The sequence below is a fragment of the Mesorhizobium sp. P2_E10 genome, assembly GCF_056404235.1.
Genome location: NZ_JBFUEK010000001.1, coordinates 843,541 through 901,211 on the forward strand (window position 1 = coordinate 843,541; position 57,671 = coordinate 901,211).

50 protein-coding genes (2 of these 50 only partly in view) are annotated in these 57,671 nt (G+C 63.2%); 25 read left to right on the plus strand and 25 right to left on the minus strand.

The annotated features are described in order from the left end of the window. Positions 1-41 carry the 5' portion of an SH3 domain-containing protein gene (locus tag AC1D0N_RS04110; RefSeq protein ID WP_477241637.1) on the minus strand. 517 nt of this gene lie to the left of the window's left edge, so only the first 41 of its 558 coding nucleotides appear in the window; the start codon lies at positions 39-41; its stop codon lies beyond the left edge, outside the window. 157 nt (positions 42-198) lie between these two features. Here AC1D0N_RS04110 and AC1D0N_RS04115 point away from each other — a divergent pair, with 157 nt between their 5' ends. Beyond that, complete coding sequence (locus AC1D0N_RS04115) at positions 199-1,200, plus strand: 2-hydroxyacid dehydrogenase (RefSeq protein ID WP_477241639.1); 1,002 nt, start codon at positions 199-201, stop codon at positions 1,198-1,200. A gap of 4 nt (positions 1,201-1,204) precedes the next feature. Here the strand turns inward: AC1D0N_RS04115 and AC1D0N_RS04120 are convergent, their stop codons facing one another. The 11 genes from AC1D0N_RS04120 to AC1D0N_RS04170 all read right to left on the minus strand — a co-directional run bounded on the left by AC1D0N_RS04120 (position 1,205) and on the right by AC1D0N_RS04170 (position 12,623). Continuing rightward, entirely contained in the window at positions 1,205-1,618 is a 414-nt protein-coding gene (locus AC1D0N_RS04120; RefSeq protein WP_477241641.1) for an aconitase X swivel domain-containing protein, read from the minus strand. After that, positions 1,615-2,868 carry an aconitase X gene (locus AC1D0N_RS04125; protein WP_477241643.1) on the minus strand — a complete coding sequence of 418 codons (1,254 nt, stop codon included), beginning with the start codon at positions 2,866-2,868 and terminating at the stop codon, positions 1,615-1,617. The genes AC1D0N_RS04120 and AC1D0N_RS04125 overlap by 4 nt, the downstream gene beginning before the upstream one ends. Then, positions 2,865-3,353 (minus strand): GNAT family N-acetyltransferase, encoded by a 489-nt coding sequence (locus tag AC1D0N_RS04130; protein WP_477241645.1) that lies wholly within the window; start codon positions 3,351-3,353, stop codon positions 2,865-2,867. Before AC1D0N_RS04130 ends, AC1D0N_RS04125 begins: the two co-directional genes overlap by 4 nt. 4 nt (positions 3,354-3,357) lie before the next feature. After that, positions 3,358-4,113 carry a molybdopterin-synthase adenylyltransferase MoeB gene (locus AC1D0N_RS04135; RefSeq protein WP_477241647.1) on the minus strand — a complete coding sequence of 252 codons (756 nt, stop codon included), beginning with the start codon at positions 4,111-4,113 and terminating at the stop codon, positions 3,358-3,360. Positions 4,114-4,144: 31 nt separating this feature from the next. Then, the gene (gene recF / locus AC1D0N_RS04140) at positions 4,145-5,290 is read right to left on the minus strand and encodes a DNA replication/repair protein RecF (protein ID WP_477241649.1); all 1,146 of its coding nucleotides are present in this window, start codon (positions 5,288-5,290) and stop codon (positions 4,145-4,147) included. A gap of 83 nt (positions 5,291-5,373) precedes the next feature. Then, positions 5,374-6,492 (minus strand): DNA polymerase III subunit beta, encoded by a 1,119-nt coding sequence (gene dnaN / locus AC1D0N_RS04145; protein ID WP_477241651.1) that lies wholly within the window; start codon positions 6,490-6,492, stop codon positions 5,374-5,376. Positions 6,493-6,792: 300 nt separating this feature from the next. Then, positions 6,793-8,265 (minus strand): chromosomal replication initiator protein DnaA, encoded by a 1,473-nt coding sequence (gene dnaA, locus AC1D0N_RS04150; RefSeq protein ID WP_477241653.1) that lies wholly within the window; start codon positions 8,263-8,265, stop codon positions 6,793-6,795. Positions 8,266-9,187: 922 nt separating this feature from the next. Continuing rightward, entirely contained in the window at positions 9,188-9,454 is a 267-nt protein-coding gene (gene rpsT / locus AC1D0N_RS04155; protein ID WP_477241655.1) for a 30S ribosomal protein S20, read from the minus strand. A 250-nt stretch (positions 9,455-9,704) separates the two neighbouring features. Continuing rightward, positions 9,705-10,478, minus strand: coding sequence for an enoyl-CoA hydratase (locus tag AC1D0N_RS04160; protein ID WP_477241657.1), 774 nt, complete (start codon positions 10,476-10,478; stop codon positions 9,705-9,707). Between the two features lie 20 nt (positions 10,479-10,498). Then, positions 10,499-11,389 carry a bifunctional DNA-formamidopyrimidine glycosylase/DNA-(apurinic or apyrimidinic site) lyase gene (gene mutM / locus AC1D0N_RS04165; RefSeq protein ID WP_477241659.1) on the minus strand — a complete coding sequence of 297 codons (891 nt, stop codon included), beginning with the start codon at positions 11,387-11,389 and terminating at the stop codon, positions 10,499-10,501. Beyond that, positions 11,382-12,623: a phosphopentomutase gene (locus tag AC1D0N_RS04170; protein WP_477241661.1), complete on the minus strand. Its 1,242-nt coding sequence runs from the start codon at positions 12,621-12,623 to the stop codon at positions 11,382-11,384. The genes mutM and AC1D0N_RS04170 overlap by 8 nt, the downstream gene beginning before the upstream one ends. A gap of 134 nt (positions 12,624-12,757) precedes the next feature. On the opposite strand from AC1D0N_RS04170, the gene AC1D0N_RS04175 reads away from it, so the two are divergent. Then, positions 12,758-13,720, plus strand: a complete 963-nt coding sequence (locus AC1D0N_RS04175; protein ID WP_477241663.1) for a phosphate/phosphite/phosphonate ABC transporter substrate-binding protein — start codon at positions 12,758-12,760, stop codon at positions 13,718-13,720. Positions 13,721-13,813: 93 nt separating this feature from the next. Here the strand turns inward: AC1D0N_RS04175 and AC1D0N_RS04180 are convergent, their stop codons facing one another. From AC1D0N_RS04180 to AC1D0N_RS04190, 3 genes are all read right to left on the minus strand, one after another. Continuing rightward, on the minus strand, positions 13,814-14,383 hold the full coding sequence (locus AC1D0N_RS04180; protein WP_477241665.1) for a TadE/TadG family type IV pilus assembly protein: 570 nt from the start codon (positions 14,381-14,383) through the stop codon (positions 13,814-13,816). Between the two features lie 88 nt (positions 14,384-14,471). After that, positions 14,472-15,047: a TadE/TadG family type IV pilus assembly protein gene (locus AC1D0N_RS04185; RefSeq protein WP_477241667.1), complete on the minus strand. Its 576-nt coding sequence runs from the start codon at positions 15,045-15,047 to the stop codon at positions 14,472-14,474. 174 nt (positions 15,048-15,221) lie between these two features. Then, complete coding sequence (locus AC1D0N_RS04190) at positions 15,222-15,644, minus strand: pilus assembly protein N-terminal domain-containing protein (protein ID WP_477241669.1); 423 nt, start codon at positions 15,642-15,644, stop codon at positions 15,222-15,224. A gap of 355 nt (positions 15,645-15,999) precedes the next feature. Between AC1D0N_RS04190 and AC1D0N_RS04195 the strand changes: the two genes are divergently transcribed. From AC1D0N_RS04195 to AC1D0N_RS04235, 9 genes are all read left to right on the plus strand, one after another. Continuing rightward, positions 16,000-16,173 carry a Flp family type IVb pilin gene (locus AC1D0N_RS04195; RefSeq protein ID WP_477241671.1) on the plus strand — a complete coding sequence of 58 codons (174 nt, stop codon included), beginning with the start codon at positions 16,000-16,002 and terminating at the stop codon, positions 16,171-16,173. 149 nt (positions 16,174-16,322) lie between these two features. Beyond that, complete coding sequence (locus AC1D0N_RS04200) at positions 16,323-16,841, plus strand: A24 family peptidase (protein ID WP_477241673.1); 519 nt, start codon at positions 16,323-16,325, stop codon at positions 16,839-16,841. Positions 16,842-17,049: 208 nt separating this feature from the next. Further along, positions 17,050-17,859 (plus strand): Flp pilus assembly protein CpaB, encoded by an 810-nt coding sequence (cpaB, locus tag AC1D0N_RS04205; RefSeq protein ID WP_477241675.1) that lies wholly within the window; start codon positions 17,050-17,052, stop codon positions 17,857-17,859. Next, on the plus strand, positions 17,856-19,376 hold the full coding sequence (locus AC1D0N_RS04210) for a type II and III secretion system protein family protein (protein ID WP_477241677.1): 1,521 nt from the start codon (positions 17,856-17,858) through the stop codon (positions 19,374-19,376). The genes cpaB and AC1D0N_RS04210 overlap by 4 nt, the downstream gene beginning before the upstream one ends. A gap of 14 nt (positions 19,377-19,390) precedes the next feature. Beyond that, positions 19,391-20,131 (plus strand): CpaD family pilus assembly protein, encoded by a 741-nt coding sequence (locus AC1D0N_RS04215; RefSeq protein ID WP_477241679.1) that lies wholly within the window; start codon positions 19,391-19,393, stop codon positions 20,129-20,131. 26 nt (positions 20,132-20,157) lie between these two features. Continuing rightward, complete coding sequence (locus tag AC1D0N_RS04220) at positions 20,158-21,441, plus strand: CpaE/TadZ family protein (protein ID WP_477241681.1); 1,284 nt, start codon at positions 20,158-20,160, stop codon at positions 21,439-21,441. A 29-nt stretch (positions 21,442-21,470) separates the two neighbouring features. After that, a complete protein-coding gene (locus AC1D0N_RS04225) occupies positions 21,471-22,973 on the plus strand; it encodes a CpaF family protein (protein ID WP_477241683.1) in 1,503 nt (500 codons plus the stop codon). Positions 22,974-23,002: 29 nt separating this feature from the next. Beyond that, positions 23,003-24,016: a type II secretion system F family protein gene (locus tag AC1D0N_RS04230; RefSeq protein WP_477241685.1), complete on the plus strand. Its 1,014-nt coding sequence runs from the start codon at positions 23,003-23,005 to the stop codon at positions 24,014-24,016. Positions 24,017-24,048: 32 nt separating this feature from the next. Then, positions 24,049-25,062 carry a type II secretion system F family protein gene (locus tag AC1D0N_RS04235; protein WP_477241687.1) on the plus strand — a complete coding sequence of 338 codons (1,014 nt, stop codon included), beginning with the start codon at positions 24,049-24,051 and terminating at the stop codon, positions 25,060-25,062. Positions 25,063-25,187: 125 nt separating this feature from the next. Here AC1D0N_RS04235 and AC1D0N_RS04240 read toward each other — a convergent pair whose 3' ends face one another. Then, on the minus strand, positions 25,188-26,009 hold the full coding sequence (locus AC1D0N_RS04240; protein WP_477241892.1) for a tetratricopeptide repeat protein: 822 nt from the start codon (positions 26,007-26,009) through the stop codon (positions 25,188-25,190). A 129-nt stretch (positions 26,010-26,138) separates the two neighbouring features. Between AC1D0N_RS04240 and AC1D0N_RS04245 the strand changes: the two genes are divergently transcribed. The 5 genes from AC1D0N_RS04245 (at position 26,139) to pdeM (ending at position 32,315) form a co-directional block, all read left to right on the plus strand. Next, entirely contained in the window at positions 26,139-27,503 is a 1,365-nt protein-coding gene (locus AC1D0N_RS04245) for a leucyl aminopeptidase family protein (RefSeq protein WP_477241689.1), read from the plus strand. A gap of 73 nt (positions 27,504-27,576) precedes the next feature. After that, complete coding sequence (locus AC1D0N_RS04250) at positions 27,577-27,927, plus strand: MarR family winged helix-turn-helix transcriptional regulator (protein WP_477241691.1); 351 nt, start codon at positions 27,577-27,579, stop codon at positions 27,925-27,927. Positions 27,928-28,003: 76 nt separating this feature from the next. Beyond that, positions 28,004-28,864, plus strand: coding sequence for a C40 family peptidase (locus AC1D0N_RS04255; protein WP_477241692.1), 861 nt, complete (start codon positions 28,004-28,006; stop codon positions 28,862-28,864). A 201-nt stretch (positions 28,865-29,065) separates the two neighbouring features. After that, positions 29,066-31,585 (plus strand): ligase-associated DNA damage response DEXH box helicase, encoded by a 2,520-nt coding sequence (locus AC1D0N_RS04260; protein ID WP_477241693.1) that lies wholly within the window; start codon positions 29,066-29,068, stop codon positions 31,583-31,585. Positions 31,586-31,598: 13 nt separating this feature from the next. Next, the gene (gene pdeM / locus AC1D0N_RS04265) at positions 31,599-32,315 is read left to right on the plus strand and encodes a ligase-associated DNA damage response endonuclease PdeM (protein ID WP_477241695.1); all 717 of its coding nucleotides are present in this window, start codon (positions 31,599-31,601) and stop codon (positions 32,313-32,315) included. A gap of 3 nt (positions 32,316-32,318) precedes the next feature. On the opposite strand, the gene AC1D0N_RS04270 is transcribed toward pdeM, so the two are convergent. Genes AC1D0N_RS04270 through AC1D0N_RS04280 form a run of 3 tightly spaced genes read right to left on the minus strand, consistent with a single transcriptional unit; the run spans position 32,319 to position 36,921 of the window. Then, entirely contained in the window at positions 32,319-33,254 is a 936-nt protein-coding gene (locus AC1D0N_RS04270) for a dimethyl sulfoxide reductase anchor subunit family protein (protein WP_477241697.1), read from the minus strand. Positions 33,255-33,259: 5 nt separating this feature from the next. Further along, complete coding sequence (locus tag AC1D0N_RS04275; RefSeq protein WP_477241699.1) at positions 33,260-33,994, minus strand: 4Fe-4S dicluster domain-containing protein; 735 nt, start codon at positions 33,992-33,994, stop codon at positions 33,260-33,262. Further along, positions 33,991-36,921 carry a molybdopterin oxidoreductase family protein gene (locus AC1D0N_RS04280; protein ID WP_477241701.1) on the minus strand — a complete coding sequence of 977 codons (2,931 nt, stop codon included), beginning with the start codon at positions 36,919-36,921 and terminating at the stop codon, positions 33,991-33,993. Before AC1D0N_RS04280 ends, AC1D0N_RS04275 begins: the two co-directional genes overlap by 4 nt. A 279-nt stretch (positions 36,922-37,200) precedes the next feature. Between AC1D0N_RS04280 and AC1D0N_RS04285 the strand changes: the two genes are divergently transcribed. Then, positions 37,201-38,091 carry a LysR substrate-binding domain-containing protein gene (locus AC1D0N_RS04285; RefSeq protein ID WP_477241703.1) on the plus strand — a complete coding sequence of 297 codons (891 nt, stop codon included), beginning with the start codon at positions 37,201-37,203 and terminating at the stop codon, positions 38,089-38,091. A 6-nt stretch (positions 38,092-38,097) separates the two neighbouring features. Here AC1D0N_RS04285 and AC1D0N_RS04290 read toward each other — a convergent pair whose 3' ends face one another. From AC1D0N_RS04290 to AC1D0N_RS04305, 4 genes are all read right to left on the minus strand, one after another. Next, positions 38,098-39,354 carry an Hsp70 family protein gene (locus AC1D0N_RS04290; protein ID WP_477241705.1) on the minus strand — a complete coding sequence of 419 codons (1,257 nt, stop codon included), beginning with the start codon at positions 39,352-39,354 and terminating at the stop codon, positions 38,098-38,100. Between the two features lie 164 nt (positions 39,355-39,518). Continuing rightward, complete coding sequence (locus AC1D0N_RS04295) at positions 39,519-40,310, minus strand: TIGR02186 family protein (protein WP_477241707.1); 792 nt, start codon at positions 40,308-40,310, stop codon at positions 39,519-39,521. Beyond that, the gene (locus tag AC1D0N_RS04300) at positions 40,310-41,233 is read right to left on the minus strand and encodes a sulfite exporter TauE/SafE family protein (RefSeq protein ID WP_477241709.1); all 924 of its coding nucleotides are present in this window, start codon (positions 41,231-41,233) and stop codon (positions 40,310-40,312) included. The genes AC1D0N_RS04295 and AC1D0N_RS04300 overlap by 1 nt, the downstream gene beginning before the upstream one ends. 190 nt (positions 41,234-41,423) lie before the next feature. After that, positions 41,424-45,467: a peptidoglycan-binding protein gene (locus AC1D0N_RS04305; protein WP_477241711.1), complete on the minus strand. Its 4,044-nt coding sequence runs from the start codon at positions 45,465-45,467 to the stop codon at positions 41,424-41,426. Between the two features lie 457 nt (positions 45,468-45,924). Here AC1D0N_RS04305 and AC1D0N_RS04310 point away from each other — a divergent pair, with 457 nt between their 5' ends. From AC1D0N_RS04310 to AC1D0N_RS04340, 7 genes are all read left to right on the plus strand, one after another. Then, positions 45,925-46,383 carry a MerR family transcriptional regulator gene (locus AC1D0N_RS04310; protein ID WP_477241713.1) on the plus strand — a complete coding sequence of 153 codons (459 nt, stop codon included), beginning with the start codon at positions 45,925-45,927 and terminating at the stop codon, positions 46,381-46,383. Between the two features lie 297 nt (positions 46,384-46,680). Then, on the plus strand, positions 46,681-48,471 hold the full coding sequence (locus AC1D0N_RS04315) for an acyl-CoA dehydrogenase (protein ID WP_477241715.1): 1,791 nt from the start codon (positions 46,681-46,683) through the stop codon (positions 48,469-48,471). A 121-nt stretch (positions 48,472-48,592) separates the two neighbouring features. After that, entirely contained in the window at positions 48,593-49,762 is a 1,170-nt protein-coding gene (locus AC1D0N_RS04320) for an acyl-CoA dehydrogenase family protein (RefSeq protein ID WP_477241717.1), read from the plus strand. A gap of 31 nt (positions 49,763-49,793) precedes the next feature. Then, positions 49,794-51,002 carry an acetyl-CoA C-acetyltransferase gene (locus AC1D0N_RS04325; protein WP_477241719.1) on the plus strand — a complete coding sequence of 403 codons (1,209 nt, stop codon included), beginning with the start codon at positions 49,794-49,796 and terminating at the stop codon, positions 51,000-51,002. Between the two features lie 15 nt (positions 51,003-51,017). Next, a complete protein-coding gene (locus tag AC1D0N_RS04330) occupies positions 51,018-53,237 on the plus strand; it encodes a 3-hydroxyacyl-CoA dehydrogenase NAD-binding domain-containing protein (RefSeq protein ID WP_477241721.1) in 2,220 nt (739 codons plus the stop codon). A gap of 81 nt (positions 53,238-53,318) precedes the next feature. Then, positions 53,319-53,969 (plus strand): S24 family peptidase, encoded by a 651-nt coding sequence (locus tag AC1D0N_RS04335; protein WP_477241723.1) that lies wholly within the window; start codon positions 53,319-53,321, stop codon positions 53,967-53,969. 8 nt (positions 53,970-53,977) lie between these two features. After that, entirely contained in the window at positions 53,978-54,793 is an 816-nt protein-coding gene (locus AC1D0N_RS04340) for a thermonuclease family protein (protein ID WP_477241894.1), read from the plus strand. Here AC1D0N_RS04340 and AC1D0N_RS04345 read toward each other — a convergent pair. Then, positions 54,756-56,405, minus strand: coding sequence for a lysine--tRNA ligase (locus AC1D0N_RS04345; protein ID WP_477241725.1), 1,650 nt, complete (start codon positions 56,403-56,405; stop codon positions 54,756-54,758). The genes AC1D0N_RS04340 and AC1D0N_RS04345 overlap by 38 nt on opposite strands. Positions 56,406-56,563: 158 nt before the next feature. Here AC1D0N_RS04345 and AC1D0N_RS04350 point away from each other — a divergent pair, with 158 nt between their 5' ends. Then, positions 56,564-56,977, plus strand: coding sequence for a tellurite resistance TerB family protein (locus tag AC1D0N_RS04350; RefSeq protein ID WP_477241727.1), 414 nt, complete (start codon positions 56,564-56,566; stop codon positions 56,975-56,977). A gap of 155 nt (positions 56,978-57,132) precedes the next feature. On the opposite strand, the gene AC1D0N_RS04355 is transcribed toward AC1D0N_RS04350, so the two are convergent. Next, positions 57,133-57,671, minus strand: the 3' portion of a protein-coding gene (locus AC1D0N_RS04355) for a transporter substrate-binding domain-containing protein (protein ID WP_477241896.1). It continues 304 nt past the right edge of the window; only the last 539 of its 843 coding nucleotides appear in the window; its start codon lies beyond the right edge, outside the window; it ends in the stop codon at positions 57,133-57,135.

Consider the following 57,671-nt stretch of genomic DNA (forward strand, 5'->3'; position numbering starts at 1 on the left):
GCTGCGCTGAGAGCCAGGCGAAGCGACGCGAAACCAGACACTTTCATTCCTTTCGGCGCCTGCCTGTCGGTAACGGCGCCCCTTTTTCTTTGTCTTCGGCGGCACCGCTTGTTACATGAGTCACTGGCACCGCGACCGGCTTCCAGTTTCGCCTGTCTTGGTTAAAGAGGTCTCAACGAGATCGGGTTCGAGGAAACAATGGCAGGCAAAAAACGGCCTCTCGTCGTCATCACGCGCAAGCTGCCCGATCCGGTCGAGACCCGCATGCGCGAATTGTTCGACGCAAGGCTGAATGTCGAGGACAGGCCGATGACGCAGCCGGAACTGGTTGCGGCGGTCAAGGAAGCTGACGTTCTGGTGCCGACCATCACCGACCATATCGACGCGGCGCTGATCGCGCAGGCTGGCGAGAACCTCAAGCTGATCGCCAATTTCGGCAATGGCGTCGACAAGATCGACGTCGAGGCAGCGGCGAAAAGGGGCATCACCGTCACCAACACGCCGAACGTGCTGACCGAAGATACCGCCGACATGACGATGGCGCTGATGCTGGCGCTGCCGCGGCGGCTGGCGGAAGGCGCCAATGTCTTGACCGGCGACAAGAAATGGGCCGGCTGGTCGCCGACCTGGATGCTCGGCCGGCGGATCTGGGGCAAACGGCTCGGCATCGTCGGCATGGGCCGCATCGGCACCGCCGTCGCCCGGCGGGCCAAGGCCTTCGGTCTTTCAATCCACTATCACAACCGCCATCGCGTGCTGCCGGCGGTCGAAGAGGGGCTCGAAGCGACCTATTGGGAAAGTCTCGACCAGATGTTGGCCCGCATGGACATCATCTCGGTCAACTGCCCGTCGACGCCGGCGACGTTTCACCTGCTTTCGGCGCGGCGGCTGGCGCTCATGCAACCCACGGCTTACATCGTCAACACGGCGCGCGGCGACATCATCGACGAGGAATCGCTGGTCAAGCTGATCCAGGACGGCAAGATCGCCGGCGCCGGCCTCGACGTCTACGAGCACGAGCCAGCGCTGAACGGCAAATTGCTGAAGCTCGCCGCCAAGAACAAGGTGGTGCTGCTGCCGCATATGGGCTCGGCAACGCTCGAAGGCCGCATCGACATGGGCGAGAAGGTCATCATCAACATCCGCGCCTTCTTCGACGGTCACCGCCCGCCCGACCGCGTGCTGCCACTGCGGACCTGATCGGTTAGGCCGCGATGGTGAGGGCGCCGTCGTCTGCGACTTTCACATTGCTGCCGCGGTAGCTCTCGAAGACATCGCGCCTCAGCTGCAGCGCCATTGGCGTCTGCCAACCCATTTCCCTGGCGACGATCAGCCCCAGCAGCAGGATCGCGTCCGGCTCGTGCAGCACCAGTGCCGCCGGCGCGTGGCCATTGTGGACGAGTTCCAAGAGGACGGCGGATGCCGACGACGAGCCGATCGTGCCCGGCAGGAACAGCACGCGCCCGGAAAGGTTTTCGCCATGCTGCGGGTGGCGGACATCGGCGATGCGGCCGGACTTCGGGTCGACGCCGCCCCAGAAACTGATCGGCGCGGTCAGCACCAGCGCCGCGCCTTCGCCAGCTTTGCCCGGCACCAGGATTTCGGCAGCAGCGCTCATGCGGCAATATCCGTAAACGTTGGCTTACCGGTTGCAGCGCTTTCCACGCAGTCGACCAATGATCCGTAGAGAACGGAATAGCCGGTATTGCCTGGCGCGTAATGCGCGAACTTTCCCGAATTGGTCATCAGGACGCCACCGGCAAGGTCGGGCAGGATCGGCGTCACCACCACGCAGGTGTCGGCAACAATGATCACCCCGCTTGCTTCGAGCGCTTTTCGCCGGCCGCTCTGTTCGAGCCCCGAAAGCACATGGCGTCCGGTGCAGGCGTAGATCGGCACGCTGAGCCGCCGCCCGGCGATCAGCCGCTCCAGCGCATCGAACTCGGCGGGCGACAGGTGCGGGCTGCCGATCGCCACCGCATCGATGGTTGTTGGTTTCGCTGCCGTCGAAAGACCTGCGCGGGCCTTCGCAATCATATCAGGTGTGACGCGGATCACCGTTTCCGGCGCGGTGCCGCCCAGAACGGTCTCGGCGTCGGGCGCTTCGGGCGTGACGCCGGCAATGTGGAAGAGACCGACCGCGCCCGACGATGCCGCCGCCGCGCCGAACGCCTTCAGCGCATCCTCGCCGGGATGGCGTGGCACGCCGATGACGACGCCGACGGCATTGCCGACCTCGCGGCCATAGAGGCTGCCCAGCACCGGCCACGCCACGTCCGAACCGAGGAATGAAGCGGCAAGCCTAGAGACGTCGAACACCAGCCGCGCCCGCCGGTTCTCGGCGCGGTGCAAGCCGTAGTCGGGCGCGCGACCGGTGATGGCGCAGGCGATGTCGAGGAAATCGCCATAACGGTTGGTGCGCGCGCCCAGCACCGAATTGCAGAACACCACGGCGTTTGATTCGCCCCAGGCGACGTCGCTTCCCAGCGCCGGTCGATGCCCGGCCTGATACGGCGCGCAGGTCCAGCTCTGCTCGCAGCCAAGCTTGCGGTAGGCGTCCATCATTCGCCGCGCCATGCCGCGCGCCGGCTCTTCGAGGCGGATGCGCGAGCAACCCATCAGGTCGAGCGCCCCGACATTGAGCGTCGACCGCACCGCGACTCGCGCTTTGCCTTCGACCAGTTTCTCGGCGAACAGCGTGCCGGAATCGCCGTGATAGAGCGCACCATCGATATGTGCCGAGGCGATCGGGATCAGCCGCGGCGCGCCGAGCAGGCGGGCGCTATCGGCGACGATGCGCATCGCCATCGCGGCACCGTCCTGGCCGGAGGCGATTGCCTGTTCTTCAGGGCTGAGGGCGAGGCTCATGCAAGCACCTTGCGCATGGTGATCGAGGTCGGCCTGTCATAGCCCTTATGCGCGGTGCGCTCGGTTTCACGAAAGCCGAGGCGGGCAAAGGCTGCATGATTTGCGGTAAGCTCGATCCTCGTCTGAAGCTCGATGGCAGCCTTGCTGCGGCTACGGGCAAGAGCTTCGACAGTTTGCATCAACTGCTTGCCAATGCCTTGTCCCTGAAAGCCGCGCTCGACGGCGAGCTTTCCGACATAAAAGTCTTCAGTCCTCTCCAGCACGAAAACGCAGCCGACGATCCCGCCGTCTTTCAGCGCCAGGAACACTGTCTCCTGGCCGGCCTTCTGTTTCAGATTTTCGACATTCAGCAAATGCGCCGAGGATGGCGGGTCGATGATGCCGTCCATGGAGGCGAAGGCGCGCATGATCAGCACCAGCACCTCGTCCCAACCTTCGAAATCGGCGGGAAGCTGCATGATGAAAACGCCCGTGGACTGGTCCATGCGGTCAATTCTTCTTGTAGCGGATTGTGTCGAAGCGCGCCGTCAGCGCATCGTAAAGCAGCAATCTGCCAACCAGCGGTTCACCGATGCCGGTGATCAGCTTGATCGCCTCCATCGCCTGCAGCGTGCCGACGACGCCGGTCAGCGCGCCGACAACACCGGCGACGGCGCAGGACGGCACCAGTCCGGGCGGCGGCGCTTCGGGAAACAGATCGCGATATCCAGGGTTCTGCCTCCCGTCCGTCCCGGTCTCGAATGGCTTCAGCACTGTCAGCGAGCCATCGAAGCGTCCAACGGCACCGTGCACAAGCGGCCGTTTTTCCGCCGCACAGGCATCGGCCACCACATAGCGTGTTTCGAAATTGTCGGAGCCGTCGACGACGATGTCGTAGCCGGCAACAAGGGCAGGGGCGTTGTCCGCCGTCAGCCTGAAATCGTGCAGTTCGACGACGACATTGGGATTGATGCGTGAGATCGCCGCTTTGGCGCTGTCGGTCTTGGCCATGCCGACCGCGTCGGTATCGTGGATCACCTGTCTCTGCAGGTTTGACAGCGAGACGCTGTCGTCATCGACGATGCCGAGCGTGCCGACGCCGGCGGCGGCGAGATATTCGAGTACCGGCGCGCCTAGCCCGCCGGCACCAATGACCAGCACCCGCGCGCGTTTCAGCTTCTGCTGGCCGGCACCGCCGATTTCCGGCAGCACAATGTGGCGGGCATAGCGCTCGAGCTCTTCGTCGGTGAGGGCAGCAAGGATCATTGCCGGACCATATAGTGGCGCAAAAATCTTGTCAGTGGTCTTCGGTTGGCCCAACCGTACCGTGGTCGACCGTCAGGAATTGTGCACGTCCCTTGAGACTGGAAAACAGCGCCGCGTCGGTTCCGGTCATGAACGCCTGGCAGTTCAGCTCTTCGAGGATCGAGAACAAGGCTGCGCGCCGGCCGCTGTCGAGGTGGGCGGCGATCTCGTCGAGCAGCAGGATCGGCGTCATCCCCGACATCTCACCGGTCAGCCGGGCGTGCGACAGGACAATGCCGACCAGCAGCGCCTTCTGCTCGCCGGTCGAGCACAGTTCGGCCGGCATCGCCTTCGGCCTATGCCGCACCAGCAGATCCGAACGGTGTGGGCCGTCGAGCGTGCGACCGGCGGCGCGGTCGCGGTCGCGGCCTTGGGCAAGTGCTGCGCGGAACCGCTCCTCGACATCGACGGCGGGCGAGGTGCTGACTTCGCTTTCCAGTTCGCCGGACAGGCTGATGTCGGCCTGCGGAAACGGTCCCGTGCTGGGCAGTCTGTCGATCATGGCAGTGAGCAGGCGCACCAGTTCGGCGCGCGCCGCCGCAATCGCCACGCCGGTCTCGGCCATCTGCGTCTCGATCGCATCGAACCAGGCGCCGTCGCGCGATCCTTCCGTAAGCAATCGATTACGGCCGCGCATCGCCTTTTCATAGTCGAGTGCGCGCTGGCCGTGCTGCGGATCGATCGCCAGCACCAGCCGGTCGAGAAAGCGCCGGCGGTCGGCGGCCGGTCCTGGAAACAGACCATCCATGGCCGGCGTCAGCCAGACGACGCGCAGCCATTCCAGCATATCTTCGGCCGATCGCGCCGCCGCGCCATTGATGCGCACCCGCCGGCCGCCCTCGCCGGCGGTGTCGCCACCTGCAATGCCGGTGCCGATCTCGACCTGGCCGTCCGGCCCGCCGATCCGGGCATGCAGCGCAAAGCCGCCATCGCCGCCTTCGCGCGCCACATCCACGTAAGGCGCGCGGCGTAGGCCGCGCCCCGGTGTCAGCAGGGAAATCGCTTCCAGGAGGTTGGTCTTGCCGGCGCCGTTGTCACCGGAAAACACCACGGCGCCAGGGCCAAGGTCGATCGACAGCGCCGCGTAGTTGCGGAAATTGGTAAGTGTAAGCTTACTTATATGGGTTTGCCCGGGCAACCGCTATCCGCCTGTCGAAGTCGCCGCAATCATTCTCGCAGTCGCACATTGTCGCGGAGCCGGACTTGGGCGCCGCAGTGCGACTACACGCGCATGGGCATCAGCACATAAAGCGCTGTCTCATCGGCCATGTCGTGGATCAATGTCGGTGAGCCGGCATCCGCCAGCATGAATTTTGCCTCCGTGCCGGTCAATTGCGCGGCGACGTCGAGCAGATATTTTGCATTGAAGCCGATTTCGATTGGATCCGACGAATAGTCTGCGGCCAGTTCCTCGGTGGCGCTGCCCGAATCCGGATTGTTGACGGCGAGCGTGACCTGTCCCTCGGTGATCGAAAGCTTTACCGCCCGGCCGCGTTCGGAGGAAATGGTCGAGACACGGTCGACGGCGGCGGCAAAGCTCTGCCGGTCGATGATCAGCTTCTTGTCGTTGCCGGTCGGGATGACCCGCTGATAGTCGGGGAAGGTGCCGTCGATCAGCTTAGAGGTCAAAACCACGCTGCCGATGGTGAAGCGGATCTTGGTGTCGGACAATTCGGTGGTCACCGCGACATCAGGGTCGTCGACCAGCTTCTGCAACTCGCTGACCGTCTTGCGTGGAATGATGATGCCGGGCATGCCCTCGGACCCTGCCGGCGCGTCGATCTCGGCACGCGCCAGCCGATGGCCGTCGGTCGCCACCGAGCGCAGCTTCAGCTTGCCGCCGGTCTCGTGGGTGTGCAGGTAGATGCCGTTCAGATAGTAGCGCGTCTCTTCGGTGGAGATGGCGAACTGGGTCTTCTCGATCAGGCCTTTCAGCGCCACCGAATCGAGCCGGAAGATGTGCGAGAAGGATCCGGCCGAGAGCTCCGGGAAATCGGACTGCGGCAGGCACTGGAGACGAAAGCTCGAACGGCCCGACGTCACCGTCATGGCGTTGCCGTCCTCGTCGGTCTTCAGCATGACCTCCGCCCCTTCGGCCAGCTTGCGCACGATGTCGTAGAGCAGATGCGCCGGAACCGTGGTCGCGCCACCGCGCTCGACCTTGGCGGGCGTGGCTTCGGTCACCTCCAGATCGAGGTCGGTTGCCTTCATTTCAAGGCTGGCGCCCTCGGCGCTGAGCAGCACGTTCGACAGGATCGGTATGGTGTTGCGTCGCTCGACCACGCGATGAACGTGGTTGAGAGACTTCAGGAGATTTGACCGTTCCAGGATAACACGCATGACGAAACAGGCTCGCTTGAATGAATGAACGGGTCACCAGTGAGCGGCGCCCCGCGAAAGGTCTGAACAGGCTCAGAATCTGCACAAACTGACAGGAAAAAGCCACCAAACGCAAGCCCGCGCCACCGGATCACACCGGTTACGCGGGCTTTCTGGGGATAAAGCTGGCGAAGCCCGCGAGCCAATGCATGTCGCCCAAAAGTGCGCGGCGGTTTTGGGACGACGACATGCATAAAACAGAGACTTAGAGCGCGTCGCTTTGATCCTCTCAAACCCGACGCGCTTGGTTTTTCCTGTCGGTCAGGCCTGGTCGTTGATCAGCCTTCTCAGCAGCTCAAGTTCCTGCGCCAGCGTGTTGTCGACGCCGGACAGATCCTCGATCTTGCGCACGGCGTGCAGCACCGTCGTGTGGTCGCGGCCGCCGAAACGCCTTCCGATCTCCGGCAGCGAGCGCGGCGTCATCACCTTCGACAGATACATGGCGACCTGGCGCGGCTTGACGATGGTGCGCGTGCGCCGGTTGGACAGAAGCTCTGTCTTCGACACATTGTAGTGGCGCGCGACGATGCGCTGGATGTCCTCGATGCGCACCCGCTTCGGCTCGCCCGAACGGTAGATATGGCCGAGAATCTCGTCGATGCGATCGATGGTGATCTGCGGCTCGAACGATTGACGGAACAGAAGCTGGTTGAATGCGCCTTCGAGTTCGCGCCCGCTGCCGGTCACCGTGCGGGCGACATGGTTGAGGATCTCCTCCGAAATATCGAGCGATGCATCGTCAACCTTGGCGGTGGCGAGACGCAGCTTCAGCATGCCGATGCGCATGGCGAAATCCGGCGCCGACATTTCCAGCGCGACACCGCCATTGAGGCGCGAGCGGACACGGGGTTCCAGGGATTCCAGCTCCGACGGCGGCCGGTCGGCGGCAACCACCACCTGCTTGGCGCTGTCGAGCAGCATGTTGATGAGATGGCAGAATTCATGCTGGATCGACTTGCCTTGCAGGAACTGCATGTCGTCGATGATCAGCAGGTCGATGTCGCGCAGTTGTTCTTTCAGCGTCAGCGCGTTGTTGTCGCGGATCGCGGTGGCGAAGCGCCACATGAAATATTCGGCCGTCAGATAGACGACGCGCGATTTCGGGTTCTGCTTCAGGGATTCGGCCGCGATCGCCTGCAACAGGTGGGTCTTGCCGAGCCCGACCGTCGCATGAAGGAAGAGCGGATTGAAGCGCACCGCGCTCGACTGCGATTCCGCCACCGCCTTGGCCGCGGCGAAAGCCACTCGGTTCGACGGACCTTCGATGAAGGAGCCGAACGTATAGCGTGGGTCGAGCGGCGAACCGAGCACATTGTGCCGGAACTCGCTTTCGATCGGCGTGCCCGGGCGCGGTGCCGGTGCCCGCTCCACGCGGCCGGGACCAACAGTGCCGGCGGCGAGCGCCGTTTGCGTCTGCCGGGTCATCTTGCGTGCTGGGACCACTTCGGGCTCCACGCCGTTGCGTGCCGGACGGGTCGCGGTGCGCACGACGATCTCGATCTTGAGCACTTCCGGGTCTTCGTGCTTCCACAGCTCGGCGATGAGGTCGAGATAGTGGCCGTTGATCCACGAGCGCAGGAAGGCCGTGGGCACGGAGATGCGAACAATGCCCCGGGATGCCTCGGCAACTTTCATCCGACCGAACCAGCTCGAATAGACCTCGGTTCCCAGGCGCGCCTTCAACTGGGTCTTGACCCGATCGAACTTTTGTTCCGCGTCGCTGGAAGCCGCCATGTCGTGCCCTCCGACTAGAGTTCCAGGAAATGGGAGGTCACCCGTAAGCTCCCGCTCGATGCCGCTCTGCATGATCCGCGTTCCTTGTTCTTTTTGTACCTGTTTCAGCCGGGGATGCGCCTCCTGCATCCGTATGTCCGGCCACCGTTCATTCGCTACAACACCATCGCCGCCGCCGGCGGATGAATGTTGCCTCGTCACCAAGGGACCGGCACCGGCGCCTGAGCCAGTCCGTCTTGACCGCGTCCGGGCAATGCATCGCCGTCCGGCGAAAACGCCGGCGCCGCTGACCTGCCATGTAACAATTACGCCAGTCCCCTAACCCACATCGAAAAAGACAAACTAAGCCCGTGCGCGGAATTACTCCACGTCATGAATTCTGCCATTTTGTGCTGGCCGATTCAGGCTGGGTTGAGGGCCAATGGCCCGTCCCTTTCGATGGATGGACATTACCGAAATCGCTGTGGATAGGGCAAGGCCATGACTAACGGATTTTTAAGGAATCTGGTTAGTGGAGACGGGTTGAGCCCCGATGCTGCAACTGCACATTTTGACAAAGCCATTGTGATTCAAACCCTTTTCCGGCGAATGTGAAAAAGGCCACACGGCGCGAAATTTTCTGAAATATTTCGCTTGACAGCTACTTGTCCCCGATCGCCCGCGGTCGATGTGAACAAGCTGTGGATGACCATCAGCAAGTATTTGAAAAATAAAGGTAATTTGTGACAGCCAAATTTATTGGCAACGCCAGTTTCGGCGGATCGGAGCGCTCGCGGACATGTATGTGCCGGCAAAGCATTCCGAGCTTTGAAATCCAAGTCGAGTTCGTTTTGCGGGCGTTCTTTTTTAAGTACTTGCCGGCAAACGAAAAAACCCGGCGTGATCCGCCGGGTTCGAAGAACGCAAGTTCAGGAAAGCTATTTCAGGCCGACAGGACTTTGAGCCGGTGAGCCAGGCGCGACACCTTGCGGGACGCCGTATTCTTGTGAATCACGCCCTTGGTCGCGGCGCGCATCAATTCCGGCTCGGCGGTCTTGAAGGCGGCCAGCGCGGCAACCTTGTCGCCGGCGGCGAGCGCCTCTTCGACCTGACGGACGTAGGTGCGCACGCGCGAGCGGCGGTTCTTGTTGATCGCCGCGCGACGGACGATCTTGCGCGTTGCCTTTTTGGCCGAGGAGGTATTGGCCATGATGCCTCTCTTCTGATCTGGTGGGCGCATGCGGGATGCCGCAGGGCGCAAAAAACAAACGGGCAGCCACAGGGCCGCCTCGGTTGGAGCGGCTTATAGTTCAGCTTTTCCGGCGCGTCAACGCTGTCTGGCCTTCTTTTTGGTGATCCTAAAGCGCGTCGCGTTTGAACGGATTTAGGCGACGCGCTTTAGGTCTTTGTTCTATGCATGTCGTTCTCCCAAAACCGGGGCCACTTTTGGGCGACATGCATCAGCGGTTGGTGAAATTCGGCTTCCGCTTCTCGGCAAAGGCCGCCATGCCTTCCTTCTGGTCGTCCAGCGCAAACAGCGAGTGAAACAGGCGGCGCTCGAACCGCAGCCCCTCGGCAAGGGTCGTTTCAAAGGCGCGGTTGACGGCTTCTTTTGTCATCATCACCGACGGCAGCGAAAAATCGGCGATCTTGGCGGCCGCCTTCAGCGCCTCCTCGACAAGGTCGCCGGCCGGCACGACCCGCGACACGAGGCCACAACGCTCGGCCTCCGCGGCATCCATCATCCGTCCGGTCAGGCACATGTCCATGGCCTTCGACTTGCCGACGAAGCGGGTGAGCCGTTGCGATCCGCCCATGCCGGGCATGACACCGAGCGTGATCTCGGGCTGGCCGAACCTGGCGGTATCGGCGGCGATGATGAAATCGCACATCATCGCCAGTTCGCAGCCGCCACCGAGCGCATAACCGGCGACCGCCGCGATAACGGGCTTTCGCGCCCGCGTGAACTCTTCCCAGCCGACAAAAAAGTCCTGCACATAGGCATCGACATAGGAAATTGCCTGCATTTCCTTGATGTCGGCGCCCGCGGCAAAGGCTTTTTCGGAACCGGTGATGACCATGGCGCCGATAGCGGTGTCTGCGCCGAAGGCGCTCACGGCCGCAACCAATTCCGCCAAAACCTGCGAATTCAGCGCGTTGAGCGCCTTCGGCCGGTTCAGCGTGATCAGCCCGACCTTGCCGCGTGTTTCCACGATGATCGTTTCATAGGCCATGACTGGGTCTCCTCCTTGGTTCACACCTGACAGGTCCGGCAAAAGAAAGTCGAGCGCCCGCTCTGCACGATGCGCTCTATGTGGCCACCGCAGCCGGGCGTGGGGCAGGGCTCGCCTTCGCGATCGTAGACGGCGAAGGAATGCTGGAAATAGCCGAGCGACCCGTCCGCGTGCACATAGTCGCGCAATGACGACCCGCCGGCCGCGATCGCATCGGCAATGACCGAGCGGATCGCATCAGCCAGGCGCTCGCTCTGCGCTTTGGCTTTCTTGCCAGGTTTCGCCATCGTCCCTGCCTCGCGCAATGGCGACAGGCCGGCGCGCCACAGCGCCTCCGACACATAGATATTGCCGAGCCCGGCGATCAGCCGCTGGTCGAGGAGGGCGGCCTTCAACGGCGATCTTCGGCCCTTCAGCAGCGAGGCGAGCAGGGCGCCGTCCAGTGTGTTGCCGGTCGGCTCGACGCCCAGTCCATTCAGCATCGGATGGCTATCGGGCTCGCCTTCCGCAAACAGCATGAAACCGAAGCGGCGTGGGTCGTTGAAGATCACGCGGGATTGGGCACCTTCGGGAGAGGCGACATGGAACACGACATGATCATGAGTGGTGCTCTTCGAGCGCTCGTGCTGGAACTCGCCTGGTATCTCGCTGCCATCGGATGTTTCGATGCGGAACGAGCCCGACATGCCGAGGTGGCAGATCAGCACCGGGCCGCCTTCCACATGCACGACAAGATATTTGGCCCGGCGGCTGAGCGCCGCAATGGTCTTGCCGGTCAGCCGTTCGGAAAATTTTGCGGGAAACGGAAAGCGCAGGTCGGGGCGCCGTGCCTCGACGCTGATGATGCGGGCACCTTCCAGAACCGGTTGCAGGCCGCGCCGGACCGTTTCGACCTCAGGCAACTCAGGCATGGCCGCCGATCGTGGCATGGAAGGAAGCGCCGTGCCGGCCGCGTGCCAGCCCGAGATGTTCGGCCACGGTTTCACCGATATCGGCGAAGGTGGTCCTGAGGCCAATGTCGCCGCCTTTGAGCCCCGGCCCGGTGCCGATCACCGGAATGCGCTCGCGCGTGTGGTCGGTGCCGCGCCAGGTCGGATCGTTGCCATGGTCCGCGGTCAGGATGAGAAGGTCGCCGTGGCGCAGTTTTGCCAGCGCTTCAGGCAGGCGCCGGTCGAAGGCTTCGAGCGCCGCCGCATAGCCGGCAACGTCGCGCCGATGGCCGAACTCGGTGTCGAAATCGACGAAATTGGCAAACACCAGATCGCCGTCGCCGGCGTCGTCCATCGCGCCCAGCGCCTCATCGAACATCGCCATGTTGCCCGGAGCCTTGCGCACTTCCGAAATTCCGCGATGGGCGAAGATGTCGCCGATCTTGCCGACCGCGATGACCCGGCTGCCGCGCGCGGTCAGCCGGTCGAGCAGCGTCGGTTCCGGCGGCGGCACGGCGTAGTCGTGGCGGTTGTACGTCCGCTCGAAGGTGGCGACGGTTTCGCCCAGGAACGGCCGCGCGATCACCCGGCCGATTTTCAGCGGGTCGACAAGCCTGCGCACCACCTGGCAGAATTCATAGAGCCGCTCAAGGCCGAAATGCACTTCATGCGCGGCGATCTGCAGGACGGAGTCGACCGAGGTGTAGCAGATCGGCTTGCCGGTGCGGATATGCTCCTCACCGAACCGCTCGATGACCTCGGTGCCCGCCGCATGGCAATTGCCGAGAATGCCCGGCACGTTGCCTTCCCTGATCATCGCCGCTGTCAGCTCGGCTGGAAAGGCCGGCACGGTGTCCGGGAAGTAGCCCCAGTCGAAGCGCACCGGCAAGGCGGCGATTTCCCAGTGACCCGATGGCGTGTCCTTGCCGCTCGAAACCTCTTGCGCCGCGCCGTGGAAGGCGGAGGCAAGAGGGGCCTTGCCTTTGCTGTCGAACTTGAAGCCCGTCGCGGTTTCGGCCGCATGGCCGAGACCGAGGGAGAGCATGTTGGGCACGAAAAGCGGTCCGCTGCGAAGGCCATCGCGGTCGCCACGGCCTTGCGCGCAGGCTTCGGCGATATGTCCGAACGTGTTGGAGCCGGCGTCGCCATAGGCTTCGGCATCGGCGGCGCCGCCGATGCCGAAAGAATCGAGAACGAAGAGGAAAGCGCGCGCCATTGGAGGGTTCATCGTTGCCTGTCTGTTGGCCCAGACATAGGGTTCCGCACCGCCATTGGCAATTCGGAAACCAAACCGCAACGGCTTGGCGCGATAGTCGGGACGTGGCCAAATGGCGGCATGGGCAGGGATCGATGAGACGGGCGGCAAATTTCGGCAAGAAGCCTGCCTGGAAGGCGTTCGCGGCCGTCCTGACGCTGCTTGGCGCCTCCTGGCCGAACGCCGCACGCGCCGACTGGCGCGATGACATCGGCACGTTCCGCATCGGCATCGTCGCCGAACCCGGCGCCGGCAACACCGTTCCGGGTCTGGCACTGCTGACGGACGCCTATACCAAGGCGCTTGGCATGAAGGTCGAATTTGTCGTTGCCCGCGACTATGCCGCGCTGATCGAGGCCCAGGCCAATGCCCGCATCGAATACGCCATCTATTCGGCAACCGCCTACGCCACCGCCTCGCAGCGCTGCGGCTGCGTCGAACCGCTCGTGGCGCCGGTCGATGCCGACGGTGCCATCGGCATCCGCTCCGTCTTGCTGACGCGGGACGGCAAGGTTGCCGATTTGGCCGCGATGAAGGATCACCGGATCGCCATGGCGCCGGCTGACAGCATTGGCGGTTCCCTTTTGCCGCTTGCCGGGCTGACGGCCGAAGGTGTCGGGATCACCGAAGATGCGCCGTTTCTGACCCATGCCGAATCGGCTGCTGCTGCCGAAGCGATGCTGGTCGACGGCCAGGCCGATGCCTTGTTTGGCTGGGAGACCGCCACGGCGGACGGCCAGCCGACCATACCCGGCAACCAGCCAGCTGACCCGGATGGCACCATGGCGAGACTGGAGGCGGCGGGAATATCACAGTCAGCGCTTCAGGTCATATGGACGTCCGGCCTGCTGCGATATGGCCCCCATGCCGTCCGCAGCGAGCTTGACCCCGAGGCCAAGCGTCGGCTCACCATCTTCCTCACCAATCTCAGATCGCTGTCGCCAGACGTCTACGATCTCCTGGAAACGAAACATTCCGGAGGGTTCACCGTCGCCGGTCCGCAGGATTATGCGATGGCCGCAGCCATCGTGCACCTGGTGTCAGGCGACGGTCAGTAGGCCATTGATCCCAAGCCGAAGGTTCGCTTCAGGGCCTGTCATTTCGAAAGAGCGCGTCGCGCGTTTGAAGCAAGCCGTGCGACCGAAATTGCTTCAGCAGTCGCTGCAAGGGATCGTCAGGGCTCGGCGGGGGCTGAAATAAAAGGTTTCACTCATCTTTATGTTGTCGAAGGCCGAGGTCAATCCAACCCGTTCTTCTTGGTCTTGCGACCAGGTGACGATCGGCTTGTATGCGAGAGTGGTTTGAACGCGAATGAGGAAGGTTCCAGCGATCTTGACCGTTGCCGGAACGGTCGTGGTGCTGTCCTTGGCGGCGTCGACGCTATAGGTGCCATTGACCACTTTCCACGACCACGCCACCTGCACCTTCGGCGTCGGATCGGTGGAGATCTGTATGGCAGTGATGATGATATCGGGGACTGAGCGATTGTAGGGCCGAAGCGTGGAATTGCCAATCTTCATGATGGCGGTCAGATCTGCCTTGACGACCGACGTCTGCTGCGCAACGAGGTCACCTACCATGGAGCTGATGCGGCTGACTTTCTTGCTGGTCTCGAAACCCTGCGAGGCCTCCATGGTCACGAAATACATGACAAACAGAAGTGGCACGATCAGGGCAAACTCGACGGCCGCGACACCGCGGCGATCGGGAAAAAACCGCATCGCTCTCTTCCATGTGAGTGAAATCCGCGAATGCGCCCCCGCACGATACATGCTTCTACCCTCTTTTGCTGACGCAACAGCGCAGTTTTCAGTTGTTGAACGGCTCGTTTTGCCAGGTCACCGATGCGAAATGCAGCGTTTTTCCGCCTTCAATGTTGGCCATCGAACTGGCCATGAAATCTGTCATGACCGGCCATTTGTAAAAAACCCGCAGCATGTTCTTCGATTCCGCCAAACCTGTCTGGACCTGAAAAGTCGTATCCGTCGTGCCGGTCAGTACAATGTCTGCGCCTGAAATCTTGAAGCCAGCCTTGGCCGCGTCGTCAAAGGTCGGGAACGCCCGCAGATCCACCAGCAAACCGGGGCAATTCTTGGCGACAATGATCTCCAGTCTGGCGCAGATCATGTCCTTCAGCTTGTTTCCCGTCACATCGGCCTGTCTTAGCTGGCCAGTACGCAGCTGACGGGCGATATCGTCGGTGATGTTGGTCATCACTTCTTGCCCGCCAAATGAGATGCAGCTCTCCAGGATGGCGAAGACGAGAAGTGCAAACGGCAAAGCAAGCATCGCAAATTCGACTGCCGTGCTGCCGCGCCGATCACCAAGGAAGCGCGTCCGCCCTGCCTTGCCCTTGCCGATTTCGGGTTTTGGGTCCCAGCTCATTCCCGTCCCTGCCAATCCTGATGCGGTATCGGCCGGAACATTAGCGAAAACCCATTGAGGTCCGGTTTGGATGACCGTTAAATTCTGCGAGATGGCGTTAACCGCCCGCTAACCGCAGCGGCATGTTCAGCAAGGGAGGCGGCGTTGCCGGGAAAAACAGATGGCCCTGATCGCCTACTGGCCGGCGCTCATCTCGGCTTCGGAGTTTTTCTCGGCGTCACTCTTGAAGGAGCTCTCGCAATAGGGCGTGCAGGACATGGTTTGTATCTGGGCACGTCTGTAGATACGCACCGATGACGCGGCCTGCCGCACCACGGTGACCTGCTCGTCGATGATCGGGCTGCCGTCCTGGTCGAGAACGACCAGGTTGGTGACGCCGAACCCTTTACCCGTCAATACGATTGTCGACGCATCCTGTACGGCGGCGTCGGCGATCGCCGGATTGCCGACAACGATCGTGTCGGCGGCGCGCGTCAACTTGACGATCTTCGCCTGGTTCATGGTGACTTCGATGCCGGCTCCAGCCTTGGCGGGCACGATGAAAGTCGGCGCAACGAGAAACGCGGCAATCAGAAATAATGATCTCGACCCGGTCATTGAGGCGCTCCCACGGCAGCAAACTGTTCAACGGAACATGAACGAGATTGGTGAACCAACGGTTAAGTTGACGACCGGCGCGGTGGCGCCTGCATCGAGCTGCTCGCATTTGATAAAGCAGACAGCATTCCGACAACCCGGCAGCTGCGCCTTTCCAGGCCTTTTTCCGGCGGTCAGTCCATCACCCTATGTTTAGCTCACGGTTAACCACGCAAGCTGTTGGGCACCGGAAAGGAATCGGTAATCCTGTTTCTTAAGCCGATCGAAAGAGCTTCTCCCTAGATTGGCAGCATCCGATCAACCACCAAACAGAAGTTGACGGAAGTGCTGTAACACGTGGAGTAGGAGCTCTCAAATGTCTAACCTCATCGCACGTTTTGTGAAGGACGAATCCGGCGCGACCGCCATCGAATACGGTCTGATCGCCGCTCTCATTGCGCTCGCCATCATGGTCGGCGCTGGCTCGCTCGGCAACGCCCTGAACAACAAGTTCACGGCCATCGCTTCGGCGGTGAATAACTCTAACTAACGATATCTGGTCGTTATTTCAGAACAAGGGCCGCCTCACTGGCGGCCCTTATTCCGTGTTATGACCACTTTGAATTCTTGGCATCACCAATCGTTAATCGAGCCTGCCTAGACTGAGGCCAGGTATAATTTCACATAGGCGCCGTGCCCATGCTTGAAGCTCTGATTTTCGTTGTCTTTCCGTTTTGCATGCTTTTTGCCGCGATCTCCGACACGCTGTCGATGACGATCGCCAATCGCGTGCCGGTCCTGCTTTTGGCTGTTTTTGCCCTGGTCGCGCCACTGACGGGTATGGACTGGGCAACCTATGGCTGGCATTTCGCCGCTGGCGGTCTGGTGCTGGCGGTGACATTCGGTCTCTTTGCGCTCGGCGGCATGGGCGGCGGCGACGCCAAGCTGCTGGCTGCCACTGCCGTTTGGATGGGGCTCAACATCCACCTTGTCGAATATCTCGTCTTTTCGACATTCATAGGCGGTCTGCTGACGCTCGCCATCCTCGTCTATCGGAAATCGCCGCTGGCGGCCTATACGAGCCACAATGCGTTCCTGCGCCACTTCGCCGACGACGCTGGCGGCGTCCCCTATGGCATCGCGCTCGGCATAGGCGGGCTGATTGCCTATCCCGATTCGCCATTGATGGTGTGGGCGCTGGCAAGGTTGGCCGCCTAGTTTTTCTGACCTAGTCCGGTTTGAAATATTGTCTTAGGGAGGGGCGGCTTGGCCGCCTCTCCCGTTTGCGGGAACCGGTTCCGTCTAATTTATGTAAACCTTAAATTAATCACGATCGTAAGCACTGCATTAACCTTGTTTTGACGATTGCCGCTGCAAAGTCCGACCTGGCCAGGTGGTTTGCCAAAAAAGGCGAGGGTTCGGACAGATGCCAGCATCCCGACTGATCATTCTGAGCGTGGCGGTGGCCGCGGCAGGTGGCGCAGGATATGTTGCGAAAAAAATGGTGGTGGCTCCGCCGCCTCAGGTCGTTGTCGGTGCCCCGCAGGCACCGGCGATCGCGTTGCAGGATGTGCTTGTCCTTTCCGGCGACGTTGCCATGGGCAGCCAGCTTGAGAACAACATCGACTGGGAGTCCTGGCCGGCCAACGGCATCAACGCAAACTTCATCACTCGCGCTGCCGAGCCCGAGGCGCTAGAGAAGCTGAAAGGCTCCGTCGCCCGCGTGGCGATGTACACTGGCGAACCGTTGCGGCGCTCCAAGCTGATCGGCGAGGGGCAAAGCTTCATGTCGTCGATCCTGCCCAGCGGCATGCGTGCCGTCGCTACGGCGATCTCGGCCGATACTTCGGCAGGCGGCTTCATTCTTCCCAACGATTTTGTCGACGTCATTATGACCCGCAGGTCCGACGTCAGCGGCGGCAGCGGGTTTACGACCGAGACCATCCTCAAGAACATCCGCGTCCTGGCGATCGATCAGACCATCCAGGAGGACGAGGAAGGCAAGAAGACCAGGGTCGGCCAGACCGCCACGCTGGAGCTGACGCCGCAGCAGGCGGAGATCATCACTGTCGCCCAGCAGATGGCGGATCGCCTGACTCTGGCGCTGCGGTCAATCACGGACAACCAGGAAAAGAGCTCGGATGAGGCCGACTACCTCGTTTCCGGCAATGGGCGGCGCGGAACGGTGCGGTTGATCAAGTCGGGCGAAGTTTCCGAAGTGGGGGCAAGGAAATGAAGCTAAACGACAAACTGCCTGTCACGATGGTTGCAGCAATTGGCCTGCTTCTGTTCGGAGTGAATGCGCATGGCCTCGTCGAGGCGAGGGCCGCCGGCAAGAATGCCCAGGTGTCGGCTTCAGCCGCCACCCAGCGCGTCAAGCTTGGCCTCAACAAGTCGGTGGTCATCGACCTGCCAAGTGATGCCTATGACATCCTGGTCGCCAACCCGGCGGTCGCCGATGCGGTGACCCGCACAGCAAGGCGCATCTACCTGTTCGGCAAGTCCGTGGGCGAGACCAACATCTTCGTCTTTGGCCCCAATGGCGAACAGATCGTCAGCCTGGACCTGGCCGTCGAACGCGACGTTGCCGGCCTGGAAGACTACCTCAGGCGTTTCCTTCCGACGGCGCAGATCAAGGTCGAGTTGCTGAACGACAACGTCGTCCTGACCGGAACCGTGGACACGCCGCTGGACGCCAAGCGCGCCGTCGATCTCGCGACCATCTTCGTGTCCGGCGGTGAGGCGACCACGGGACAGTATTCACAGACGGCGGCCGGCGGTTCGGCCAATGGCGGCGTCGACATAAACAATCCGGATTCCGAGCGTCGTACCAGCAAGATCGTCAACCTGTTGCAGATCATCGGCGACGATCAGGTGACGCTGAAGGTGACCGTTGCGGAAGTCAGCCGCTCGGTGATGAAGCAGCTCGGCGTCAATCTGATCGGAAACGGCAGCATCAACGGCATCAGCGCCGGCGCGATAAGCTCGCCGCCTTTCGGGTTGGGCAAACCGATTTCGCAGCTTTCCAACATGGCGTTGGGCAGTGCCGGCGGCAACGGGCTGCAAGCTTACATCAATGCAATGGAACAAAGCGGCGTCATGAAGACGCTGGCGGAACCGACGCTTACGGCGGTCTCGGGCGAGAAGGCAACCTTCAAGGCAGGCGGCCAGTATAACCTCATCACCCAACGCACAGGCACCGGACCTGTCACGTATACGAACACGAAAATCGAATATGGCATTGGCCTCGAGTTTCAGCCCGTGGTGTTGTCGGCTGGCCGCATCAGTCTCAAGGTCAGGACGTCGGTCTCGGAGCCGACCACCGAAGGCGCCACCACGCTTGAAGCCAGCGGGGGCTTGCCCGGAACCAGCCTGCTTTCGATCCGCAAGAGACTTGCCGACACGACGGTCGAGTTACCCTCCGGCGGCTCGATGATGATTGCGGGATTGGTCCGTGACGACGTTCGTCAGGCTGTGTCGGCACTACCGGGCCTCGGCAAGATACCGGTGCTTGGCACACTCTTCCGCAGCAAGGATTTCATACGCAACGAAAGCGAACTCGTCGTCATCATCACGCCCTACCTGGCGCGACCGGTGGCCCGCAATGATCTGGCCAAGCCGGACGACAATTTCAATGCGCCGAGTGATGGCGCCGGCATGTTCCTCGGCCGCGTCAATCGCGTCTACGGCACAATGCAGACCGACAAGCCCAACGGCCGTTATCACGGCGTTGTCGGCTTCATCTACAAGTAAGCGGGGAAGCGGACATGTCTCAGTCAGCATCAAAGGCAATGACGATCGCCGCAACGGTACGATCCAACCGCGAGCGCATCTTCCGGTCGGCCGTTCCGATCCTGGCGATCGCGGTCGCGGCGTCACTCGCCGGTTGCGCCAGTCTCAGGCGCGACAGCATCACGGTTGGTGCAATTCCGGACGACTATCGCACCACGCACCCGATCGTCATCGCGGAGAAGAACGAGAAGATCGACCTTCCGGTCGGCGCCGGCGATCGCGGCATGACCGGCTTCCAGCGCGACACGCTTCTGGGTTTCCTGGACGGCTACGACAAGAGCGCCGCCCCATCGTTGACGATCGCAGTTCCGGTTGGCTCCGCCAATGAGCTCGCGGCGACGGCGGCTGGACGTGACTTCGCCAGGCTGGCGGTGGCCAGCGGCATCAGCCGCAACCGGATCGTGATGACCACTTATCAGTCAGCTTCGGTCGAGGCCTCGGCCCCGGTCCGTGTTGCCTATATCTCGACGAAAGCCCAGACCGACAAATGCGGGCGCTGGCCCGAGGACATGCTGCAGTCGTCGGAAAACAAGCACTATGCCGATTATGGCTGCTCGTATCAGAACAACCTTGCCGCCCAGATGGCCAATCCGGCCGACCTGCTTGGGCCGCGCAAGCAGACGCCCATCGACGCTGAGAGGCGTGGGGTCGTCATCGACGGATATCGAAAGGCCCCATTCTACTCGCCGGTTCCCTCAACAGAAGTCGACTATTGATCGATCGCAGTCTGGAGCACGCGGACATGAGCAATCTGGCCTACGAGACCCCATCCGACAGCGGCGACACGTCGCAACAGGACATCGCCGCGATGCAGGCGCTGCGGCCGATCCCGCGCATCTCGATCCAGGCATTTTGCGAGACCGAAGGTGTCGCCAATCCCATCGAGCGCGCTGGCGAGGATCGCCGCATGGCGAAGGCGCATCTGAAGGTCCATATGGGCGGCGTCGCCACCGCGGTCGAGTTCTACCAGTCGGCGCCGACGCCGAACCTGATCCTGCTGGAATCGCGCAGCGAGCCCAAACAATTGCTGGAGCAGCTCGCCCAGCTCTCCGAATATTGCGATCCGACATCGAAGGTCGTGGTGATCGGCCACTATAATGATGTCGGCCTTTACCGCGAACTTATCCGCTCCGGCATTTCCGAATATGTCATCGCACCGGTGTCGATGGCTGACATCGTCAGCGTGGTCTCATCGATCTTCGTCGATCCGGAAGCCGAGCCGATCGGCCGCTCGATCGCCTTTATCGGCGCCAAGGGTGGCGTCGGCTCATCGACCATTGCCCACAATGTGGCGTGGGCGATGTCGTCGCTGTTCAAGTCCGAAGTGGTCGTCGCCGATCTCGACCTGGCTTTCGGCACGGCCAACATCAATTTCGACCAGGATCCGGCACAAGGCATCGCCGAGGCGGTGTTTTCACCCGAACGCGTCGACGAGGTCTATCTCGACCGGCTGCTTGCACAGTGCTCCGAGCACCTGTCGTTGCTTGCAGCGCCTTCCACGCTCGAACGGGTCTACGATTTCGATCCCGACGCTTTTGCCCAGCTTATCGACGTGGCCCAGCGCAGCGTGCCGCTCCTGGTGCTCGATGTCCCGCATGTCTGGACAGGCTGGACCAAGAACACCCTGATCAAGGCCGACGAGATCGTCATCACTGCAACCCCGGAACTGGCCAATCTGCGCAACACCAAGAACCTTGTCGACATGCTCAAACGGCTTCGCCCCAACGACCCGCCGCCCAAGCTGATCATCAACCAGGCAGGCATGCCAAAGCGACCCGAGATTGCATCGTCGGACTTCGCCGAACCGCTTGGCATCTCGCCGATGTCGGTCATCGCTTTTGATCCGCTGCTGTTCGGCAACGCGGCCAACAACGGGCGCATGCTGGGCGAGATGGACGCCAAGAGCCCGGTCGTCGGCATGATCAACGAAATCGCGCATGTGCTGACCGGGCGCAGCGAAATCAAGGCGAAGAAGAAAGCCGGCCTCGGCAATCTCCTCGGCAAACTCTCGCGCAACAAGAAATGACGCTCCTTAAGCGGAATTGGTAGTCGATCATGTTTGGTAAAAGAGGCTCTGACGACGGCAACCGGTTCACCCCGGAGTTCCGCCAGCCAGCACCGGCATCTGCCCCTGCAGCTCCGGCGGCTGCAACTGCGGAAACGGCGGTTCTGGCCCGGCCTGCGGCAACGCCTCAGGCTGCTGCGCCGCCGGCGCGCCGCGCGGTCGAGGCGCCGCCGTTGGCGGCGGAGCCGAAAAGAGTCCAGCGCGAAAAGAGCGAAACCTACTACGACACCAAGAGCCAGGTTTTCTCCGCGCTCATCGACACCATCGACCTGTCGCAGCTAGCCAAGCTCGACCCCGAGAGCGCGCGCGAGGAAATCCGCGACATCGTCAACGACATCATTGCGATCAAGAATTTCGCGATGTCGATCGCCGAGCAGGAAGAACTGCTCGAGGACATCTGCAACGACGTGCTTGGCTACGGGCCGCTGGAGCCATTGCTTGCCCGCGACGACATCGCCGACATCATGGTCAACGGCTCCAAGAACGTCTACATCGAAGTCAACGGCAAGGTCGAACAGACCGGCATCCGCTTTCGCGACAATCAGCAGCTGCTCAACATCTGTCAGCGCATCGTCAGCCAGGTTGGCCGCCGCGTCGATGAATCGAGCCCGATCTGCGATGCGCGCCTTCCCGACGGTTCGCGCGTCAACGTCATCGCGCCGCCGCTCTCCATCGACGGCACCGCGCTCACCATCCGCAAGTTCAAGAAGGACAAGCTGACGCTCGACCAGCTGGTCAAGTTCGGCGCCATCTCGCCGTCGGGCGCCGAGATCCTCAAGATCATCGGCCGCGTCCGCTGCAACATCGTCATCTCGGGCGGTACCGGCTCGGGCAAGACGACCCTGCTCAACTGCCTGACCAACTATATCGACCGCGAGGAACGCGTCATCACCTGTGAAGACTCGGCCGAGTTGCAATTGCAGCAGCCGCATGTCGTCCGTCTCGAAACGCGCCCGCCCAACCTCGAGGGCGAGGGCGAGGTGACCATGCGCGACCTGGTCAAGAACTGCCTGCGCATGCGGCCCGAGCGCATCATCGTCGGCGAAGTGCGCGGACCGGAAGTCTTCGACCTTCTGCAGGCGATGAACACCGGTCACGACGGTTCGATGGGAACGATCCACTCGAACAGCCCGCGCGAATGCCTGAACCGTATCGAATCGATGATCGCCATGGGCGGCTTCTCGCTGCCGCAAAAGACCGTGCGCGAGATCGTCGTCGGTTCCATCGACGTCATCATCCAGGCGGCACGCCTTCGCGACGGATCGCGGCGCATCACCCACATCACCGAAGTGATCGGCATGGAAGGCGACGTCATCATCACGCAGGATGTCGTGCTCTACAACATCAAGGGCGAGGACGCGAATGGCAGGCTGCTGGGCGAGCATGTGTCGACCGGCATCGGCCGTCCGCATTTCTGGGATCGCGCGCGCTACTACGGCGAGGAACAGCGCCTCGCCGCTGCGCTCGAGTCCATGGAGAAGCGCGCTGACTGACGCATCTGGAGGCGTAGGGGCTCTGATCAATGTTCGGAATTGACGGCACCATACTGGCATTCATCGTGCTCGCCGGCTTCAGCGCTGGCGCGGTCGCCTATGCTTTCCTGTTCACCCGCATCACCAATGAGAAGCAGGTCGGCAAGCGGCTTGAGACGATCAAGACCGCGGAGACCGATCGTTCCGTCGTCAAGGCTTCGCGCGATCGCGCCGCCGAAGCAGTCAAGCGGAAGAAGTCGGTTCAGGATTCGCTGAAGAACCTCGACGAAAAGCAGAAATCCAAGGACCGCGTCGTCAAGAAACCGCCACTGAAGGCCCAGATCCGTCAGGCTGGCATGCAGGTTTCCCTGGAGCGTTTCTACATTTACTCCGTGGTCTGCGGCATCGTGCTCACGGCTCTCGCCTATTTCGGCGGCGCGCCGTTGGTGGTCTTGCCGGGTGCGTTGCTGGCCGGAGCGCTGGGCCTGCCGCGCTGGTTTGTTTCGTTTCGCCGCGCGCGCCGCGTCAAGGCTTTCCTCAACGAGTTTCCGAACGCGCTCGACATCATCGTGCGCGCGGTCAAATCCGGCCTGCCGCTGAACGACGCCGTTCGCCTAATCGCCAATGAATCTCCCGAGCCGGTCAGGACCGAGTTCCGTCGCATCGTCGATTCCCAGCAGATGGGTCTGTCGATCCCCGATGCCACCTTGCGTATGGCCGAAACGATGCCATGCACCGAGGCAAGCTTCTTTGGCATCGTCATCCAGATCCAGTCTCAGGCCGGCGGCAATCTCTCCGAGGCGCTGGGCAATCTTTCGCGCGTGCTGCGCGACCGCAAGAAGATGAAGGCCAAGGTTCAGGCGTTGTCGATGGAAGCAAAGGCCTCCGCCGTCATCATCGGCGCGCTCCCCTTCGTCGTCGCCCTTCTCGTCTACCTGTCGAGCCCGAACTACATCATGCCGCTGTTCGTCACCAGCACCGGCAATCTGATTCTTGGCTGTTCCGGCGTCTGGATGTCGATCGGCATTCTGGTGATGCGCAAGATGATGAACTTCGATGTCTAGAATCCGGGCATGACCTCGAGAGATAGAAACCAATGACCGACCAAGTCGTCAAATCCCTTACCGACCCCGCCTTCCTGATCGCCTTGCTGGTGGGCATCGCGGTGTTTGCGACCGTCTTCACGCTGCTGCCCGCCCTTAGCGGCAATCAGCTCAAGGCGCGCATGAAATCGGTGGCGCTCGAGCGCGATGAATTGCGTGCAAAACAGCGCGCGCGGCTCGCCACCGAAGCCGATCGCCGCCGCAAGGGTCTGCGCGAGGAACAATCGATCGGCATGCGCAACATTGTCGACCGGCTGGATCTGCGGCGCGCTTTGGCTGACGAAGGGACACTGCAGAAGCTCAAGGTGGCGGGCTTTCGCGGGCAAAACCCGCTGACGCGCTTCCTTTTCTTCCGGCTGGTCCTGCCCTTCGTCGGTTTCGCGCTGGCCGCCATCTACCTGTTCGTGCTTGGCGGGCTGCCGGAACGGCCGCCTTTCGTGAAAGTGTTCGTCTGCATTCTCGTCGCCTATGGCGGCTTCTACGCGCCGATCCTCTACGTCAACAATCGCGCTTCCAAGCGCAAGCAGTCGATCCAGATGGCGTGGCCGGATGCGCTCGACCTGATGCTGATCTGCGTTGAATCAGGCATGTCGGTGGAGGCAGCGCTTCACAAGGTTGCCGACGAGATCGGCGCGCAATCGGTGGCGCTGGCGGAAGAATTCATCCTCACCAATGCCGAGCTCTCCTATCTGCAGGAACGCAAGCAGGCCTACGAAAACCTGGCGAACCGCACCGGTCTGGAATCGGTGAAATCGGTGACCCAGGCGCTGGTCCAGGCCGAGCGCTACGGCACGCCGGTGGCGCACGCCTTGCGCGTGCTTGCCGCCGAAAGCCGCGACATGCGCATGAACGCGGCCGAGAAGAAGGCCGCGGCCCTGCCGCCGAAGCTGACCGTGCCGATGATCCTGTTCTTCCTGCCGGTGCTTTTCGCCATCATTCTGGGACCCGCCGGCATGCAGGTAAGCCAGCGTGGCATCTTCGGCGACCAGCACAAGGCCAGCCAGTAGGCGTCATCGAAATCTGCGAATCCACGAATCAACACAAAAGCCGCGCTGCTCACGCAGCGCGGCTTTTGCTTTTTTTGGGCACATGCTTGAGAGTTGGGGCCGGTTTGACGCAGAGGCGTTTGCGCTCAGTTGGTCGCCGGCTTCGTCTTGTCCTGATCCTTCAACTGGCTCCAGGCATTCTGCTGGGCAAGCATCTGGCGAAGGTAGGCGACGTTGGCTTGCGCCTGATCGGGCGACAACTCCTGCGAAGCAATCTTCTCAGCCTCGTCGAAGCGCCCCTGCAGGCCAACGACCAGCGCCAGGTTCTGGCGCACGCGGCTGTCGGCGTTCGGCTGCTGGGCGGCCGAACGCATATAGGTCTCGGCCGTGCGGAGGTCGCCCTCCAGCACATAGGACATGCCGAGATTGGAAAGGATCGAGGGTTCGTTCGGCTTGAGGTCGAGCGCCTTGCGGTAATCCTGGCGGGCTTCGTCTTTCTGGCCGAGCTGGTCGAGAATGGCGGCCTCCGCCGAAACCAGCCGCCAGTCCGGATATTCCGGCGTCTGCGCGCGGCGCACGGCGTCGAGCGCTTGCTCGAACTGGCCGTTGGCGGCGAGCGCCTTGCCGTAGGCGGCGAGCACGCTGCGATCCTTCGGCAGAGCGATCGCCAGCTTGCGCATCACGGCGAGTGACTGGTCGGCGTCGCCGTCCATCTGCAATGCCGCCGCATAATTTGTCGCTATGCGCTTGTCGTCGGGGTTTCGGGCATAGGATTCGCCGAGCGCGGTCGTGGCGGTGTGCAGTTCGCCCGCCGACATGGTTTCCAGCGGTTTGCCGCTGGTGCGCCCGATGGAGCCGGTGGTGAACTTGCTGGTGCCGCAACCGGCTATGCCGGCCGCAAGTGCCATCATCAATGCCGTGGTGATCAACCGTTTTCCCGTGGCGTTCGTTGTGCGGTTGGTCGGCATGGGCACCTGGGTCTCCATTCATATGCGTGGCCATTGCCTGGCCATCTTCCCTCCCGCAGAAATATTCTGTTAACCCTAACGGACGGTTAAGAAACGCCGACTCGAAAAGCCGCGCGCGGAGAACATCGAATGCCTGTCGAACTCGTCGAAACGAAACCGAAGGCCGCATTGCCGGTCCATCTGGTCGCCAAAGGCGGTCTGGAAGCAGCGGGCCTTGCGCCGTCCTCGATCGCCTGGGCCAGCGCCAACGGCTTTTCCGGCGAGGCCGGCAGGACGCTTGTCATGCCTGGTGAGAACGGCGCTGTTGCCGGCGCGCTGTTCGGTACCGGCGATGACGAGGGCGCGCTTGCCGTCGGCGCGCTGGCGCGCGCCCTGCCGGAAGGCGACTGGTATTTTGCCACCGCCCCGGACGAGCCGGAACTTGCAGCCGTCGCGCTGATGCTCGGCGGCTATGTCTTTACCCGCTATGGCAAGAAGCCAGGCAAGGCGCTACGCTTCGGGCTGCCCGCCGGGGTCGATGCGGCGCGTGTTCGCCGCACCGCTGAGGGTGTTTTCCTGAGCCGCGATCTGGTCAACACGCCGACCAGCGACATGGGGCCGGACGAGCTGGAGAAGGCGGTGCGGACCCTGGCAGCGGCGCACAAGGCCGAGGTATCGGTGATCAAGGGCGATGACTTGCTCAAGCAGAATTTTCCGATGATCCACGCGGTCGGCCGCGCCTCAGTGGGTGCGCCACGCCTGATCGACATGGCATGGGGACCGAAGAACGCGCCGAAGCTGACATTGGTCGGCAAGGGCGTCTGCTTCGACACTGGCGGCCTCGACATCAAGCCGTCTTCGGGCATGCTGTTGATGAAGAAGGATATGGGCGGCGCCGCCAACGTGCTGGGCCTCGCCTCGATGATCATGGCCGCCGGGCTGAAGGTCCGGCTGCGCGTCCTCATCCCCGCGGTCGAGAATTCGATTGCCGGCAACGCTTTTCGGCCCGGCGACGTCTTGACCAGCCGCAAGGGCATCACCATCGAGATCGGCAACACGGACGCTGAAGGGAGACTGGTGCTGGCGGATGCCCTGGCGCTGGCCGACGATGAGGAGCCGCAGCTGCTCATTGACATGGCGACGCTGACCGGGGCCGCGCGTGTCGCGCTCGGACCCGATCTGCCGCCCTTCTACACCGATGACGACAAGCTGGCGTCGGACCTGGCGGCGGCTTCGGTCGCGGTCGAGGATCCGCTGTGGCGCATGCCGCTGTGGCGGCCCTATGACGCAAAACTGTCGTCGAAGATCGCCGACATCAACAACGTCACCACGGACGGTTTCGCCGGCTCGATAACGGCGGCACTTTTCCTGAAGCGTTTCGTCGAAAAGACCACGGCCTGGGCGCATTTCGACATCTTCGCCTGGAACCCGTCCGATCGCCCGTATGGTCCGGCAGGCGGCGAGGCGCAAGCCATCCGCGCGCTGGAACGGATCATCTCGAATCGCTTTGGCTAACCTTGCGAGCAGAGCGAGCAAAGTTACCCAAGACTGAAACGGAACCGAAACAATTTGCCGTCATGCTGGCGCGATGTCGATTTCCATGCGCCCGAGCCAGGCTTTGCGACTGTGGCAGCAGGTGATGCTGTCGCAGGTGCGTGAGGACGCGCCCGATCTGACGATGCGCCAGACCGCGATCCTGTTCACCATCTATCTTGACCCGCCGCCGCATACGGTGCGCGGGCTCGCCGCCCGGCTCGCCGTCACCAAGCCGGTCATCACCCGGGCGCTCGATACGATGGGCGCGCTGAAGCTGGTGTCGCGCCACCGCGACGAACTCGACAAGCGCAACGTGCTGGTCAAGCGCACCGTCGAAGGCGCGCTCTTTGTCGAGCGCTTTGGCGATGGTATTATCGCCCGAGCCCACGAATTGCCCATCTAAGCATGATCCCGAAAAGTGGGAACCGGTTTTCGGAAAAGATCATGCTCAAACAAGTCAATCTGACAGAGTTGCCGATTTGACCGCCAGGGATGCCCGCCTTCACGCCTTCCGTTCCGATCTCGCCGATGCACGGCTGAAAGGCGAGGTCACCGCGGACCGTTTTGTCGCCGGCCGGCCGGCGCGGATATCAGCCTCCGTCGCCGATGTGCGCAAGGCGCCGCGCCCCGATGCCGGCGTTAACACGCAACTTCTGTTGGGCGACGACGTCCTTGTCTTCGAGGTCGCCGAGGGCTGGGCCTGGATCCAGGCCGAGCGAGACGGCTATGTAGGCTATGTCGCCGACACCATGCTGGGCGGGCGCGACCATGCGCCCACCCACATCGTCTCGGTACCGCGCACCTTTCTCTATCCGGGGCCGGATCTCAGGTTTCCCCTGAGCGGACAGCTGTCGATGGGATCGACGGTCATGGTGACAGGTGGCGCCGAAACGCGCGGCACGCACTATGCGCTGCTGCCTTCGGGCGAAGCCCTCATCGCTGGCCATCTGCGGCGTGTCGCTGAAGCTGCCGCCGACTATGTAGCGGTGGCGGAGACCTTCCTCGGCACACCCTATCTCTGGGGTGGCACCTCCGGCTTCGGCATCGATTGCTCCGGCCTGGTGCAATTGGCCATGCGCATGGCCGGCAGGAACGTGCTGCGCGATTCCGACATGCAGGCGGCTAACCTCGGCGAGCCGCTCGATCCAGGCGCGGATTTCGCCGGGCTGCGGCGCGGCGACCTTGTGTTCTGGAAAGGCCATGTCGCCGTCATGACCGACCCTGAAACAATGATCCACGCCAATGGCCATACGATGCTGGTGTCGCGCGAAGGGCTGAAAGAGGCGATCGCCCGCATCGGCTATCTCTACGGTGCCCCGACCGGGTTTCGGCGGCCTTAGTCTCTTCCTTCTCCCCGTCACTATACGGGGAGAAGGTGCCCGAAGGGCGGATGAGGGGCGGCGCGAACCCTCGGCCGCTGGCGCTGCCCCTCACCTGCCTGCCAGCATCCTCTCCCCGTAAACGGGGCGAGGGACGCTCTCCGATCACCTTTTGTTCCGATTCTGCTTGGCGATTGCGCGCGCTCGCGCTACCTCTGGCGGGTGACAGAGCAGCCGCGCCTTGCCGAACAGAGTGCCACTGTGGCCCTGCCCGAGCCATTTATAAGATGGTTCGGCGAAAAAGGCTGGTCGCCGCGCGCCCATCAGGTCGAATTGCTGGCAAGGGCGCAAGCCGGCCAATCGGTGCTGCTGATCGCGCCGACCGGCGCCGGCAAGACGCTGGCCGGGTTCATGCCGTCGCTGACCGAGCTCGCCAACCGTCCGAGACGAAAGCCGGGACAGGCGCATCGCGGCATCCACACGCTTTACATTTCGCCGCTGAAGGCGCTGGCCGTCGACATCGAGCGCAATCTCGGCAAGCCGGTGGAAGAGATCGGCCTGCCGGTCACCATCGAGACGCGCACTGGCGACACGCCGGCGCACAAGCGCCAGCGGCAGAAGCTGGTGCCGCCCGACATCCTGTTGACCACGCCCGAGCAACTGGCGTTGCTGATCGCGGCACCCGACGCCAGGCGCTTCTTCGAAGACCTACGTTACGTCGTGCTCGATGAGTTGCATTCGCTGGTGATCTCGAAGCGCGGACATCTGCTGGCGCTCGGGCTGGCGCGGTTGCGCAGCATCGTTCCTGGCCTGCAGACCATTGGATTGTCTGCGACGGTGGCCGAGCCGGATCAATTGCGCTGCTGGCTCGTCAGCCAGAACCCACAGGGCGCTATGGCCGGGCTGATCACCGTCACCGGCGGCGCCAAGCCGGACATCTCCATCCTCGATTCGCAGGAGCGTGTGCCGTGGTCCGGGCACTCGGCCCGCTACGCCATTCCCGAAATCTATGAGGCGATCAAGCGTCATCGCACGACGCTGCTGTTCGTCAACACCCGCAGTCAGGCCGAATTGCTTTTCCAGGAGCTGTGGCGGTCCAACGAGGACTCGCTGCCGATCGCCTTGCATCATGGGTCGCTCGATGTCGGCCAGCGCCGGCGCGTCGAAAAGGCAATGGGCGACAACGCGCTGCGCGCCATCGTCGCCACCTCGACGCTCGATCTCGGCATCGACTGGGGCGATGTCGACCTGGTCGTGCATGTCGGTGCTCCCAAGGGCGCCAGCCGGCTGGCGCAGCGCATCGGCCGCGCCAATCACCGGATGGACGAGCCGTCAAAGGCGATCCTGATCCCGGCCAACCGCTTTGAGGTGCTGGAGTGCCGGGCAGCGTTGGACGCCAACTATCTCGGCGCGCAGGACACGCCGCCGCTGATCAATGGCGCGCTCGACGTGCTGTCGCAGCACGTGCTGGGCGTCGCCTGCGGCGCGCCCTTCAATGCCGATCTTCTCTTTGAAGAGGTGCGCAGTGCCGCGCCGTACGCTGGGCTGGAGCGCGAGACGTTCGACCGCGTCGTCGATTTCGTCGCCACCGGCGGCTACGCGCTAAAGAATTATGAACGCTACGCCCGCATTCGCCAGACCAAGGACGGGCTGTGGCGCGTCTCCAATCCGCGTATTGCGCAGCAATACCGGCTGAACGTTGGCACCATCGTCGAGATGCCTGAGCTCAATGTCCGCTATGTCAGGCAGGGACGGGGCATGGCCGGGCGCGGCGGCCCGGTGCTCGGCAAGATCGAGGAGTATTTTGCCGAGACGTTGCGGCCCGGCGACAATTTCCTGTTCGCCGGCAAGGTGCTGCACTTCGAAGGCATCCGGGAAAACGAATGCGTCGTCTCCAACGGCGCCGGCGCCAACATCATCGTGCCGTCCTATGCCGGCGGCAAGTTTCCGCTGTCGACCTATCTCGCCGACCAGGTGCGCGGCATGCTGGCTGACAGCGATCGCTGGCAGGCACTGCCCGAACAGGTCGCCGACTGGCTGCGCCTGCAGAAGGAAAAGTCGGTGCTGCCGAAGCGCGGCGACCTGCTAGTCGAGACCTTTCCGCGCGGCAACCGCCACTACATGGTCGCCTATCCCTTCGAAGGCCGGCTGGCGCACCAGACGCTCGGCATGCTTCTGACGCGCCGGCTGGAGCGCGCCAACGCTCGGCCGCTCGGCTTCGTCGCCACCGACTATTCGCTGGCCGTCTGGGCGCTGGACGACATGGCAGCGCTGTTCAAGGCGAAGAAGCCGTCGCTGGCTGCCTTGTTCGACGAGGATATGCTGGGCGACGATCTCGAGGCTTGGCTGAACGACAGCTGGATGCTGAAGCGCACCTTCCGCAATTGCGCCGTAATCGCCGGGCTGATCGAAAAGCGCTTTCCCGGCCAGGAGAAGAGCGGCCGGCAGGTGACGGTGTCGGCCGACCTAATTTACGATGTGCTGCGCAGCCACGAGCCGGACCATATTCTGCTGCAGGCGACGCGCACCGACGCCTCGTCCGGGCTGCTCGATGTCAGCAGACTTGCCGAGATGCTCTCGCGTGTCCGTGGTCGAATCATGCATAAGCATCTCGACCAGATTTCGCCGCTGGCGGTGCCGATCATGCTCGAGATCGGCAAGGAGTCGGTGAATGGCGGCGCCAATGAATCGCTGTTGATGGAAGCCGCCGATCTGGTCGAGGAGGCGATGGGCCAAAGATGAGTTTTGGATTGAGATGAATTTTTCGCTGGCACGCGCATCGCTGATCGCCGAGGCCGACATGGTCGGCATCGCCGGCGAGCGCGCGGTCTGCGATCCGCGTGGCGTGCTCTATTTCCCGGACCTCAGGTTGCTGGCGGTGTCCGACCTGCATCTGGAAAAGGGCTCGTCGCTCGCCCGCCGCGGCACGCTCATCCCGCCTTACGACACCGGCGCGACCTTGCTGCGGCTGCAGGCGGTGATATCGGATTATCAGCCGGCGATCGTCATCAGCCTGGGCGACAGCTTCCACGATGGCGGCGGCGCCGAGCGCATGCATGCAAGCTTCCGCGAGCGGCTGGAAGCGCTGATATCAGGCCGCGACTGGTTCTGGGTCGCTGGCAATCATGACCCGGATGCGCCGGCTGACCTGCCCGGCGAAACCGTGCGCGAACTGGCCATAGGGTCGCTGCTGTTTCGGCACGAACCTTCAGCGGTGAGGGTGGAAGGCGAAGTCGCCGGCCACCTGCATCCCTGCGCCCGCATCGTCCAGCGTGGCCGCTCGGTGCGGCGGCGCTGCTTTGCCGGCGACGGCGGCCGTATGATCATGCCGGCTTTCGGCGCCTATACCGGCTCGCTCAACGTACTCGACCGCGCCTATGCCGGGCTGTTCCGGCTGGAGACGCTGATGGCCTACATGCTCGGCAGCGACCGCATCTTCGCCATCTCCCGCTCGATGCTGCGGCCGGGTTGAACTCTACCGACCGTAGTAGAGTGTCACGGTGTGCTTCGCTTCGGCGAAGAACAGCCAGCGCTCGACCAGCATGCCGGCGAATTGGGCGATGGCGGCGAGCGCCGAAACCACCGCCGCGAACGGCCATGGCAAGGCGAAAGCGGGGACCAGCAGCATGACGGGCAGCGCGAAAGCCAGAACCTGCGTGATCTGGCGCAGCCGCACGCTGTGCTTGCGCGCAATGCGAAAGCCCATTTCCTTGAGCAAATAGTTTTCCTCGGTATGCGGCCACTCAAGCGACCGCACCGTACCACCCGCGAGCCCGGTCGCGGTGTTGGCGTTGGTCGGGATTTCCAGCGCATCATTGTAGTGCCATGTCGCCAGCTTCCAGCCCCAGCCAAGCAAGATTAGCAGCAGCGAAGATGCCAGAAGCATGGTCGAGCCCAAGCCGAACCCTCGCAGCAGCGCGTTCAAAATCACGCTGCCGGTCATCGCCGAAAAGATCAGATAGGCCGGCAAGGTATGGCGGCTGTGCCATTGGGCGATCGGCTTCAGCGAGGCATAGATCATGCCGGTGGTGCAGACAGTGACAACCGCGCCGACAGCCGACAGCACCCCGGCGATGGCCACCCAGCCGTCGGTGCGGCCGAAAAACACCCAGCCGATGCCGAACAGCCCTGCCGGGATAAAGGTGGCGACCGAGGCAACGCCTTCGCGCGACAGCCATGAGCTTCGCCATTGCGAGAATGCCCGCCAGGCGCGTTCGGGTCTTCCGAGATGTCCGGCCGACGACAACAGGCCGGCCGCGATCAAACCAAGCGCCAATCCCATGCCGACCAGTCCCAGCCAGAAATCTGGCGGGATAAACCCTTGGCCGGCGAGCACGCCAAGCAGCGCGAGCAGGCCGTAGCCGGCGCCCGTGGCGGTGGTGAAGAAGACGACGGAAAAGGCTGGATGCATGGATGTCAGTTCGAAAGCATGCGGTCGACCCAGCCGAGGAAGCCGCCCTCGGCCCGCACGGTTTCGAGCGCCGGTGCGGCCACCGATGCGGCGCGTGTGGTGTGGGCGCGCGGCGGCAGGTACTTGTTGGTCGGCTTGTAGCCCATCTCCGGCATCAGGTCGACGCCGCCACGCTCGGCCACCAGCAGCGAGACCGCCGACAGCGGATCGCCGAGATCGCCGAAATGCCGGGCGCTGGTCGGGCATGCGGCGACGCAGGCCGGCACGCGGTCTTCCTCGGCCAGATTGTCATTGTAGATGCGGTCGACGCACAGCGTGCATTTCTTCATCACACCGACATCGGTGTCGAATTCGCGCGCGCCATAGGGGCAGGCCCAGCTGCACAATTTGCAGCCGATGCATTTGTCCTCGTCGATCAGCACGATGCCGTCCGAGGCTCGCTTGTAGGAGGCGCCGGTCGGGCAGACGGTGACGCAGGCCGGCGTCTCGCAATGCAGGCAGGAGCGTGGAAAATTGACCGTGCGCCCGCCCATCTCCGTTGTGTGCTCGTAGCTGTGGACACGGTTGAACCAGACGCCGTCGACGTTGCCGCCATAGGGATCGATGTCGGTCAGCGGCGCCATGTGGCCGCCAGTGTTCCATTCCTTGCAGGCGGTGACGCAGGCCTGGCAGCCGACGCAGGTGTCGAGATCGATGACGAGACCGAGCTTCTTGTCGGTGTGGGCGGGAAGGCAGGTCATTCGGCGGCCTCTCTTGCCCGGCGGAATTCGGCTCCGAAAGTCAGCCTGTCGGGCGAAGGCTCGAAATGCGGCGGCTGCTGAAAACGCTCGAATTGCGGCTCGGTGAAGCCGGCTTCCTCGATCGCGCATTTGACGATGCGCACACGCAGGTCGAACCATGCCGCCTGGCCGGTGACCGGGTCGGAATTCGAATAGCGCTTGCCGTTGGCGTCGGCAGAAGTCTGGTCGCCGATGATGTGATTGAGCAGGAAGCCACGGTTGGATTCCGCTGCATCGTCCTTCAGCCCCCAGCTGCCGCGCCTTTTGCCGATGGCGTTCCATGTCCAGACCGTATCCGCATTGACGCCGTCGACCAGCTTGATCTGTCCCTTGACCTTGCCGTTGATGCTCTCGACCCACACCCAGTCGTCATCGACCAGCCCGAGGCCGGCCGCAGTCTGGTGATGCACGAACAGCCGGTTCTGGCTGGTGATCTGCCGCAGCCAGGCGTTCTGCGAACCCCAGGAGTGATACATGTGCATCGGCCGCTGCGTCAGTGCATGCAGCGGATACTTTTGCAGGTCGACCGATGCCTCTTCGAAAGGCGCGTACCAGAATGGCAGCGGGTCCATGTAGGTCTCGATGCGGCCGCGCTCTGCTTCCGGCGGCAGCACCTTTCCATGGCCGCGCGCGGCAAGGCGAAAACGCTGCAGCGGCTCGGAATAAAGCTGGAAGACGATCGGCTCGGCCTTCGGGATGAAACCCATGCTTTCCGCGAAGTTCAGATAGGAGCGGTTGGCCATCTTGTAGTAGCGCTGGTCGTCGGCAAAATCGTGATGCCAGAAGCCGCCATTGTCGATGTAGCGCTGCAACTGGTCAGGATTGACCTCGCCTCTGCCGATCGAGGTCCCGTCCTTGCCGCGCCAGCCGGCAAGCGGGCCGATGCCCGGCGTGCGTTCATGGTTGACGATGTAGTCGGCATAATCGCGGTATTTGGCCGTGCCGTCGTCATTAACGAAACCGGGCAGGCCGAGCCGCGCGCCGAGCTCGATCAGGACCGTCTGGAACGGCCTGACGTCACGGTCGTGCTCGACCACCGGATGGCGGATGGCGTCGCCCGGCCCGTCGGCATGGCTGATCGGCCGGTCGAGCAGACTGATGCAGTCATGCCGTTCGAGATAGGTGGTATCAGGCAGCACCAGATCGGCGAACGGCACGGTCTCGGAATAGTAGGCATCGGAATAGATGATGAAGGGGATCTTGTAGTTGCCGTCGTCATCGCTGTCGGTCAGCATCGCCATCGTCTCTACGGTGTTCATCGACGAGTTCCAGGCCATGTTCGACATGTACATGAATAGCGTGTCGATCCTGTAGGGGTCGCCGGCCCAGGCGTTGCGGATCACCGTGTGCATGAGGCCATGCGCGGCAAGCGGCGCGTCCCAGGAATAGGCCTTGTCGATACGAACGGGCACGCCGGCATCTTCGACCAGCAGATCGTCCGGCCCGCAGACGAAACCGAGCGGCATGCCCTCGAGCGGCATCATCGGCCTGACATTCTTGCCGGCGGGCCTCAATTCCGGCGGCGCCGATCGGGGGTAGGGCGGCTTGAAGCGAAATCCGCCGGGAACATCCACCGTGCCGAGCAGCACCTGCAGCAGATGGATGGCGCGGCATGTATGAAAACCGTTCGAATGGGCCGAGATGCCGCGCATCGCATGCATCGAGACCGGCCGCCCCTTGATCGTCTCGTGCTGACGCCCGGCCCAGTCGGTCCACGCTATCGGCAGTTCGATGGTCTGCTCGAAGGCGACATGCGCCAGTTCGGCGGCGATCCGCCGGATCGTGTCGGCAGGGATGCCGCAGCGTGCGGCGACCGCATCCGGCGCGTAGCTTTCCTCGAGATAGCGGTCGGCGACAAGCTGGAAGACAGGCACGCAGCGGCGGCCGTCTATGGTGAAACTGCCGGTCAACGCCGGTTTCGCCTCGGCGTCGGTGGCGTTGACTGGCGTCTTCGCCACTCTGTCCCAGGCCAGCGGATTGCCGTCGCCGTCGCGCACGAACAGGCCGTCATCGGCAGCGCCCGGGTCCTGGATGACGAGCATGTGAGCGTTGGTGTAGCGCAGCAGATAATCGAGATCGACGCGGCCGGCTTTCAGCAATTCATGGATGAGCGCGAAGACGAACAGCCCGTCGGTGCCGGGCCGGATGCCGATCCAGTCATCGGCAATGGCGTTATAGCCGGTGCGGCACGGGTTGATCGAAACCACCTTGGCGCCGCGCGCCTTGAGCTTGCCCAAGCCGATCTTGATCGGATTGGAATCATGGTCCTCGGCGACGCCGAACAGCATGAAGTATCTCGTGTTGTCCCAATCGGGTTCGCCGAACTCCCAGAACGAGCCGCCGATCGTGTAGAGGCCACCGGCTGCCATGTTGACCGAGCAGAAGCCGCCATGGGCGGCGAAGTTCGGCGTGCCGAACTGGCTCGCCCACCAGCCGGTCAGCGATTGCGACTGGTCGCGCCCGGTGAAGAAAGCAAGCTTTTTGGGATCGGTTCGGCGGATGTTGGAAAGCCTGTCAGTGGCGATGGAAAGCGCTTCTTCCCATTCGATTTCGCGAAACTCGCCCGAGCCGCGCGGGCCGCTGCGCAACAGCGGCTTCTTCAGCCGCGCCGGGCTGTAGTGCTGCATGATGCCGGCGCTGCCCTTGCCGCACAGCACGCCGCGATTGACCGGATGGTCCTTGTTGCCGTTGATGTAGCGGACCTTGCCGTCCTTGAGGTGGACGTCGATGCCGCAGCGGCAGGCGCACATATAGCAGGTGGTCTTGGCGATGCTGTCGGAGATGCTGGGCGAGGTGTCGACGCCATCGCCCTCGTCGGGTGCGCGCGTGTCGGCAAGCGGCCGTTGCGACGGTGCGGAATTGGCGCCGCGTGGCGCTGCGTGCCTCATGATCCGGGCGCGCTTTTGCGGTCCGCGTTCTTGGCTCTCGTCTTGGGTCCGGGACCGCGCATATAGTGCTGCTCAGGGTGGTAGCGTTCGCCGGCGACGCGCCGCCTCAGGCTGCGCGTCCAATGTGCGAACAAAGACTTGAACCGCCCCATCAATTTCTAACCCTCGCGACTCAGCCGCGATATTTTTCCAATTCCGAGCAGAAACTTAGAACAAAGCAATCGATCTGTCTAACAAGTTGCTCTTGTAATTCCGATCGAATTTGTTTCTTAATTCGTCATGACTCTCGATCAGTTGCGCATCTTCGTCGCCGTCGCCGAGCGCGGCCATATGACCAGGGCGGCAGAGTTGCTGGGCATCTCCCAGTCGGCGGCGTCGGCCGCCATCCGCTCGCTCGAACAGCAGCACGGCGTAAAACTGTTCAACCGCGTCGGCCGCAACATCGAGCTGGCGCAAACCGGGCTCAGGTTCCTGCCCGAGGCCAAGGCCGTCCTCGAACGGGCGGCAGCCGCCAACAATGTGCTGGAGCATGTCTCGCAGACGATATCAGGCAGCCTGTCGATAGCCGCCAGCCAGACCATCGCCAGCTACTGGCTGCCGCGCCGGCTGGCCACCTTCCACGAAGCCTACCCCGCCGTCAGGCTGAGCGTCACCATCGGCAACACCAGGCAGGTCGAGACCAACGTTCTCGACGGCACAGCGGATTTCGGCCTGGTCGAGGGGCGCACCGAATCCGACATTCTTCGACGCGCCAAGGTCGACGTCGATCGCATGGTTCTGGTCGTGGGGCGTTCGCATCCCGAGATCGCCGAACTGTCGCACGGGCATCCCGACATCAAAGGACTGCGCTGGATCATCCGCGAAGCCGGCTCGGGAACGCGCGAGGTGCTGGAGGATATTGCAGGTCGCGAAGGGATTTCGTTCGCCGAGCTGCAGATATTTCTGGTGTTGCCCAGCAACGAGGCCATTCGTCAGGCGGTCGAGGCCGGCGCCGGCGCCACCATCATCTCGGAACTCGTCGTCGCGCGCGCGGTTGCCGAGGGCAGTTTGCGCGCGGTGCCGATCGACCTGCCGAAGCGCGATTTCGCCATGATCACCCACCGCGACAGGCAGGCGAGCCTCGCGCAGATGGCGCTCAAGGCGCATCTGGGCACGAAGGTGCCGGAATAGACTGCGCTAGCCGAACTTCCGCTGGGCATCCAACGCCAGGCCAAGCCCGACCGAGCCGAACATGTCGCCTTCGATGACTGACGTTTGCGGGACCAGCGCCAGGATCTGCTGCCTGGCCAGCGGGATGGCCGTCGATCCGCCGGTCAGGAAGACCGCGGTGATGTCGGACGGTTTCACCTGCGCATCTTGAATGGTCTGCGCCACCGTGGCGGTCACCCGCTCGATGTCCCGGTCAATCGTTGATTCCAGCCCGGCTCGCGTGATTTCGGCGGCGAACTTTACCCCCGACAGCGCGACCGTCACATCGGTCGATAACCGGTCAGTCAGCTCGATCTTGGCCTTCTCGACCAGCGCCGCCAGCGCGTGCCCGTAACGGTGCTCGACAATGTGAATGAAGCGGTCGACCAGGTCGGCGCGTTCGGCCTCATAGCGGATCTGGCGCAGATGCGTCATCGCCCTGGCAGTGTAGACCAGGTTGATGCGCTGCCATGTCGCCAGATCGATGAAGTAGCTGGCCGGCAGATTGCGCTTGCCGTCCTTGGTCGGCGTGAGATAGCCGAGCTGCGGCATCACATGGGCGATGCTCAAAAGCCGGTCGAAATCGGTGCCGCCGATATGGACGCCGCGGCTGGCCAGGATGTCGTCCTTGCGATCGAGCGAGCGGGCGCGCTGAGGCGAGACCCGTACGATCGAAAAGTCCGACGTGCCGCCGCCCATGTCGACGATCAGCGCCAGCTCCTCCTTCGCCACCTTCTGCTCGTAGTCGAGCGCGGCTGCGATCGGCTCGAACTGGAAGGCAATGTGCTTGAAGCCTTGCGCGCGGGCGGCGTGTTCGAGTTCACCCTCGGCCTTGGCATCCGCCGCGGCATCATCGTCGACGAACTGCACCGGACGGCCGAGCACCACGCTCTCGACCGTGTCCTTTGCATCTTCCTCCAGCCGCTTCTTCAGATGTCCCAGGAACAGCCCGACAATCTCCATGAAACCGATCGAGCGCGACTTGATGCGCGTCTTTTCACGGGCAAGCGAGCTGCCGAGCACGCTCTTCAGCGAGCGCATCAGGCGGCCTTCGATGCTGTCAGTGTAGTTGGCGATGGCGTGGCGGCCGTAATAGGTGCGGTTATCCTCGAAATTGAAGAACACCGCGCTTGGCAGCGTCACCTGGCCGTCCTCCAGCGCCACCAGCCGCGGTTGGCCGTTCCTGACCACGCCCACGGTGGAATTTGACGTGCCGAAGTCGATACCGCCGAATGCTGGTCGCATGGCCTGTTCCTGTAATTGCCTTTGGCGAGCGCCATGGGAAAGCGCGCATCCGGGGACCGGACTGCTCTACCGAACCGAATTGTTTGTATGTGCCGGGTGGCTGGGAGAGCGCGGTCTAGCGCATGACCCTCAAAAGGGAAACCGTTTTTCGGAGAAAGCCGATCCTAATCGCGCCGGAAGATCAGTCTTCCGAGCCAGCCTGTCACCATGGCCAGCGACACCGCAAAGACGCCATAGAGGAAGGAGTAATCATGGGCGACGCGAAAGACTGATTGCTCGAAACCCGACTTGCGGATCTCGAGCTGGGCGGAGCTTTCCTTGATGAACAGGCCGCTCTTGAACAGGAAGGCCCGCGCCTTGTGGGTGCCGACCGGGACATTCGGCGCCAGTCGCACCGTGGCGCGGAACAGGTTCTGCGACAGGAACTGCACGCCGCCGACATTTTCGCTGTAGAGCCCCGTCGCCGACTTGCGCTCGCGCAGCGCTGTCGTGAATTCTTCGATCGTCGCCGGGCTGTCACCTTCGTCGGTCGGCTGCATGTAGAGGTTGGAGGCGCCGAGCGACAACTGCTTGTAGCTGTTCGGTTCGGTGATGTCCTGCAGCGGGCGCGTCGTTGCTACCGAATAGGACATCGGCACGTTCTCGAAGGTTTCCGACTGCAGATTGACCCAGACGCCGAGCACCCGGTCCTTGCGGCGCACCACCACCGGCCGCGCCGGCCCTTCGAGCACGACGATGACGTCGTAGCGGCCCTGGCGCGCGACCAGCGGGTCGGCGTTTTCCAGTGAGCCGAAGATGGTGAGGTCAGCGCCGGAAAAGCCGGCGGTGATCGACACGGCATCGGTCGACAGGCCGATCTGGATGCTCTCGGTCGGCAGTGTCTGCCCGTTTGCTGAGGAGGTGGCGGCGAGCAGCGACAGAAATGCAGCGGCCACGAACGTCTTCAACCCCGCCATCAGCTAACGCCCGCGGCGGTCAGCGAGTAGAGGTTGGGCGGCGTGACGAAGAGGTCGATGGCAAGCCGGATGGCGACCGCCAGCACCAGCAGAGCCAGCAGCGCGCGGAGCTGTTCGCCGCGCAGCTTCTGCCCGGCCTTGGCGCCATATTGCGCACCGGCGACGCCGCCGGCCATCAGCAGGAAGGCGAGCATCACATCGACCGTCTGGTTGGTCGTGGCGTGAACCAGCGTGGTGTAGGCCGAGGTGAAGATGATCTGGAACAGCGAGGTGCCGATGACGACATTGGTCGGCACTTTCAAGAGATAGATCAACGCCGGCACCATGATGAAGCCGCCGCCGACGCCCATGATCGACGACAGGAAGCCGATGCCGGCACCAAGGCCCAGCACCGGGATGACGCTGACGAACAGTTTCGAGGCGCGGAAGCGCATTTTCAGCGGCAGCCGGTGGATCCAGTTGTGCTGGCCGGATTTCTTCAGCACCGGTGCGGCACCACTGCGGGTGGCACGCAGCGCATTGACGCTCTCGACCAGCATCAGCCCGCCGACGGTGCCGAGCAGCACGACATAGAGCAGCGAGATGAACAGGTCGAGCTGGCCAAGCCGTCGCAGGAAGGCAAAGACGAAGATGCCGCCAGTGGAGCCGACGATGCCGCCGGCCAGAAGCACGCCGCCGAGCTTGAAGTCGAGCGTGCCGCGCTTCATGTGCGACAGCGCCCCGGAGAAGGAAGAGGCGATGACCTGGTTGGCGCCGGTGGCGACCGCGATCGCCGGTGGAATGTTGTAGAAGATCAGCAGCGGGGTGATGAGGAAGCCGCCGCCCACCCCGAACATACCCGACAGGAAACCCACCGCCGCGCCCATGGCCAGCAGCACGAAGACGTTGACGGAAATTTCCGCGATCGGGAGATAGATGCCCACCCGTCAGTCTCGATCAGTGTGCCCTCGGCGAATGCAACCGTTGCGGGCATTTTGCGCCGAAAAGCTAAATTGTTCTTGCGCCGGCAGGGCCGCGAAGTCAAACCTCGCCACGACGCCGAAACAAAAAACATCTCAATCAGTTAACAGGCAAATGTGTGGCAAGGGCGTCGCATAAGCGACGCATCTGCCGTTATTTGTGCGCAAGCAGCGCCTTGACCAGTTTTTCGTCGATCTCGCCGGTCGCTTTCATCTTGTTGTCGGTCTGGAACGCCATGATGGCGTCCTTGGTCTTCTGGCCGATCACACCGTCGGCGCCGCCGGCGTCGTAGCCATTCTTGTTGAGAATGAGCTGGATGTTCGTGACTGCCTTCTTCATGTCGATGCTGGCGGTCGTCTGCGGCGCGCCTTCCTGCCATGATTCAGGGATGTCGGCCGAGTTGGACGCCGGATCGAGCGGCTTCGGCTTCCACAGATCAGTGGCGGCGCGTGCGCGCTCCAGCTGCTCGGGCCGCAGCGCAGCGGCGATCTCGTCGCGTTTGGCCGCCGCGTCCTTGTCGCCGGTCTTGGCGACGAGCGCGAACCATTTGTAGGATTCTTCCAGGTTCTGCTTCATGCCGACGCCCTTGGCTGCCAGGATGCCGAGATTGAACTGGCTGTCCTTGACGCCGACGTCGGCGGCGGCCTGGAACCAGTGCGCCGCCGACTCATTGTCGGTGACGCCGTCCGCGGCCATGGCGAACAGCACGGCCAGATTGTGCATGGCGCTGGCATTGCCCTGCTCGGCGGCGAGCTGGTACCAGGTCTTCGACTTCTTGATGTCGCGGGCGACGCCGATGCCCTTTTCGTAGAAATTGCCGATGCGGTATTCGGCCGGAGCAAAGCCGAGCTCGGCCGATTTCTCGTACCATTTGGCCGCCGCCGCCATGTCTTCCTTGACGCCGCGCGATTCGGCATAGCGCGAGCCGATCTCGAACAGCGCCTTGGCGTCGCCGCCGGCAGCCGCGTCGCGCAAGGCGGCCGGGCCGGCATCGGCCGGGATGTCGATCTTGGCGGTGGCCGTGGTCGCCGAAGCGTTGGTAGGCGGAACCGCGCCGGTCGTATCCTGGGAAGGGGCTGGCGTGGCGGCCATCGGCTGGGTTTCAGTGTCAGACGCCGCCGGTCCGGCAGCGGCCGGAACAGCCGAGGCCGTCGCGTCCATTGCAGGAGCTGCCGCATCGGCAGACGGTGCCGAAGCCGTCGGCGCCGAAACCGGCGCGGCGACATCGTCCATCGGTGCTTCGGTGTTTGATGGCATGGCCGAGGCAATTTGCGCCGGCATCTCGTCCTTGGCTGCCGGTTCGGTGGGCTCTGCTTGCCGGACCATGCGGGCCGGCGCGTCCTGCACGGCTGCCGGCGGTTCTGCCTTGGGCTCGTTCGTGGTGCTGACCGCAGCCGTTTTCACCGGCTGTGCGGCGACGATCGGCGCGGCATCGTTGCCGGCCACTTCGACCGGGTCGGCGAAGAAGGCCTTGCCCAGTTGCAGGCCGGCAAGCGCCAGCATGATCGCGATGGCTCCCATCAGGATCGGCTTGCGCCGCGCCTTGAGCAGGTCGCCGATCCTCAACGCCTTTACCGGACCTTTCATCGTCGACTGGCGTTTCAGGGCCTCGGCCTCGGCAGCGGCGGCCTGCGCGGCGCGCCTGGCTGCGGCAATGAAATCGGATTTCGACGCATCGGTATCGCTGTGCCGCACTGGCTGGCCGCGCTCGTCGCGCACGCGCTTCATGATTGCGTTGAGGTCAGGTGCGCCCGAGCCGGGTTCCAGAGGCCGGTTAGCGAGCTTCGGATCGAGCGGCTCGTCGAGATCAACGCTCGGAATGTCGACATTGGGCGCCGAGCCTGGAAGCGGCGGGATGTCTGCCTGCTTCTTTCCCTTGAAGGCGCGTGCCAGTCCGCCAAACATCGACGTCTTGCGGCCGGGCTGGCCGCTCCTTTCCGGGATGGCGTCCGAGCCGAGCGCCGCCATGGCGGCAGCAGCTGCGGCTTCGGCTGGCGAGCGCGGCCCCGGTTCGCCACGCGTAACCGGTTCGCTACGCGCAACCGGTTCGCTGCGTACATCCGGGTCGCCATGCGTAACCAGGTCGCCATCCGCACCTAGCTCGTTGCGCATGATGGCAGCGGCGCGGCCGTCGAGGTCGGCCATGTCGCCCGTCAGCGGCTGCGGCTGGTCGATATCCATCGACGGCGGATCCTGCACCGCGATCTTGGAGGTGCGGGTCGCCCGGACCGTCCGCGCACGCGCCGGCGCGGCCGCATCGACGAGTTCACTCACCGCCTCGATCGGCTCGTTGGTTTCCAGCGAGCCCAGGCGGTCGACGATCTTGAGCAGAGTGTCGTGGATGGCCTCGAACGTCCGCGAATTGCGTTCGTCGGAACGGCGGGTCAGCGATTCGAGTGTCTTCAGATCCTGAGCGAGGCCGGCAACGGCTGCCGTATTGGCGCTGGACCCGGCCATCGTGCGCACGGCACTCTCGGCAGCCTCGCGCGCCGCACCCAGGATCGAATCGCGGGTTCCGGCCAGCGACTTTTCGATTTCGTTGAGGCGCGGGCTGATGTCCTCGAATTCCGGCAATGGTGTGCCGGGCTTGGACAGATGCGCCGACAGGCCCGAGACCTGCGCCTCGAGGCTGCGGATCAGTGCCGGGTCGATGCCCGCCACCTGTGCCGCCGACGATTCCAGCCGGCTTGAGATGTCTTCGAGCCGGCTTTCCAGGCCACGGATCGCCGCCTCGTTGGCGGGGTCCGGCGCGCGCGTCTCCATGCGCTTGGCCAGCGCCGTGAAGCGGGCGTCGATGGCGTCCATGATACCGGCGCCGTCGACTTGCGGCGTGCGTTGGTCCAGCCGGTCGGCAACTTCGTCCAACCGCCGTTCGAGATCGCGAAACAGCATATTGCCCTGTTCGATCGCGTCACCCTGGCGGCGTTCCATCATGCCGGACAAAACGTCGAAACGCTGCTCCAGCCCCTGGAAAATATAGTCGGCGTCCGGCATGGCCGGGGCGCGGTCGATCTTGTCGGCGATCAAGGCGATCTGCTTGCCGAGGCGCTCCATCGCCTGTTCCGGCAGGTTGGCCCGGCCGGCGAGATCGTCGACCCGGTCCGACAGCATGTTGAGGCGGTCGATGACTTCGCCGCTTGGGCGATCCTGCGTGACTTCCTCGATCTGCTGGGCAAGCGAGGCGATCCGCTTTTCGATGCGCTCAAAGAGCTCGGGATCGACGGTATTGGCCTGGGCGGCGACGGTCGAGGCGACGATGGCGCGGGAAATTTCGTCAAGCCGGTCGTCGATCATGCCGAACGTATCGCTGCCGCGATTGTCCTGCTGGCTGGCGAAATGATCCACGGCGCCGGCAAGCGTGCGAACCTTGTCCTCGAGCGAACGCAACGACAGCGATTCCGGCAGATTGTTGACCGCATTGCTGATCTGTTCCAGCCGATCGGTCAGCATCGAAAAGCCGGGCGCGTCCGACCGCTTGCGCTGGTCGGCGTCGACGCGATCCTCGAAAGCGCTCCAGCGCCGGTCGAAATCGTCCCAGCGGCGGTCGACCGCCTGCACGCTCTCCTCGCGCGCCAGCGTGTCGAGCGCGGCCTTGACCTGTTCCAGCTCGAGCCGCAGCATGTTGACGCTTCTATCGTCACTCTTTTCGGCCAGCGTGTGGATGGCGCCGGAGAGCCGCTCGAACTCGACGCCGAGTTCGGCGCTGCCCTTGCCCGACTGGCCGCCCGATTGGCTGCTTGCCTGGAAAGCCCGTTCGATGTCCTTGCGCAGCGCGTCGAATTCGCGCTGCAGGCCGACGGTCATCTGGTGGCGCAGTTCCTCGCGCAGGCCGCGCAGTTCACCGGCGATCTTGCCGACCACCGCGACGCTGTCTTCCTGGCCGCGCACGCGGTCGATGTCGCGGGCGATCGTCTGGTATTTCTGATCGAAGGCGGGTGCTGCCGATGCCGGGCTATTCAGCCGCTGCGCGGGATGCGGATCCTCATACCAGCGTGGCTGGCCATAGGGCTGGGCGCTGGCATAGCGCGGCTCGGCGCCGGGGCGGCGCGGATCGACCCGCTCTGCCCTGTCCTCGCGCGTCCGCTCCAGCCGCTGTTCCAGCGTTTCCAGCGAACGGTTCAGCTCTTCAAGTGCGGCATGCGGCCTGCGCTGCCTGCCGGCGTTGAGTGTATCGAGATAGGACCGCTTGCTGTTCATCGATGCGCCCGTTTTTCAGAATTGCTGGCTTGCAACCAGTTTTCCCCAAAGTTCCTGCCGGAACCGAAGGCGCCCGCAGCCTTGCTGCGGTGGAAGACAGGCTTCCCGGGGTTCTCACCCGCGCTCCGAAAAACCGTGAAAAATTCGATACAGGATAAACACGGGTAACCGACATGCGCACATTTCGCCCAACGTGGTAAACAACGCGTTAACCAAGCTTAAGAAGTTGCAACTTCTTGGCGGGCCACCCGCCAGGTGCGGCATAAGGTGCTGCCCACAGAACCCGCTTGCGTCGTGGGGCGGCTATCGGTATAGAATTGACGTAAACGTAAAAGGGGCGCAGATCGCGTCTTTTGCGATATTTTGTTGAAACCACGATTGGAAGCACGCCCCCGCTTCCACTCAGGCGACGCAAGGTCCAGGACCGCGGCGCCACAGACGGGGAAAGCCAGTGACCATGAAACTCGTTTCGCCCGGCGAAGCCGCGGCCAATACCAATGATATATCGAACGAAGCCGGCGAGGACCTTGTCCGCATCGGCGAGATGGCCAAGAAATACGGCGTGACGCTGCGCACGTTGCGTTTCTACGAGGACAAGGGCCTTCTCAACCCGAAGCGCGACGGTGCGACCCGTCTCTACACGCGCCGTGACAAAGCCAGGCTGAAGCTGATCCTGCTCGGCCGCAAGGTCGGTTTCTCGCTGCGCGACGTCAAGCAGATGATGGATCTCTATGATCCCACCGGCTCCAACACCAAGCAGTTGCGGCTGGCACTCGACAAGTCGGAGAAGCAGCTTGCCCGCTTGCAGAAGCAGCGGTCGTTGATCGATGACGCCATCAACGAGCTGAGCGGCTCGATGTCGGCCGTGCGGCAGATGCTCGTAGAGCGCTCGACGCCGGCCAGCGCCGCCGGTTAATCCGGCGTCGTCCACTCCCGAACGGCTTTGTGACGGATGAGAGCCGCGTGGCCTGCCGCGCGGCTCTTTCTTTGTCCGTCCGCCTGCTTGTCGGCACAACGGCATTTCAGCACGTTCCGTGCTGGCGCCCATGACATTGCCCCGCTACGCCTAGGTGCCCGCTGTCGAAGAAATTTTGTCGCAGCAAAAAAATTGACGTTTACGCAAACGTCAATTTTTGCTATGCGAACTTCAACTTTGGTCCGCTTGCCGTGAACGGCTTGATTTCGGGCCAGGACCGCATGGTGGAGGAAACGCATGCCGATCTACAGGGCGCCTGTCCAGGACACGCTGTTCGTGCTCAACGAAGTGCTGGGCTACCAGCGCTATTCCAATCTTCCCGGATTTGCCGACGCGACGCCTGATGTGGTCGAAGCCATCCTCGCCGAGGGCGCCAAACTCGCTGAAAACGTCATGCAGCCGCTCAACCGCGTCGGAGACATGGAAGGCTGCGTGCGCCATGCCGATGGCTCGGTGACGACGCCGAAAGGTTTCAAGGAGGCCTTCGATCAGTATCGCGAAGGCGGGTGGATGGGGCTGGCCGCACCGGTCGAGTTTGGCGGCCAGGGCCTGCCCTACGCGGTGCACACGGCGGTCGCCGAATATATGGTGTCAGCCAACATGTCGCTGATGATGTATCCCGGCCTGACCCAGGGCGCGATCGCGGCGATCATCACTCACGGCACAGACGAGCAGAAGACGACATGGCTGCCGAAGCTGGTCGAGGGGTCCTGGACCGGCACCATGAACCTGACCGAGCCGCATTGCGGCACCGATCTCGGCCTGCTGCGCAGCAAGGCTGTGCCGAACGGCGACGGCACCTACAAGATTTCTGGCCAGAAGATCTTCATCTCGGCCGGCGAGCACGACATGGCCGACAACATCGTCCATCTGGTGCTGGCCCGCATCGAGGGCGCGCCGGAAGGCGTCAAGGGCATTTCGCTGTTCATCGTGCCAAAACTCAAGCTCGACGCCTCGGGCAATCCGGGCGCGAGGAACACGGTCTCCTGCGGGTCGATCGAGGAGAAAATGGGCATCCACGGCAATTCGACCTGCGTCATGAATTATGACGAGGCGGAAGGCACCTTGCTCGGCGAGGCCAATGGCGGGCTGAAGGCCATGTTCACGATGATGAACGAGGCGCGGCTCGGCGTCGGCCTGCAAGGGCTTTCCCTGTCCGAGGTCGCCTACCAGAATGCAGTGTCCTACGCCAAGGATCGCCTGCAGGGCCGCTCGCTGTCGGGCGCCAAGGCGCCGGACAAGAAGGCCGATCCGATCATCGTCCATCCCGACATCCGCCGCAGCCTGATGACCATGAAGGCCTTCAACGAGGCTGGCCGGGCGCTGGCGCTGTGGACGGCGATCAAGTCGGACATCGCTCACCGCTCGGGCGACGACAAGGACCGTCAGGCTGCCGATGACTACACCGGCCTGCTGACGCCGGTGATCAAGGGCGTGCTGACCGACAAGGGTTTCGACCACGCTGTCATGGCGCAGCAGGTGTTCGGCGGCCACGGCTACATCGAGGAACACGGCATGAGCCAGTTCGTCCGCGATGCCCGCATCGCCATGATCTATGAAGGCGCCAACGGCATCCAGGCGCTCGACCTCGTCGGCCGCAAGCTCGGCCTCAATGGTGGCCGCGCCGTGCAGGCCTTTTTCAAGGACGTCGGCGAATTCTGCGAAGAAAACCGCACTGATGAAAAAATGGCGCCCTTCACAAAGGCGTTGAAGAAGGGCCTCAACGATCTGCAGGCGGCGACGATGTGGCTGGTGCAGAACGGCATGGCCAAGCCCGACAATGCCGGTGCGGCCTCGACCGATTACATGCATCTCTTCGGTCTGGTGGCGCTCGGCTACATGTGGGCGCAGATGGCCAAGGCGGCGCTCGGCAAGACCGGTGCCAATGGTGCCCAGTCCTTCTACGACAACAAGGTGGTGACGGCGCGCTTCTTCATGGAGCGGATCATGCCCGAGACATCGGCACATCTCGCCCGCATTTCCAGTGGCGCGGACACGCTAATGGCGCTGCCTGCGGAAGCGTTCTAGAAATGGCCGGCGTCCCCCTCCCCCTTGAGGGGAGGGTGGCCCGAAGGGCCGGGAGGGGTCCTGCGTGCAGTGCGCCGGCCTCAACTCTGACGATGCGCTCTGGGAGGAGTATCATACCAGCATGACCAATCCCGCCGAAATCCTTGGCCTTCCGAAACCCGCCTGGGCGGCGGACGAGGTCGGCATGCTCTACGACATGGCGCACCGCTTCATGTCGGAAGAGATCGCACAGCGCTACGACGAGTTCGAGAAGAACGAGATGGTCGACCGTGAAAGCTGGCTGAAGGCTGGCGCGGCCGGTCTGCTCTGCGCCTCGATGCCGGAGGAATATGGCGGCTCCGGCGGAACCTTCGCCCATGAGAGCGCCATCATCGAGGCGATCGGCCATGTCGGCGTCGACGGCTTCGGCATCGGCCTGCACAATTCGATCGTTGCCCCTTACATCCTCCACTACGGCTCGGAAGAGCAGAAGAAGAAGTGGCTGCCGAAACTGGCCACCGGTGAGCTGATCGGCGCCATCGCCATGACCGAGCCCGGCGCCGGCTCCGACCTGCAAGGCGTCAAGACACGCGCCGAGAAGGACGGCAACCAGTACAAGATCAACGGCTCCAAGACCTTCATCACCAACGGCCAGCTCGCCAATTTCATCATCGTCGTCACCAAGACCGATCCGGCCAAGGGCGCCAAGGGCACTTCGCTGATCGTCGTCGAGACCGACGAGGTGGAAGGCTTCGAACGCGGCCGCAACCTCGACAAGATCGGGCTCAAGGCCAACGACACGTCGGAACTGTTCTTCAACGACATGCGCGTGCCGACCTCGAACCTGCTCGGCCATGAGGAAGGCCAGGGTTTCGTCCAGCTGATGCAGCAATTGCCGCAGGAGCGGTTGCAGATCGGCACTGGCGCGATCGCCATGATCGAGCGGGCGCTGGCGCTGACCATCGACTACGTCAAGCAGCGCAAGGCCTTCGGCAAGGCGATCATCGATTTCCAGAACACCCAGTTCAAGCTCGCCGAGCTGAAGACCGAGGCCACCATCGGCCGCGTCTTCTACAATGATTGCGTTGCCCGCCACATTGCTGGCGGCCTCGACCCGGTGACGGCCTCGATGGCCAAATACTGGCTCAGCGACCTGCAAGGCAAAGTCGTCGACGAATGCCTTCAATTGCATGGCGGCTATGGCTACATGAATGAATACCCGATCGCCCGCATGTTCCGCGATGCCCGCGTCCAGCGCATCTACGGCGGCACCAACGAGATCATGAAATTGCTGATCGGACGCTCTCTCTGAGCGACTTTCAGCAAACCCGAGGAGCAAGAAGATGACTGAGGCCTATGTCTATGACGCCGTGCGCACGCCGCGCGGCAAGGGCAAGAAGGATGGATCGCTGCACGAAGTGCCGGCGGTAAGGCTCGGCGCCAAGGTGCTGGAGGCGCTGCGCGACCGCAACGGGCTCGATACCGGCACTGTCGACGACATCATCTTCGGCTGCGTCGATCCGGTCGGCGAGGCGGGTTCGGTCATTCCGCGCGCCGCCGCGTTTGAGGCCGGCTACGACACCAAGGCGCCGGGCATGCAGATCTCGCGCTTCTGCGCCTCCGGCCTCGATGCCATCAATTTCGGCGCCGCCAAGATCGCGCAGGGCGCGGACGAGATCGTCATTGCCGGCGGCGTCGAATCGATGTCGCGCGTCGGCATGGGTGCTTCCGGCGGCGCCTGGTTCATGGACCCCTCGGTCGGCCTGCCGGGCTGGTTCGTGCCGCAAGGCATCTCGGCAGACCTGATCGCCACCAAATACGGCTTTTCGCGCGACGACGTCGACGCCTACGCCGTCGAGAGCCAGAAGCGCGCCGCCAAGGCCTGGGGCGAGGGCCGCTTCAAGAATTCGGTGATCCCGATCAAGGACCAGAACGGCCTGACCATCCTCGACCATGACGAGCACATGCGGCCGTCGACCGACATGCAGTCGCTGGCAGCCCTCAACCCGTCCTTCGTCATGCCCGGCGAAATGGGCGGCTTCGACGCCGTCGCGGTGCAGAAGCACCCCGAGGTGGAAGAGGTCAACCACGTCCACCATGCCGGCAATTCGTCCGGCATCGTCGATGGCGCCGCCGCCATTCTGCTCGGCTCGAAGAAGGCCGGCAAGACCATGGGCCTGAAGCCGCGCGCCCGCATCCGGACTTTCGCCAACATCGGCTCGGAACCGGTGCTGATGCTGACCGGCCCGGTCGACGTCACCGAGAAGTTGTTGAAGCGCGCCAAGATGAAGATTTCGGACATCGACCTGTTCGAGCTCAACGAGGCCTTCGCCTCGGTGGTTCTGCGCTACATGCAGGCCTTCGATATCCCGCACGACAAGATCAACGTCAATGGCGGCGCCATCGCCATGGGTCATCCGCTCGGCGCCACCGGCGCGATGATCTTCGGTACGGTGCTGGACGAGTTGGAGCGGCGCAACCTGAACACCGCGCTGGTGACGCTGTGCATCGGTGCCGGCATGGGCACCGCAACGATCATCGAACGCGTCTGACGGGGAGAGAGACCAATGAGCTACACCAATTTCACCCTCGACACCGACGCCGACGGCATTGCCCTGGTTACCTGGAACATGCCTGACCGCTCGATGAACGTCTTCACCGAAGAGGTGATGAACGAGCTCGACAAGATCATCGATCAGGTGGTGGCCGACGCCGGCATCAAGGGCGCGGTGATCACCTCGGGCAAGGACAGCTTCTCCGGCGGCGCTGATCTGACCATGCTGCAAAAGATGCTGGCGGTCTTTGCAAAGGAGAAGACCAAGGACCCGGAGAAGGCGGCAAGGCTGCTGTTCGACAATGCCGGCCGCATGGGCGCCCTATGGCGCAAGCTCGAAACATCAGGCAAGCCCTGGGTGTCGGCGATCAACGGCACCTGCATGGGCGGCGCCTTCGAACTGTCGCTGGCTTGCCATGGCCGTGTCGCGGCCGATAGCGACAAGGTCAAGATGGCCTTGCCGGAAATCAAGGTCGGCATCTTCCCCGGCGCCGGCGGCACCCAGCGCGTGCCGCGGCTGACCGACCAGCAGCAGGCGCTGCAGATGCTCACCACCGGCCAGACCCTGTCGCCGCAGAAGGCCAAGGCGATGGGCCTGATCCACGAGATCGCCGAACCGGCCAAGCTGATCGAGACCGCCAAGGCGATGATCAAGAACGGCCTGAAGGCCGTCCAGCCCTGGGACGAGAAGGGCTTCAAGCTGCCCGGCGGCCCGGTCTATTCGGTGGCGGGCGCCAATCTGTGGCCGCCGGCCATCGCCATCCTGCGCCGCGAGACCTTTGGCAATTATCCGGCTGCGGCAGCGATCCTGAAATGCGTCTATGAAGGCCTGCTGGTGCCGTTCGACACCGGCCTGCGCATCGAGCAGCGCTATTTCACCGAGATCATGCAGACCAGGGAAGCGGCGGCGATGATCCGCTCGCTGTTCGTGTCGCTGCAGGAGCTGAACAAGGGCGCACGCCGCCCGGCTGGCGTGCCGGAAACCAGGTTCAAGAAGATCGGCATTCTTGGCGCCGGCTTCATGGGCGCCGGCATCGCCTATGTCACCGCCAAGGCCGGCATCCCGGTGGTGCTGCTCGACCGCGACATGGAGTCCGCCGCCAAGGGCAAGGCGCATTCGGAAAGCCTTGTAACGGACCAGGTGAAGAAGGGCCGCGCCAAGCCCGAGGAGAAGGACAGGCTTTTGTCGCTGATCACGCCGACGGCCGACTATGCCGACCTCGCCGGCTGTGACCTGGTGGTCGAGGCGGTGTTCGAGGATTCCGCCGTCAAGAAAAGCGCCACCGAACAGGCGGAAGCGGTGCTGAAGCCGGCTGCGATCTTCGCGTCAAATACGTCGACCATTCCGATCTCGTCGCTGGCCAGGAATTCGGCCCGGCCGAAGAACTTCATCGGCATTCATTTCTTCTCGCCGGTCGACAAGATGATGCTGGTCGAGATCATTTTGGGCAAGAAGACCGGCGACAAGGCACTGGCCACGGCGATCGACTTCGTCCGCGCCATCAAGAAGACGCCGATCGTCGTCAACGACACGCGCGGCTTCTACGTCAACCGCTGCGTACTGCGTTACATGTCGGAAGCCTACAAGATGCTGATCGAGGGCGTCCCGGCGCCGATGATCGAGAATGCCGCCAAGGCCGCCGGCATGCCGGTCGGCCCCTTGGCTCTGACCGACGAAACGGCGATCGACCTTGCCCAGAAGATCATGAAGCAGACCATCAGGGATCTCGGCGACAAGGCGGTCGACCCGAAGCAGATGGCGCTGATCAACACGCTGGTCGACACGCATGGCCGCTTCGGCCGCAAGAACGGCAAGGGCTTTTACGACTATCCGGCAAAGCCGGCCAAGAAGAAGCTTTGGCCGGGCCTCAGGGATCTCTACCCGCAGCTGGCGCCCGAAAAGGTCGACTATGAGGAGCTGCAGCAGCGGCTGCTGGTCACCATCGCGCTGGAAGCGGCCAGGGTGATGGAGGAAGGCATCGTCACCGATCCGCGCGAGGCCGATGTCGGCTCGATCCTCGCCTTCGGTTTTGCGCCCTTCACCGGCGGTGCGCTGTCCTACATCGACGGCATCGGCGCCAAGGAGTTCGTCAGGATCGCCAAAGGCCTGCAGAAGAAATACGGCGCCGAGTTCAAGGCGCCCAAGCTGCTGCTCGATATGGCCGAGAAGGGCGAGAGCTTCTACCAGCGCTTCGATCCCTACGCGAAGGGCGAGGCGCGGAAGGCGGCGTAGCGCCGCCTTGCGCGGTAGACAAGGTGGCGGCGAGGAGCTAGAACAGGGAAGGTATTTTTTCCTGTTTTGAAGGAGAGCAAATTGCTCTCGCATGACCGCGTTTGGGCCGCCATCGACGCTCTGGCCGAGCGCTATTCGCTTTCGGCCTCGGGTCTGGCCAGGCGCGCGGGTCTTGACTCGACCGCCTTCAACAAGTCGAAGCGATTGTCCTCGGACGGGCGGCCGCGCTGGCCATCGACCGAATCGCTGGCCAAGATCATCGAGGCGACAGGCGCTTCGCTTGACGAATTCACCGGGCTGGTCGAGGGCCGCAGCAAAACCGGTGCAGGGTCCTTGCCCATGCAGCGGTCAGCAGTGCCATTGCTCGGCTTTGCCCAGGCCGGCGCCGGCGGTTTCTTCGACGATGCCGGCTTCCCGGCCGGGCAGGGCTGGGACCTGGTCGAGCTTCCGGCGCGGTCGACCGAGACGTCCTATGCGTTGAAGGTCCAGGGCGATTCCATGCTGCCGCTCTACCGCAACGGCGACGTGCTCATCGTCGAGCCGGGCGCTGCAACCCGCAAGGGCGATCGCGTCGTCGTTAAGACCAATGCCGGCGAGGTGATGGCCAAGGTGCTCGACCGCCAGACGGTGAAGTCGATCGTGCTGGTCTCGCTCAACCCCGACCATCCCGACCGCGACATCCCTCTGCACGATGTCGAATGGGTGGCGCGGATCGTCTGGGCAAGCCAGTAGGGTCGCCGGTGCGTCTGTTTCACTTTGTCATGGCTGTCCTGGCGATTCCGGCGATGGCCGCCATCGTTATCGCCGGCGGACGCGCCTTGCATCGCGACGAGAGCGTCGTCACCGTCGACCAAATTCAGGATGTCGACGTGGAGCCAGATGCGCCGGCCATTTCAGCCGTTCCCGATCCCCAGCCCGTGATCCATTCCAGGGCGATCGACCCCGAGGCCGTCGCGCCGCCGCCATTGCGTGCAGAGGAGCTCGTCAGGGTCGAGCCGCGCGCACCGCTGAGCGACCTGGCCTTGGCCGGACCGCCAAAGCCGAAAATGCCCGACGACTGGAACGGGACAAAGCTGTTCCAGCCGGTCGCGGCCGCCGCCGGCTTGATCGAGGCGAAGGGCTATTCGGTCGCGATTTCCGGCATCGACATCGTCAAGCAGGACGAAACGTGCACCGACGAGGGCAAATCCTGGGCCTGCGGCGTCCGCGCGCGGACGGCATTCCGCGCCTTTCTGCGCGGCAGGGCAGTGGTCTGCGCGGTGCCGCCGGAAGGCGGCCGCGATCTGATCGCCGCCGAGTGCCGCATCGGCAAGCAGGATGTCGGCCAATGGCTGGCCGAAAACGGCTGGGCCCGCGCGGTGGCGGGCGGCCCCTATGTCGAAGCAGGCGACAAGGCGCGCGCGGCAAAAAAGGGCGTCTTCGGCGCCGCCCCCAATCTGTCGGGCCTGGCTCCGGCACCTTCTGTCGTGATCGCACCGACAGAGGCGCAACCGATCCTCGATCCGTCGGCGACGACCGCTACGCCGCCAGTTGACCAGCCAGCGCCCGCTCAATGAGCGCGCGCGTCTCGGCAATGCCGTAGAGCGCGGCGAACGATCCGAAGCGCGGTCCGCGCTCCTGCCCGATCAGCACCTGGTAGATCATCTGGAAGAAAGCGCCCGATACGCCGGGGCCGCCATCCGGGCTCTTTTTGCTATGGTCCTGATAGCGCTCGATCTTGCGCGCAACGTTGAGCGAGGCGTTCTGGATCGCCTCGCCATCGGCGGCCGGCGGCAGTGCTGCGAGCGCCGTTGAGAGGTTCGTCAGTGCCTCGCGCTCGACATCGTCGGCGGCTCGGTACACCTTGGCCGGCTTCACGAAATCGTCGAAATAGCGGATCGCGTAGCCCGTCAGCCTGTCGAGCTCCGGATGCGTCTGCGGGGTCACGCCCGGCGCATGGCGCGAGATGAATCCCCACAACACGTCCTTGTTCTGGGCGTTGGAGGCGCTGACCAGATTGAGCAGCAGCGAGAACGGCACCGGCATGTCTGTCTTCGGCGGGTTGCCGTCATGCATGTGCCAGACCGGGTTGCCCAGCCGCTCCTTCCAATCCTGCCGGGGGTAAGCGGCGAGGAAGGTGTAATATTCGTCGACGGCCCGCGGGATGACGTCGAAATAGAGCTTCTTGGCCTGCCGCGGCCGCTGGTACATGTAGAGCCCGAGGCTCTCGGTCGGCGCATAGGCCAGCCACTGGTCGATGGTGATGCCGTTGCCCTTCGACTTCGAGATCTTCTGGCCGTTCTCGTCCAGGAACAGTTCGTAGACGAAATGCTCCGGCGCCCGCCCGCCCAGAATGTTGCAGATGCGGTCGTAGACCACCGCATTGGTCTGGTGGTCCTTGCCGAACATCTCGAAATCGACGCCGAGCGCTGCCCAACGCATGCCGAAATCCGGCTTCCATTGCAGCTTCACCCTGCCGCCTGTGATCGAAAGCGTGGTCTCGGTGCCGTCATCGTCGAAGGTGATGGTGCCGGCCTTGGCGTCGACATGCTTCATGGGGACGTAAAGCACGCGGCCACTTCTAGGCGAAATCGGCAGGAACGGGCTGTAGGTCGCCTGCCGCTCCGGCCCGAGCGTCGGCAGCATCACCGCCATGATCTGGTCGTAGCGCTCGGCAGCGCGCAGCAGCATCGCATCGAAACGGCCAGCCTTATAGTATTGCGTCGCGCTGGCGAATTCGTAGTCGAACCCGAACGTGTCGAGGAAGCGGCAAAGCATCACGTTGTTGTGGTCCGCGAAGCTCGCATAGTCGCCGCCGAAAGGATTGGGCACCGACGACAGCGGCTTGTGCAGATGCGGCTCGAGTGCTGCGCGATCCGGCACGTTGTCGGGGATCTTGCGCATGCCGTCCATGTCGTCGGAGAAGCACAAGAGCTTGGTCGCCACCTTGTCCTGCGTGATCACGCGAAAGGCATGGCGCACCATCGAGGTACGCGCCACTTCGCCGAACGTGCCGATATGCGGCAGACCCGAGGGGCCGTAGCCGGTCTCGAACAGCACGGTGTCGGGAAAGTCCGTGCCCTTGTAGCGCTCGACGATCTTTTTGGCTTCCTCGAACGGCCAGGCCTTGCTTTCGGCCGCTGCCGCAAGCACTTCGGGATTGAGATCGATGATGTTTGATCCCGCCATGTCACTGTTTTCCAAATCGTTCGCCGGCGCTAGCCGGAAGGTGGAGTTCAGCCCGGTCTCTAGGCGTGCATGGCCGGAGCGTCAACGATCCCGGCGCTTTTTCCTTGCGGCACCGATGCCGCCTTCCTACCTTCGAGGCCCGTTCGAGGAGTTTTTGAATGTCGTTGCCGACACCGCATGAAGCCCTGATCTACCTGATGGTCATCACCTCGGCCTCCGACCGTGACATGACCGATGTCGAACTGGCGCGGATCGGCGATGTCGTTCGCTCCTGGCCGGTGTTCGAGGATTTCAAGCAGGACCGGCTGATTGCCATTGCACAGGACTGCCAGAAGATGCTGCAGGAAAAGGATGGGTTGGAAGGCGTTCTCGAGCGTGTTGGTGAGGCACTGCCCGAACGCTTGCGCGACACCGCCTATGCCGCTGCCTTCGAAGTTGCGGCCGTCGATCTCGAAATGCGGCTGGAGGAGGTGCGGGTGCTGCAGCTCATCCGCCGCCAGCTCGATCTCGACACGCTGACCGTCGCGGCAATAGGCCGTGCCGCCAAGGCCCGCCTGCGCACGCTCACCTAAAGTCTCACTGACAGGGACTGCTGATATTCAGGTGAAGCCGGCCTGCGAACGGTGGTTTCCTGCGCTTCCGGTACTCACGTACCCAAAAGTACGCTCCGTTCCGGTTCTCGGAAACCGCCATTCTCGACTCGCCCTCACCTGAATATCAGCAGTCCCTAGAAGAAGCTGACCGGGAAGTAGCGCAGATAGAACTCGGCGAACGTGCCCTTTATGGAAATCTCCTGCAGGGCGTAGTCCATGGCCGCGGCCAGCGCCGGATCGCCGGCCCTGGTGGCGATGGCCATGCCCGAGCCCAGATATTCGGGCGCCAGATACGGGCCGCCGGCAAAGCGGCAGCAGCCTGCGGCGTCCGAGCCGCCCAGCCAGAAGGCAAAGCGCATGCCGTCGCCGAAGGCGGCGTCGATCTTGCCGGCCTTGAGGTCGCCGTAGAGCGCCTCCGGCCCGTCGAAAGGGACGACCTGAACGTTGCCGAAATAATCGCGCAACATGCGCTCATGCGCGGAGCCGGCGATGACGCCGACGCGCTTGCTGCGCAATTTGTCGAAGATCGGTTCCGCAAGGGCCTTGGTCTTCGGCATGATAAAGCGCGCCGGAAACTGCAGATAGGAGCGTGAGAAGCCGTATTTCGAGCGCGATTCCGGCGTCGCGGCGATGCCGGCGATAATCGCTTCGCCTTCGCCCTTCTGCAGCGCGC

Coding starts and splice junctions, on each gene's coding strand:
- AC1D0N_RS04115 (WP_477241639.1), top strand. CDS start 199: ATGGCAGGCAAAAAACGGCCTCTCGTCGTCATCACGCGCAAGCTGCCC.
- AC1D0N_RS04120 (WP_477241641.1), bottom strand. CDS start 1,618: ATGAGCGCTGCTGCCGAAATCCTGGTGCCGGGCAAAGCTGGCGAAGGC.
- AC1D0N_RS04125 (WP_477241643.1), bottom strand. CDS start 2,868: ATGAGCCTCGCCCTCAGCCCTGAAGAACAGGCAATCGCCTCCGGCCAG.
- AC1D0N_RS04130 (WP_477241645.1), bottom strand. CDS start 3,353: ATGGACCAGTCCACGGGCGTTTTCATCATGCAGCTTCCCGCCGATTTC.
- AC1D0N_RS04135 (WP_477241647.1), bottom strand. CDS start 4,113: ATGATCCTTGCTGCCCTCACCGACGAAGAGCTCGAGCGCTATGCCCGC.
- dnaN (WP_477241651.1), bottom strand. CDS start 6,492: ATGCGTGTTATCCTGGAACGGTCAAATCTCCTGAAGTCTCTCAACCAC.
- dnaA (WP_477241653.1), bottom strand. CDS start 8,265: ATGGCGGCTTCCAGCGACGCGGAACAAAAGTTCGATCGGGTCAAGACC.
- rpsT (WP_477241655.1), bottom strand. CDS start 9,454: ATGGCCAATACCTCCTCGGCCAAAAAGGCAACGCGCAAGATCGTCCGT.
- AC1D0N_RS04160 (WP_477241657.1), bottom strand. CDS start 10,478: ATGGCCTATGAAACGATCATCGTGGAAACACGCGGCAAGGTCGGGCTG.
- mutM (WP_477241659.1), bottom strand. CDS start 11,389: ATGCCTGAGTTGCCTGAGGTCGAAACGGTCCGGCGCGGCCTGCAACCG.
- AC1D0N_RS04170 (WP_477241661.1), bottom strand. CDS start 12,623: ATGGCGCGCGCTTTCCTCTTCGTTCTCGATTCTTTCGGCATCGGCGGC.
- AC1D0N_RS04175 (WP_477241663.1), top strand. CDS start 12,758: ATGAGACGGGCGGCAAATTTCGGCAAGAAGCCTGCCTGGAAGGCGTTC.
- AC1D0N_RS04180 (WP_477241665.1), bottom strand. CDS start 14,383: ATGCGGTTTTTTCCCGATCGCCGCGGTGTCGCGGCCGTCGAGTTTGCC.
- AC1D0N_RS04185 (WP_477241667.1), bottom strand. CDS start 15,047: ATGAGCTGGGACCCAAAACCCGAAATCGGCAAGGGCAAGGCAGGGCGG.
- AC1D0N_RS04190 (WP_477241669.1), bottom strand. CDS start 15,644: ATGACCGGGTCGAGATCATTATTTCTGATTGCCGCGTTTCTCGTTGCG.
- AC1D0N_RS04195 (WP_477241671.1), top strand. CDS start 16,000: ATGTCTAACCTCATCGCACGTTTTGTGAAGGACGAATCCGGCGCGACC.
- AC1D0N_RS04200 (WP_477241673.1), top strand. CDS start 16,323: ATGCTTGAAGCTCTGATTTTCGTTGTCTTTCCGTTTTGCATGCTTTTT.
- cpaB (WP_477241675.1), top strand. CDS start 17,050: ATGCCAGCATCCCGACTGATCATTCTGAGCGTGGCGGTGGCCGCGGCA.
- AC1D0N_RS04210 (WP_477241677.1), top strand. CDS start 17,856: ATGAAGCTAAACGACAAACTGCCTGTCACGATGGTTGCAGCAATTGGC.
- AC1D0N_RS04215 (WP_477241679.1), top strand. CDS start 19,391: ATGTCTCAGTCAGCATCAAAGGCAATGACGATCGCCGCAACGGTACGA.
- AC1D0N_RS04220 (WP_477241681.1), top strand. CDS start 20,158: ATGAGCAATCTGGCCTACGAGACCCCATCCGACAGCGGCGACACGTCG.
- AC1D0N_RS04225 (WP_477241683.1), top strand. CDS start 21,471: ATGTTTGGTAAAAGAGGCTCTGACGACGGCAACCGGTTCACCCCGGAG.
- AC1D0N_RS04230 (WP_477241685.1), top strand. CDS start 23,003: ATGTTCGGAATTGACGGCACCATACTGGCATTCATCGTGCTCGCCGGC.
- AC1D0N_RS04235 (WP_477241687.1), top strand. CDS start 24,049: ATGACCGACCAAGTCGTCAAATCCCTTACCGACCCCGCCTTCCTGATC.
- AC1D0N_RS04240 (WP_477241892.1), bottom strand. CDS start 26,009: ATGCCGACCAACCGCACAACGAACGCCACGGGAAAACGGTTGATCACC.
- AC1D0N_RS04245 (WP_477241689.1), top strand. CDS start 26,139: ATGCCTGTCGAACTCGTCGAAACGAAACCGAAGGCCGCATTGCCGGTC.
- AC1D0N_RS04250 (WP_477241691.1), top strand. CDS start 27,577: ATGTCGATTTCCATGCGCCCGAGCCAGGCTTTGCGACTGTGGCAGCAG.
- pdeM (WP_477241695.1), top strand. CDS start 31,599: ATGAATTTTTCGCTGGCACGCGCATCGCTGATCGCCGAGGCCGACATG.
- AC1D0N_RS04270 (WP_477241697.1), bottom strand. CDS start 33,254: ATGCATCCAGCCTTTTCCGTCGTCTTCTTCACCACCGCCACGGGCGCC.
- AC1D0N_RS04275 (WP_477241699.1), bottom strand. CDS start 33,994: ATGACCTGCCTTCCCGCCCACACCGACAAGAAGCTCGGTCTCGTCATC.
- AC1D0N_RS04280 (WP_477241701.1), bottom strand. CDS start 36,921: ATGAGGCACGCAGCGCCACGCGGCGCCAATTCCGCACCGTCGCAACGG.
- AC1D0N_RS04285 (WP_477241703.1), top strand. CDS start 37,201: ATGACTCTCGATCAGTTGCGCATCTTCGTCGCCGTCGCCGAGCGCGGC.
- AC1D0N_RS04290 (WP_477241705.1), bottom strand. CDS start 39,354: ATGCGACCAGCATTCGGCGGTATCGACTTCGGCACGTCAAATTCCACC.
- AC1D0N_RS04295 (WP_477241707.1), bottom strand. CDS start 40,310: ATGGCGGGGTTGAAGACGTTCGTGGCCGCTGCATTTCTGTCGCTGCTC.
- AC1D0N_RS04305 (WP_477241711.1), bottom strand. CDS start 45,467: ATGAACAGCAAGCGGTCCTATCTCGATACACTCAACGCCGGCAGGCAG.
- AC1D0N_RS04310 (WP_477241713.1), top strand. CDS start 45,925: ATGAAACTCGTTTCGCCCGGCGAAGCCGCGGCCAATACCAATGATATA.
- AC1D0N_RS04315 (WP_477241715.1), top strand. CDS start 46,681: ATGCCGATCTACAGGGCGCCTGTCCAGGACACGCTGTTCGTGCTCAAC.
- AC1D0N_RS04320 (WP_477241717.1), top strand. CDS start 48,593: ATGACCAATCCCGCCGAAATCCTTGGCCTTCCGAAACCCGCCTGGGCG.
- AC1D0N_RS04325 (WP_477241719.1), top strand. CDS start 49,794: ATGACTGAGGCCTATGTCTATGACGCCGTGCGCACGCCGCGCGGCAAG.
- AC1D0N_RS04330 (WP_477241721.1), top strand. CDS start 51,018: ATGAGCTACACCAATTTCACCCTCGACACCGACGCCGACGGCATTGCC.
- AC1D0N_RS04345 (WP_477241725.1), bottom strand. CDS start 56,405: ATGGCGGGATCAAACATCATCGATCTCAATCCCGAAGTGCTTGCGGCA.
- AC1D0N_RS04350 (WP_477241727.1), top strand. CDS start 56,564: ATGTCGTTGCCGACACCGCATGAAGCCCTGATCTACCTGATGGTCATC.